This window comes from Bacteroides sp. AF39-11AC (assembly GCF_003474285.1).
In the GTDB taxonomy this organism is placed as follows: Bacteria; Bacteroidota; Bacteroidia; order Bacteroidales; family Bacteroidaceae; genus Bacteroides.
The window spans coordinates 115,343-173,013 of sequence record NZ_QROH01000007.1 but is presented as its reverse complement, the minus strand read 5'-3'; the positions used below and the strand labels follow the sequence as shown (position 1 = coordinate 173,013).

The 57,671-nt window shown below is 40.5% G+C and carries 46 protein-coding genes (2 of these 46 running past the window's edge); 19 read left to right on the top strand and 27 right to left on the bottom strand.

The window, feature by feature from the left end:
* From DW036_RS16500 to DW036_RS16445, 12 genes are all read left to right on the top strand, one after another.
* Positions 1–342 carry the final stretch of a Calx-beta domain-containing protein gene (locus tag DW036_RS16500; protein ID WP_022391682.1) on the top strand. Its footprint begins 543 nt before the window's first position, so only the last 342 of its 885 coding nucleotides appear in the window; its start codon lies beyond the left edge, outside the window; it ends in the stop codon at positions 340–342.
* A 73-nt stretch (positions 343–415) separates the two neighbouring features.
* Positions 416–2,206 carry a M6 family metalloprotease domain-containing protein gene (locus DW036_RS16495; RefSeq protein ID WP_233560465.1) on the top strand — a complete coding sequence of 597 codons (1,791 nt, stop codon included), beginning with the start codon at positions 416–418 and terminating at the stop codon, positions 2,204–2,206.
* A gap of 7 nt (positions 2,207–2,213) precedes the next feature.
* Positions 2,214–2,858, top strand: coding sequence for a hypothetical protein (locus DW036_RS16490; protein WP_118465359.1), 645 nt, complete (start codon positions 2,214–2,216; stop codon positions 2,856–2,858).
* Between the two features lie 387 nt (positions 2,859–3,245).
* Positions 3,246–6,218: a TonB-dependent receptor gene (locus DW036_RS16485; protein WP_118465358.1), complete on the top strand. Its 2,973-nt coding sequence runs from the start codon at positions 3,246–3,248 to the stop codon at positions 6,216–6,218.
* A 20-nt stretch (positions 6,219–6,238) separates the two neighbouring features.
* Complete coding sequence (locus DW036_RS16480; RefSeq protein WP_118465357.1) at positions 6,239–7,870, top strand: RagB/SusD family nutrient uptake outer membrane protein; 1,632 nt, start codon at positions 6,239–6,241, stop codon at positions 7,868–7,870.
* A 152-nt stretch (positions 7,871–8,022) separates the two neighbouring features.
* Complete coding sequence (locus DW036_RS16475; protein ID WP_233560463.1) at positions 8,023–10,566, top strand: thiol protease/hemagglutinin PrtT; 2,544 nt, start codon at positions 8,023–8,025, stop codon at positions 10,564–10,566.
* Positions 10,567–10,808: 242 nt separating this feature from the next.
* Positions 10,809–12,656: a thiol protease/hemagglutinin PrtT gene (locus DW036_RS16470; RefSeq protein WP_118465355.1), complete on the top strand. Its 1,848-nt coding sequence runs from the start codon at positions 10,809–10,811 to the stop codon at positions 12,654–12,656.
* Positions 12,653–13,195, top strand: a complete 543-nt coding sequence (locus tag DW036_RS16465; protein ID WP_022391675.1) for a hypothetical protein — start codon at positions 12,653–12,655, stop codon at positions 13,193–13,195. The genes DW036_RS16470 and DW036_RS16465 overlap by 4 nt, the downstream gene beginning before the upstream one ends.
* A gap of 40 nt (positions 13,196–13,235) precedes the next feature.
* Positions 13,236–14,495: a GTPase HflX gene (gene hflX, locus DW036_RS16460; protein WP_118465354.1), complete on the top strand. Its 1,260-nt coding sequence runs from the start codon at positions 13,236–13,238 to the stop codon at positions 14,493–14,495.
* Between the two features lie 20 nt (positions 14,496–14,515).
* Complete coding sequence (locus DW036_RS16455; protein ID WP_187374628.1) at positions 14,516–16,516, top strand: DUF4954 family protein; 2,001 nt, start codon at positions 14,516–14,518, stop codon at positions 16,514–16,516.
* 65 nt (positions 16,517–16,581) lie between these two features.
* Complete coding sequence (locus DW036_RS16450; RefSeq protein ID WP_022391672.1) at positions 16,582–18,222, top strand: fumarate hydratase; 1,641 nt, start codon at positions 16,582–16,584, stop codon at positions 18,220–18,222.
* Between the two features lie 244 nt (positions 18,223–18,466).
* Positions 18,467–19,627, top strand: coding sequence for an acyltransferase (locus DW036_RS16445; RefSeq protein WP_118465353.1), 1,161 nt, complete (start codon positions 18,467–18,469; stop codon positions 19,625–19,627).
* A gap of 15 nt (positions 19,628–19,642) precedes the next feature.
* On the opposite strand, the gene DW036_RS16440 is transcribed toward DW036_RS16445, so the two are convergent.
* Genes DW036_RS16440 through DW036_RS16425 form a run of 4 tightly spaced genes read right to left on the bottom strand, consistent with a single transcriptional unit; the run spans position 19,643 to position 23,726 of the window.
* Positions 19,643–20,053, bottom strand: a complete 411-nt coding sequence (locus DW036_RS16440; RefSeq protein ID WP_022391670.1) for an ATP-binding protein — start codon at positions 20,051–20,053, stop codon at positions 19,643–19,645.
* Positions 20,054–20,057: 4 nt separating this feature from the next.
* Positions 20,058–21,998 carry a SpoIIE family protein phosphatase gene (locus tag DW036_RS16435; protein ID WP_118465352.1) on the bottom strand — a complete coding sequence of 647 codons (1,941 nt, stop codon included), beginning with the start codon at positions 21,996–21,998 and terminating at the stop codon, positions 20,058–20,060.
* Between the two features lie 37 nt (positions 21,999–22,035).
* Positions 22,036–22,986 (bottom strand): ABC transporter substrate-binding protein, encoded by a 951-nt coding sequence (locus tag DW036_RS16430; RefSeq protein WP_118465351.1) that lies wholly within the window; start codon positions 22,984–22,986, stop codon positions 22,036–22,038.
* Between the two features lie 5 nt (positions 22,987–22,991).
* On the bottom strand, positions 22,992–23,726 hold the full coding sequence (locus tag DW036_RS16425; protein ID WP_118465512.1) for an anti-sigma factor antagonist: 735 nt from the start codon (positions 23,724–23,726) through the stop codon (positions 22,992–22,994).
* Between the two features lie 265 nt (positions 23,727–23,991).
* On the opposite strand from DW036_RS16425, the gene DW036_RS16420 reads away from it, so the two are divergent.
* Positions 23,992–25,146, top strand: a complete 1,155-nt coding sequence (locus DW036_RS16420; protein ID WP_118465350.1) for an AraC family transcriptional regulator — start codon at positions 23,992–23,994, stop codon at positions 25,144–25,146.
* 21 nt (positions 25,147–25,167) lie between these two features.
* Here DW036_RS16420 and pelA read toward each other — a convergent pair whose 3' ends face one another.
* The 8 genes from pelA to DW036_RS16380 form a co-directional block, all read right to left on the bottom strand.
* Positions 25,168–26,265, bottom strand: coding sequence for a pectate lyase (gene pelA, locus DW036_RS16415; RefSeq protein WP_118465511.1), 1,098 nt, complete (start codon positions 26,263–26,265; stop codon positions 25,168–25,170).
* Between the two features lie 72 nt (positions 26,266–26,337).
* Complete coding sequence (locus DW036_RS16410) at positions 26,338–27,663, bottom strand: TolC family protein (RefSeq protein ID WP_118465349.1); 1,326 nt, start codon at positions 27,661–27,663, stop codon at positions 26,338–26,340.
* A complete protein-coding gene (locus DW036_RS16405; protein ID WP_118465348.1) occupies positions 27,660–30,692 on the bottom strand; it encodes an efflux RND transporter permease subunit in 3,033 nt (1,010 codons plus the stop codon). Before DW036_RS16405 ends, DW036_RS16410 begins: the two co-directional genes overlap by 4 nt.
* Before the next feature lie 12 nt (positions 30,693–30,704).
* A complete protein-coding gene (locus DW036_RS16400) occupies positions 30,705–31,787 on the bottom strand; it encodes an efflux RND transporter periplasmic adaptor subunit (RefSeq protein WP_022391662.1) in 1,083 nt (360 codons plus the stop codon).
* Between the two features lie 110 nt (positions 31,788–31,897).
* Positions 31,898–32,830, bottom strand: a complete 933-nt coding sequence (gene rsgA, locus DW036_RS16395; RefSeq protein ID WP_118465347.1) for a ribosome small subunit-dependent GTPase A — start codon at positions 32,828–32,830, stop codon at positions 31,898–31,900.
* An 85-nt stretch (positions 32,831–32,915) separates the two neighbouring features.
* The gene (frr, locus tag DW036_RS16390) at positions 32,916–33,476 is read right to left on the bottom strand and encodes a ribosome recycling factor (protein WP_118465346.1); all 561 of its coding nucleotides are present in this window, start codon (positions 33,474–33,476) and stop codon (positions 32,916–32,918) included.
* A gap of 98 nt (positions 33,477–33,574) precedes the next feature.
* A complete protein-coding gene (gene pyrH, locus DW036_RS16385; RefSeq protein WP_118465345.1) occupies positions 33,575–34,285 on the bottom strand; it encodes a UMP kinase in 711 nt (236 codons plus the stop codon).
* A 50-nt stretch (positions 34,286–34,335) separates the two neighbouring features.
* The gene (locus DW036_RS16380) at positions 34,336–35,652 is read right to left on the bottom strand and encodes an MATE family efflux transporter (RefSeq protein ID WP_118465344.1); all 1,317 of its coding nucleotides are present in this window, start codon (positions 35,650–35,652) and stop codon (positions 34,336–34,338) included.
* 152 nt (positions 35,653–35,804) lie between these two features.
* On the opposite strand from DW036_RS16380, the gene DW036_RS16375 reads away from it, so the two are divergent.
* Positions 35,805–36,485: a lipopolysaccharide assembly protein LapB gene (locus DW036_RS16375; RefSeq protein ID WP_118465343.1), complete on the top strand. Its 681-nt coding sequence runs from the start codon at positions 35,805–35,807 to the stop codon at positions 36,483–36,485.
* Positions 36,486–36,496: 11 nt separating this feature from the next.
* Here the strand turns inward: DW036_RS16375 and DW036_RS16370 are convergent, their stop codons facing one another.
* The 8 genes from DW036_RS16370 to DW036_RS16340 form a co-directional block, all read right to left on the bottom strand.
* On the bottom strand, positions 36,497–36,964 hold the full coding sequence (locus tag DW036_RS16370; RefSeq protein ID WP_118465342.1) for an HlyD family secretion protein: 468 nt from the start codon (positions 36,962–36,964) through the stop codon (positions 36,497–36,499).
* Between the two features lie 16 nt (positions 36,965–36,980).
* Entirely contained in the window at positions 36,981–39,170 is a 2,190-nt protein-coding gene (locus tag DW036_RS16365; protein WP_118465341.1) for a peptidase domain-containing ABC transporter, read from the bottom strand.
* Between the two features lies 1 nt (position 39,171).
* Positions 39,172–41,754 (bottom strand): TonB-dependent receptor, encoded by a 2,583-nt coding sequence (locus DW036_RS16360; protein ID WP_118465340.1) that lies wholly within the window; start codon positions 41,752–41,754, stop codon positions 39,172–39,174.
* Positions 41,751–43,310 carry a vitamin K epoxide reductase family protein gene (locus DW036_RS16355; protein ID WP_118465339.1) on the bottom strand — a complete coding sequence of 520 codons (1,560 nt, stop codon included), beginning with the start codon at positions 43,308–43,310 and terminating at the stop codon, positions 41,751–41,753. Before DW036_RS16355 ends, DW036_RS16360 begins: the two co-directional genes overlap by 4 nt.
* Positions 43,311–43,324: 14 nt before the next feature.
* On the bottom strand, positions 43,325–44,155 hold the full coding sequence (locus DW036_RS16350) for a GLPGLI family protein (RefSeq protein WP_118465338.1): 831 nt from the start codon (positions 44,153–44,155) through the stop codon (positions 43,325–43,327).
* Positions 44,156–44,325: 170 nt separating this feature from the next.
* Complete coding sequence (locus DW036_RS25570) at positions 44,326–44,487, bottom strand: hypothetical protein (protein ID WP_022391652.1); 162 nt, start codon at positions 44,485–44,487, stop codon at positions 44,326–44,328.
* A gap of 100 nt (positions 44,488–44,587) precedes the next feature.
* Positions 44,588–44,953 (bottom strand): DUF3244 domain-containing protein, encoded by a 366-nt coding sequence (locus DW036_RS16345; protein WP_118465337.1) that lies wholly within the window; start codon positions 44,951–44,953, stop codon positions 44,588–44,590.
* A gap of 145 nt (positions 44,954–45,098) precedes the next feature.
* Entirely contained in the window at positions 45,099–46,748 is a 1,650-nt protein-coding gene (locus DW036_RS16340) for a tetratricopeptide repeat protein (protein WP_233560462.1), read from the bottom strand.
* A 502-nt stretch (positions 46,749–47,250) separates the two neighbouring features.
* Between DW036_RS16340 and DW036_RS16335 the strand changes: the two genes are divergently transcribed.
* Positions 47,251–47,424, top strand: a complete 174-nt coding sequence (locus DW036_RS16335; RefSeq protein ID WP_022391967.1) for a hypothetical protein — start codon at positions 47,251–47,253, stop codon at positions 47,422–47,424.
* Positions 47,425–47,616: 192 nt separating this feature from the next.
* Here DW036_RS16335 and DW036_RS16330 read toward each other — a convergent pair whose 3' ends face one another.
* The 4 genes from DW036_RS16330 to DW036_RS16315 are packed head-to-tail and all read right to left on the bottom strand — an operon-like array spanning position 47,617 to position 50,608.
* Entirely contained in the window at positions 47,617–48,426 is an 810-nt protein-coding gene (locus DW036_RS16330) for a biotin--[acetyl-CoA-carboxylase] ligase (protein ID WP_022391966.1), read from the bottom strand.
* Positions 48,410–48,766: an MmcQ/YjbR family DNA-binding protein gene (locus DW036_RS16325; RefSeq protein ID WP_118465335.1), complete on the bottom strand. Its 357-nt coding sequence runs from the start codon at positions 48,764–48,766 to the stop codon at positions 48,410–48,412. Before DW036_RS16325 ends, DW036_RS16330 begins: the two co-directional genes overlap by 17 nt.
* Before the next feature lie 18 nt (positions 48,767–48,784).
* The gene (locus DW036_RS16320; RefSeq protein WP_118465334.1) at positions 48,785–50,224 is read right to left on the bottom strand and encodes an RNA-binding domain-containing protein; all 1,440 of its coding nucleotides are present in this window, start codon (positions 50,222–50,224) and stop codon (positions 48,785–48,787) included.
* Positions 50,225–50,242: 18 nt separating this feature from the next.
* Positions 50,243–50,608: a YraN family protein gene (locus DW036_RS16315; protein ID WP_118465333.1), complete on the bottom strand. Its 366-nt coding sequence runs from the start codon at positions 50,606–50,608 to the stop codon at positions 50,243–50,245.
* A gap of 92 nt (positions 50,609–50,700) precedes the next feature.
* On the opposite strand from DW036_RS16315, the gene DW036_RS16310 reads away from it, so the two are divergent.
* From DW036_RS16310 to DW036_RS26270, 3 genes are all read left to right on the top strand, one after another.
* On the top strand, positions 50,701–50,934 hold the full coding sequence (locus DW036_RS16310) for a hypothetical protein (protein ID WP_007212260.1): 234 nt from the start codon (positions 50,701–50,703) through the stop codon (positions 50,932–50,934).
* Between the two features lie 32 nt (positions 50,935–50,966).
* Complete coding sequence (locus DW036_RS16305) at positions 50,967–51,401, top strand: nucleoside deaminase (protein WP_022391962.1); 435 nt, start codon at positions 50,967–50,969, stop codon at positions 51,399–51,401.
* A 417-nt stretch (positions 51,402–51,818) separates the two neighbouring features.
* Positions 51,819–51,998, top strand: a complete 180-nt coding sequence (locus DW036_RS26270) for a hypothetical protein (RefSeq protein WP_118223388.1) — start codon at positions 51,819–51,821, stop codon at positions 51,996–51,998.
* Here the strand turns inward: DW036_RS26270 and DW036_RS16295 are convergent, their stop codons facing one another.
* From DW036_RS16295 to DW036_RS16285, 3 genes are all read right to left on the bottom strand, one after another.
* Positions 51,999–52,295, bottom strand: a complete 297-nt coding sequence (locus DW036_RS16295; protein ID WP_118465332.1) for a DUF4834 family protein — start codon at positions 52,293–52,295, stop codon at positions 51,999–52,001.
* A gap of 67 nt (positions 52,296–52,362) precedes the next feature.
* A complete protein-coding gene (gene pssA / locus DW036_RS16290) occupies positions 52,363–53,061 on the bottom strand; it encodes a CDP-diacylglycerol--serine O-phosphatidyltransferase (protein WP_187374627.1) in 699 nt (232 codons plus the stop codon).
* Positions 53,062–53,068: 7 nt separating this feature from the next.
* On the bottom strand, positions 53,069–53,758 hold the full coding sequence (locus DW036_RS16285; RefSeq protein ID WP_118465331.1) for a phosphatidylserine decarboxylase family protein: 690 nt from the start codon (positions 53,756–53,758) through the stop codon (positions 53,069–53,071).
* 172 nt (positions 53,759–53,930) lie between these two features.
* Between DW036_RS16285 and dnaE the strand changes: the two genes are divergently transcribed.
* Positions 53,931–57,671, top strand: the 5' portion of a protein-coding gene (gene dnaE, locus DW036_RS16280) for a DNA polymerase III subunit alpha (RefSeq protein ID WP_118465330.1). The gene runs 54 nt beyond the window's last position; 3,741 of the gene's 3,795 nt are visible here — the first part of the coding sequence; it begins with the start codon at positions 53,931–53,933; its stop codon lies off the right edge, out of view.

Sequence of the window (57,671 nt, the reverse complement as noted above, 5' to 3'; positions counted from 1 at the left end):
TCCGATGAAGATACTAACGTGTTGAATGTAGACTTTGGTTATGGAACTCTTGCGAAGATGAGTGTGGAAGAAGTTGATGGTGAAATTGTAGTTACAATGAAAGATAACCAATACATAGGTCCGATGCCTAAACCTACAGGTGCATGGAATCGGTACTTCAGAGCTACCCACGTAGAAGGCGAAGACTTGTATACCATGGGTGCTTTAGTCGGAATCTTTGATAATGGAGTGATCACATTTGAATATGGATTTGGATTCCAGGCAATTCATCCAACCACAGGTGCATCTGGTGGCTTCTTTACCTTACTAATGGATGGCGTTATATCTACGAAAGTAAATTAAATCCTTCCCTATAGTCATTTAAAATAAGGTCACCTATTGTTAGGGTGACCTTATTTTGTTTAAAATCAATGATATGATAAAGAAAAGATTACTCTTGATTTGTTTCTGGTGCAACATCTTCTGCTGGATGTATGCTGCTCCTTTTAGCTTTCTTGAAACAACAGTTACTCAACCTGATGGAAGTCAATTAACGCTATACGCTTCAGGGGATGAGTTTTACCATTGGGTGCATGACAAAGATGGTTATACTGTATTGCAAGGAGAAGATGGTTACTGCTATTATGCTGAAAAAAATGATATGGGAGAATTGATTCCTTCACCGTTTTTAGTAGGAAAAACATCGATAACTGATACGGAGCTCAAACCTTGGTTGAAAATTTCCAAAGAAAAATATGATGTTCGTCGTGAACGTTTGCAACCTTTATCACGGACAAGGGGAATGTTTCAACCTCAATACGCTTCTCATAAAAAGCCTCTGAATAATATTGTAATATTTATATCTTTTCAGGATGCTACTACTTTCTCAAAAAAGAGAAGTGTATACGACAGTCGTTTTAACAGTACTACCTCTTCTACAGGTTCTCTTAAAGATTATTACTTAGAAGTTTCTTATGATAATTTGACTATCCAGTCTCATTTCTTTCCACATGCTGATTTAGAAGCTAATAATGTAGGATATGTAGATTTTCATAACAGAGGTTTCTACCGGGCTTATAATGCAACGACTAATCCGGATGGATATAAAACTAGTGAAGAGTCTACAATGAGAGAACATAATCTTGTTCAGAATGCAGTTGATGCAATGAGAAGTATTATTGAACAAGAGTTTACTCCAGATGAAATAGATAATGATAATGACGGATATGTTGATAATATCTGTTTTGTTATTCAGGGAAATAGTGACGGATGGAGTGATCTATTATGGGCACATCGTTGGTCGCTTTATACAAAAGAATGCTATATACATGGCAAGCGTGTAATGGATTATGTTTTTCAACCGGAAAACCAAGTAACCGTTAATACCCTCTGCCATGAAATGTTTCATGCCTTAGGGGCTCCGGACTTATATCATTATAGTGAAGAAAGTAAAAGTCTAGACCCTGTTGGTGCTTGGGATTTAATGAATAGTGGCTGGTGCCATATGGGAGCCTACATGAAGTGGATGTATGCAGGTAAAAGTTGGATTACTGAAATTCCGGAAATTACAACCACTGGTAGATATTCATTGGTTCCCCTTTCTCAAGGCCCAGATAACTCTTGTTACAAAATAAATTCATCCAATGCGAATGAATACTATGTTTTGGAATATAGAAAGAAAGAAGGAAAATACGAAAAGAACATTCCAAGATCCGGTTTATTAATTTATAGAATCAATACAACTGTATCTAATGGTAACCGGAATGGTCCTCCTGATGAGGTCTATATCTATCGCCCTTATGGTTCCTTAGTTGAAAATGGTTTTCTAGATGAAGCTGCTTATCAAACAAACGCTGGAGCAGTTATGACGGATAAAACTTATCCGAAACCTTTCTTATCTGATGATAGTGATGGAGGATTACGTATCACAAACTTAGTTGTTGAGAATGATAAACTTAGTTTTGATATTAATATCACTACTACAGGTGTTGAATCAGAACAAGAAACAAGTTCTTTCAAAATATATCTGGAAAGCAAAACGTTAATAATTCATTCCAATGAGTTAATTAAGGATATCGTTATTACAGACCTCTCTGGAAGAGGTGTTATGAAATGGGATAATATAACTCAACCAATATCATTGCAACAGCTTTCTTCTGGAGTCTATATTGTTTCTGTTACTTTAGCTAATGATACGACGTATCAACAAAAAATCATTTTAAAATAATAATAGTATGGCGTCTATTTCTAATAAGATAATTGTATTGTGCTGCTGCTTTGTAAGCACTACTTTTGTTTGGGGGCAAAATGGTAAACATTTTGTTTTTCCCGAATATCAAGAAGGGCAGATTGTTTATAAAAACAAGAAAGTTAACAAAGTAGAGTTGAATTATAACAAGGCAACTGAAGAAATGATCTATCCTGGTTCTGACGGTAAGAAAATGGCTCTTCATCCTATTGACCAAATTGATACTATCTATTTTGAAAAGAGGAGTTTTATTCCTTCAGGAAATAGTTTTGAAGAAGTTTTATTGTCAGGAAAGTATCCTTTGTATGCATCCTATCACTGTCGTTTGAGTATTGGTGCTCAAAATATTGGTTATGGTAGTTCTTCTACAACGGCTATTGATAATATTTCCTCTCTTAATACGGGTGGAGAAATGTATCAGTTGAAATTACCAGAAAATTATAAAGTGGAACCATATACTATATACACCATAGAAATAAATGGAAAACGTGAGCGTTTTAGGAGAATAAAAGAAGTTATAAAAATATTCCCTGAACGAAAGAAAGAAATCATGAATTTTCAGAAAAAGAATAAGTTGAAGAATGATAACGAGGGGATTATCCAGTTAATTCAATATATTTCTTCTCTGTGATTTAGTTGGTTCTGATAGAAATAGTGGACTTTACAATAAATAAATTACACATAAAGCGGGAGGCATATTCTAAATGATATGCTTCCCGTTTTTGTTTTTGATTACAGCTATATAGATAATTATTTTCAAACAATATGCTATTTAAAAGACTTTTAGTTGCAATTTAATAATGCAAATTACGACTATACATCTATTTATATATTTAATAATTAGTAAGTTAGATTTATTATTAGGATATATGCGGTAGATCATGATGATAATCATATTAATATATATGTCTTATAATCAATATAATATTATATACAAATATTCGAATTTTGAGTTCTTTCTATTTTGGTAAATCTCTGATAACCAATTAAATAATCGTGTTGTAGTCCTGCGAAGACTTTGCAGATTTCGTACATTGGAATGCAAGCACAAGAAGTGGGTATTAAACCTACTGTGAAGGTTATTATGAAGTCTGATGCTGAGATGCTTGACGAAGTAATGGTGGTTGCTTATGGTACCGCAAAAAAATCTCAGTTTACGGGATCTGCTTCTACTATTAAAGCTGATAAAATAGCAGAGCGTCAGGTTTCCAATATATCGAATGCACTTTCGGGACAGGTGGCCGGTGTACAGACTACAAGTGGTAATGGGCAGCCGGGTACAGGGTCTACTGTACGTATTCGTGGTGTTGGTTCTTTGTCTGCAAGTAACAATCCGTTGTATGTAGTGGATGGTGTTCCTTATGATGGTGATATTTCAGCTATCAACTCACAAGATATTGAGAGTTTGACGGTATTAAAGGATGCTGCTTCTAATGCATTGTATGGTGCACGTGGTGCCAATGGTGTAATTTTGGTGACTACTAAAAAAGGAGCTACGGGAAAAGCAACTGTAAATCTGGATGCTAAGTGGGGTACTAACCGTCGCGGTGTGTCTAACTATGACGTTATGACTTCTTCTCAGGAATATGTGGAGAACTACTACACAGCAATGTTGAATGGCTATGCTGGTGGAGATCCCAATAGAGTATTGTCTAATGGAATGACTGGTAATCAGTATATTAATTCATTACTGTTTTCTAAGGATGGTTTGGGATACCCTGTTTACACAGTGCCTAATGGTGAGGGATATATAGGTGTAGACGGTAAACTTAATCCGAATGCTAAGCTTGGTCGGGTGTATGGAGATTACTATATTACTCCTGATGATTGGGAGAAAGAACTGCTTGATAATGGTAACTTACGTCAGGAATATAACGTAAACATTAGTGGTTCTACTGAAAAAATGAACTATTATATGTCAGCCGGCTATCTGGATGACAGCGGTCTCATCCCGGGCTCTTCATTCTCTCGTCTTTCGTTCCGATTGAAAGCCGACTACCAGGTGAAGGAGTGGTTGAAAGTAGGTGCTAATGTTGCTTACTCTAATATTGTGAGCCGTTATCCTGATGAACAAACTACTTCAGGAAGCTCTACCAACTTATTTTATATAACTAATAATATTGCTCCTATCTATCCTTTGTATATCCGTAATGCAGATGGAAGTATCAGGAAAGACTCTCGCGGCTTTACAATGTATGACTATGGTAATGGTATGTATACAGATGGTACTACAGCTTTGAACCGTCCATTCCTTTCTCAATCTAATCCGGCATCTGCTTTGCAGTTGGATAAGAATGAGTATAATATGGATATCTTGAGTGGACGTGCTTTTGTAGAAGTATCTATTATCGAAGGATTGAAAGCAACTGCTAATTGGGGTATGGATCTGGATAATACGCGTTACACTGAATTGATCAACCCTTACTACGGACAGTATGCTGGTAATACCGGTGGTGTGGTAGGCGTTTCTCACAGTCGTGTATTCAGTATTAACCAACAGTATTTACTGACTTATAAGAAGAACTTCGGTGACCATAACATTGATTTGCTGGCAGGTTTTGAATCTTATGATTATAAAAATCAATCATTGTCCGGTAGCAAACAAAAAGTCTACAACCCGACTATTGTAGAATTGAATAATGCTATTAATACTCCGAGTACAAACTCCAGTACTGCTAATTATGCTACAGCAGGTTTTTTGTTCCGTGCTCAATATGACTATCTGGAAAAATACTTTGCAAGCGCTTCTTTCCGTCGCGATGCTTCTTCACGTTTCCATCCTGATAATCGCTGGGGTAACTTCTGGTCTGTTGGTTTAGGTTGGTTGATGAATAAAGAATCATTCCTGCAGCATGTATCTTGGATTGACATGTTGAAGTTCAAAATCAGTTATGGTGCACAGGGTAATGACAATATTGGTAATTACTATGCTTATCTGGATCAATATACGGTTTCTAACAGTAATAATGATTTTGCCTTAGCTCTTTCTTATAAAGGTAATAAAGATATCACTTGGGAAACTTCTCACAGTTTCAACACAGGCTTTGACTTTGAGTTTTTTAAAGGACGTTTGAGCGGTACTGTTGAATACTTCAGTCGTAAGACTACCGATATGTTGTACAATAAACCAATGAACGCTTCTGCCGGTTATGCCAGTATTCCAATGAATGTGGGTTCTATGACTAATAAAGGTGTTGAATTGGATTTGAACGGATTATTGATTGATACAAATGATTTGACCTGGCGCTTGAATTTTAACTTGACTCATTTCAAAAACACCATTAATGAACTGGATCCTTCATTGAATGGTGAGATGATCAGTGGTAGCTATATTTATCGTGAGGGTGAATCCAGATATCAATTCTATCTGCGTAAGTATGCAGGTGTAGATGAAAATGGAGTCGCACAATACTACAAGGATATTACGGATGCGGAAGGCAATGTAACCGGACAAGAAAAAACTACGGATGCTCCGAATGCTACCCGTTATGCAACCGGCGATATTCTGCCGAAAGTATATGGTGGTTTTGGAACGAGCTTGAATGCGTATGGATTTGATTTCTCTATCTCTTTTGCTTATCAGTTGGGTGGACGTATGTACGACAATGGTTATGCATCTTTGATGAATTCAGGTACCGATCCTGGTCAAAACTGGCATAAGGATATCTTGAAAGCCTGGACTGCTGATAATAAAGGCTCTAATATACCTCGTCTGAGTGCAACGGACCAGTATGCCAACTATTTGTCTGATCGTTTCCTTACTAAGTCTGACTATTTGAGTATCAATAGCATAACGTTGGGATATACTTTGCCAAAAAGCTGGGTGCGTTCATTGAGTATTAGTTCATTGCGTGTTTATATGTCAGCTGACAATGTTGCTCTGTTCAGTAAGCGTAAAGGTTTCGACCCTCGTCAGAGCTATACAACTGCCAGTGCAGACGTATATTCTCCTATCCGTGCTATTTCGGGAGGTTTATCACTTTCATTTTAATCTAAAACAAATATAGAATTATGAAGATTAACAAATATATATTACTGCTTTCTGCAACCATGGTGGTGGTTTCTTGTGATCTCGATAAGTTTCCTGAAGGAAGCACCGTGACACAAGACCAGAAAAATGAGGTGGTTGAGTTGCTGCCAGACCGTATTTCTTCTGAATTGAATGGTTTGAAAACAGGTCTTTATTCTCATACAAACCTATTGACCGATTATAATAACCACATGGACTATGGCTTTCCGGCAGCTTGTATGATTTATGAAACAGCCGGACAGGATTTGTTGACTTTGAATGACCAGACCGGTTATAATAAGTTTATCAGTTCTCAACGCTTATTAGACAGAAATATTACATCTACATTTAATGCTTTTCTGTGGAAGCTATATTATAAGCATATGAAAACTGCTAATGATATTCTTAAAGCTATTCCGGCAGATGCAACAGACGCTTCTTTAAAGAAATATCGTGGTCAGGCATTGGCTTCACGTGCTTTTGATTATTTACAACTTATTCAGACTTATCAGTTGACTTACATAGGTCACGAAACTGCTAATGGGGTACCTTTGGTATTGGAAACAACTTCTGATACTGAGTTAATGAATAATCCGCGTGCAAGTGTACAACAGGTATATAGCCGCATTATGGAAGATCTGGATGAGGCCATTACTTTGTTGACCGGTGCTTCTGCACGTGCTGATAAAGCTGAAATATCAGTAGAAGTGGCCTATGGTTTGCGTGCCCGTGCCAACTTGTTGATGGGTAAGTGGGCGGCAGCAGCTTCTGATGCAGCTAAAGCTTATGGTACTTCCGCCCCTTATTCTGTTGCAGATGTAAGCCAGCCTACTTTCTATAATGCTACAGATAATGCATGGATCTGGGGTATCGTAGTGACTACGGAAGATTATCTGGCAAAAACCGGTATCGTGAACTGGCCTTCTAATCTTTGTTCACTGACGGGTATGGGATATACAACGGCTGCCAGTGCTACTGACGTGGCTTATCGTCTCATCAACAAGAATTTATGGGCTAAGATACCGGAAACGGATGTACGTAAGGGCTGGTGGGTAGATGAAGATCTGCACTCGCCTGTACTGGATAATGGACTTGGTGAAGACTATGCTTACTATTGGGCGAATGGTATGTTTAATAGTGGAACTTTCCCCAGTAAATTCTCTCCTTATACAAATGTGAAGTTTGGTCCTGACAATGGAACTTTTGCAGATACGGATAATGCGCAAGACTGGCCTTTGATGCGTGTTGAAGAAATGAAATTGATTGAAGCAGAAGCTCTTGGCCGGGAAAACCTGGCTACCGGTAAGCAGAAATTGGAAGAGTTCGTAAGACAATATCGTGATCCGTCTTATACTTGCACAGCAGGTTCTTTGGATGCATTTATCGATGAAGTTTGGTTCCAGCGCCGTGTTGAACTTTGGGGTGAAGGTTTTGCATTATTTGATATCTTGCGTTTAAAGAAACCTATTATCCGTCAAGGGGCTAACTATCCTATCAACAGTACATTTGCTGAGATTGCTGCTGAAGCTCCTATCATGATTTACCGTATTCCTGAAGCTGAAACATCAGTGAACAGTGCTATTACAGAGGCTGACAATAATCCTGCTGCAATGGCTCCAACTCCGGTGAACTAATAAGTAAATAGAAAAAGGGAAGGGTGTATTCGAATCTGCGGATACACCCTTGTTTTTTATTGATATACAAAATAGTAGATGAAAATATTTGCAAAGTAGCGAATTTCAGTAACTTTGCAATTTCCTTTTAATTATTCTAATAAATGATGCCTATGAAGAAATTACTACTCCTGTCTTTAGTTCTTCTGTGTAGCTTAACAGCATGGACGGCTCAGCGCTCTCCGGAAGAAGCTCTTTCTATTGCTCGTTCTTTCTTTATGCAGTCATCCGAGGTTGTAACCCGTAATGCTGGTGATATTCAGTTGGTGGCAGTTTCCAATGATTTGCTAAAATCTGTATCTACCCGTAGCGTGGAAGGAACAGCTTTTTATGTTTATAACCATGGACAGTCTGCCTATGTGATTGTTTCGGGTGATGACCGCATGAAACCTGTATTGGGATATTCTGATAGAGGTGCTTTTGTAATAAACAACTTACCTCCTAATATACAAAGTTGGCTGGAAAGTTATAATGCTGTATATACGGCTTTGGCCGGTGGTGAACAAGTGATAAAAGAGCCTCGACTACTGACGCGTGCCGTTTTTCCAGAAACGGTTGCTCCTATGTTGGGCGATATCAATTGGAATCAGGATGCACCTTATAATAATGCTTGCCCGTTAGTGCAAGGAAGCCGTTGTGTGACTGGCTGTGTAGCCACGGCCATGGCAATGATTTTAAAATATCACAATTATCCAGTAAAGGGTAAAGGTAGCTATTCCTATAAGACTTCATCAGGATTTGAATATTCCTTTGATTATGGGAATACGACTTTTAGTTGGGATAAAATGTTACCTCAATATGTTGACGGCAGCTATACGGCTGAGCAAGCAAATGCTGTTGCACAGTTAATGTATGCCTGTGGTGTTGCAGTTGATATGGATTATTCCCCTTCCAGTTCCGGAGCTTACTCTTATAAAGTGGGGCAAGCTTTAATTGATTATTTTGGTTATGATGAAAATCTGGGATATATATCTCGCGAGTATTTCACTTCTGAAGAATGGATGAATATGATCAAGACGGAACTCAGTGGGGGGCGCCCTGTACTTTATAATGGTGCATCCAAAGACGTAGGACATGAATTTGTTTTTGATGGTTATGATGCTCAAAATATGGTTCATGTTAATTGGGGATGGGGTGGTGCCAATAATGGTTACTTCGAAGTCGTTTCTCTGGATCCATCATCACCGGGTATCGGTGGAGGCACGAATCTTGGCGGTGGTTTTATCTATCAACAAGGAATGCTCATCGGCTTTGAACCTCCTACGACATCTTCAAGTTATACTTCTCATTTTTTTCTCTCAAAATTAGAGGTCAGCAAAGAAGAAGTTAGTAAAGGAGAAAATTTTGATCTTACAGTTACTGAGATGTATAATATGAGTACGACTTTTAAGAATGGTCATTTGGGATTCATTGCAGAGAAAGATAGTAAACAATCTGTTTTATGGAGTGCATCCTTAGGAAATGTAAAGACTAATTTAGGAATCCCAGAGCATACTTTCTCAAATATTACAATTCCCAACGATTTGGCTGATGGAACTTATGCATTGTATTTAGCAACGAAAGATGTGCGTGAATCCTCTTGGAGCCGTGTACGTGGTGATTATGGTTCGGAATCCCAGTTCACACTTATTGTTGCTGGCAATCAATGTACTCTTACTCCATTTACGGGTAACTTGATATTGCAGAAAGATTTGGATGGAAGTGTAGAAGTCTTGCATAATCTATATAGTGGTTGTAAGGGTGATTTCAAATTATTACTTTCCAATAATAGTGCAACAAGTGAATTTTATGGTTTAGCAGGCGTAATGTTTCTCACTACAGATGAAAAACCGCAGATCATAAGTCTAACTGGGTATACTCAGTTAGAACTAAAACCAGGTGTGGATAATGAAGAAATAATTATTTCCGGAAATTTAGTTTCTAATCTAACAAAGACGTCTACTAATATTCCTGTCGGAGATTATTATATTTGTCCAGGTGTGCAATGGGGGGAATATGTATATGGTATCGGCGAGAAACTGTTGCCCGTCACTGTTAATAGAGCATACGGAACCTCTAATTTAGTGGTAGACAATGCACACTTGGAGAAAAATCAGCTTCAAGTAGGAGAAAAACTTAGGCTGATGGCAGACTTATCACTAAGTGGAACTGGCAATGTATATGATAAAACCTTGATGGCAGCGATTTTCACTGTTGGTCAAAGTTCAACCTCTAATTTGCATTATGCAGACGTTTTTATAGAAAAAGACCAACCTTTTGAATTGAAGATGGAAATAGAACTACAAGTAGAAGAAGGTAATTATAGCGTTAGTTTATATAAACCGGAATTGTTGGGAGGATATAATGGGAATCACCCACTGTGCAGTTTCAATTTCTCTGTAGGACCGGCTACTGGTATTGAAGATGAAGTTATTAATACGAATGGGATAATTATCTACCAACAACCTGTAGAGGATGTTCTGTATATTCGTACGACTAATATTGTTAAGATAATTTCTGTCTATAATCTGTCCGGACAACAGATGATACAGCAAAAAGAGTCCGGAGATAAAAAAGAGTATTCTATACCAGTAAGAGGGTTGACTGCAGGTTATTATATTGTAGTATTGCAGTCGGTTGATGGTAAGATATACAAGAGCAAATTTATGAAACGTTAGACTATATATTTATAGTATGGAGGAACGAGGCTATTCTATTAACTTAGGATGGCCTTGTTTGTTATATTCTAATGAACGATTTGCACTCTAAAACGTTCATTTGCGATAAGCTCATCAAAAAAAAGTATCCAAAATCATCTGACGAACCATATATTTCAGTAATTTTGTCTTTCTAATGAACAACAAGATAGTGATTTGTGTCATTCGTTGAGGTGCTACTAAAACAACTAACCCCTAACTATATGAGGTGTACACTACTCTTTCTATTTATTCTTCTTACAAGTCGGCTTCTTGCTGATAATGTAACAGCAGAGCAGGCTCATGCTTTAGCTACCGATTTCTTTAAAACGAATGTTCAAACCCGTAACACTTCTGCATCACCACAGCTGCAATTAGTTTGGGATGGAGAAGATTTGAGTACCCGTAGTACAAGGAATCTTCCGGCTTTTTATGTTTTTAATAATACCGACCGGAAAGGTTTTGTTATTATTGCCGGAGATGATGTGGTTATGCCCGTATTGGGGTATTCTTTTACGGATAACTTTGTGGTAGATGGGATGCCTGCTAATCTGAAAAGTTGGATGAATGGGTTGAAAGAGCAGATCAATAGAGCCAGAGAGACAGGACTGAATGCTTCTGATGTTGTATCCAAAGCATGGAGAGGATTGTCGGATATGACTGCGGGAGACGTGGTGAAACAATATGAAACGGCAAAGTGGGATCAATTAAGTCCCTATAACTTCCTTTGTCCTGAAATTAATCGCATCCGAACTGTAACAGGTTGTGTTGCAACGGCTGTAGCTATACTTATGAGATATTATCAATGGCCGGATGCTGGTACGGGAACTCTTCCGACTTACAATTATACAGCACATATAAATGGAAGAGAAATTTCCCAGACAGTGCCAGAAAGGACATTAGGCAATACTTATGCGTGGAATAATATGCCACTTGAATATGATTGGAGTTCTTCAGAAGTTACCAAAAATGAAGTTGCAACTTTGATGTACGATTGTGGTGTTATGGCTCAGGCTGAGTTCAATATAGCTTCTGCCGGTGGTACCGGTGCTGCTACATTGACAGCAATTTATGGATTGGCTGAGTATATGAAGTACGATAAAAGTATGTTGTGTCTTCGTCGCGAATGGTACTCGGATACAGAGTGGATACAAATGTTGGAAAATGAAATAATGACAGCAGGTCCTGTGCTTTATGGGGGAGCTACTCTTAGTAATGAAGGGCATCAGTTTATACTGGATGCATACACAACAGAGAATTATTTCAGAGTAAATTGGGGATGGAGTGGGCATAGCAATGGTTTCTTTCTGATTTCCGCTTTAAATCCGAATGAACAGGGGGCAGGCGGTAGCACTGGCGGTGGTTTCATTGCGAATCAAGATGCTTTGTTTGGGCTAAAGCCGGCAAAAGGAAATTCAAACTATCAGACTTTGTTGGGGATGCTTGCTGGAAAAACTGGCAGTGGAGAATCTTACTCCGGTTTGATAACTTCTGAAACTCAGTTTAATGTAAATACTAATTTTACTGTGAAATGCGGCTTTTTCTGGAATCTCGGATTAATTCCGTTTTCTGGAAAAGTAGCTTTAGCTATAGTTGATAAGAATCAGAATATTAGAGAACTTATATCAGGTACTTCATCTATTTCAAGCATGAAGACATATGGTGGTATGGCCTTTACGTTCCCTTGTAAAATCTCATTGTCTCCACAACCCGGAGATCGTATTGTTGCAGTCTACAAAGGAACAGATGATACTGATTGGAAAATTGTTCGTGGTGGTCCTGACACTACGAATGAGATTATCATTAAGACCGATCCTACCCCAATAATCGAGACCGAACAAGAAACTCAGTTTACTGTTTATAGTGATAAGCAACAAGGAACTGTGATTGCCCATTTGCCGGAGAATTCCCATACGTTGAATATATATGATGTAAATGGACGTTTATTGAGACAAATATTGTCTGAAGGAAAAGAAACTATAACTTTCTCTTGTCGGGAATATCCTACGGGAGTGTATATATTGCAGGTTATAACAGATAAGGGATGTCAACAATGTAAGTTTTTAAAATGAAAAAAGAAATTAATATTGTAATAGCGGCTTTACTTGTACTATTGGCAGGTTGTCGCTCTGCGAAAAAAGAAACAACGGTTACATCGGATATGCAAAAGATAGAAATGAATTCTATGGCGATTACTCCACAACTGACTGGTGGTAGTCCAGCCTCTACTTCACCAATAGTCTATGTCTATAAGACAAAGGCTGATTATTTACATCGGGTACCGGTTCTAATGGATGAGGCTCGTACACGTATCTTGTCCTATCCCGCACCCGGGGATTTGAAAATGGGTAATGGATTACGTCTGCCTACTGTTTTAGATAAAGGCTACTTGCTGGATAATAAAGGAATAGGTCCTAATGTGGCTTTTCTTACCTATACATATGAAGAGTATAGCCAGTTGCCCACAGCACCTTCCATGGACGATTTGATGTCACATATTCTTGATAAATATCCTTTATTGGAAATACATGCATGTGGTCGTCGTGCTGATTATAAAGACATTGTTCCAGAATTAAATGAGAAAATAGCAGAAGGAATTCTGCAAAAATAATTATATTTGTCGCCCAATATTTAATAAATAGGTATAGTAAATGAAAGAATTTGTAATCTCCGAAGTACAGGCAGAAACGGCGGTATTAGTTGGTCTCATCACAAAAATGCAGGATGAGCGTAAGACGAATGAATACCTCGATGAACTGGAATTCTTGGCTGAGACAGCCGGGGCGGAAGTAGTGAAACGATTTACTCAGAAGCTGGATCAGGCACATTCTGTGACCTACGTCGGCAAGGGTAAACTGGAAGAAATAAAAGAATATATCCGGAGCGAAGAGGAAGCCGAACGGGAAATCGGTATGGTGATTTTCGATGATGAACTTTCCGCGAAACAAATACGTAATATTGAAGCGGAGTTGAAGATCAAGATATTAGATCGTACTTCGCTTATTCTCGACATATTTGCCATGCGCGCACAGACAGCCAATGCAAAGACGCAGGTGGAACTGGCACAGTATAAATACATGCTTCCCCGCTTGCAACGTTTGTGGACCCACTTGGAACGCCAGGGTGGTGGTTCCGGCGCCGGTGGTGGTAAAGGTTCCGTGGGACTTCGTGGTCCGGGTGAAACACAGTTGGAAATGGACCGTCGTATCATCTTGAACCGTATGTCATTGCTGAAAGAGCGTTTGGCAGAGATTGATAAGCAGAAGGCAACTCAGCGGAAGAATCGCGGGCGCATGATTCGTGCGGCATTAGTGGGATATACCAATGTGGGTAAATCTACATTGATGAATCTGCTGGCGAAGAGTGAAGTCTTTGCAGAAAACAAGCTGTTTGCGACATTGGATACTACGGTGCGCAAGGTGATTATTGATAATCTGCCGTTCTTGCTTTCAGATACGGTTGGTTTCATCCGTAAGCTGCCGACAGACTTGGTCGATTCTTTTAAATCAACTCTGGACGAAGTGCGTGAGGCGGATTTGCTGTTGCACATTGTGGATATTTCACATCCTGATTTTGAAGAACAAATAGAAGTAGTCAATAAAACTCTGGCAGATATCGGTGCATCCGGTAAGCCTATGATACTTGTTTTTAATAAAATAGACGCTTACACCTATGTGGAGAAAGCGGCTGACGACCTTACCCCCAGAACAAAGGAAAACTTGACACTCGAGGAACTGATGAAGACTTGGATGGCAAAGATGGAGGATAATTGCCTCTTTATCTCTGCCCGCGAGAAGATCAATTTAGAGGAACTGAAGAGTGTAGTTTATGCGCGTGTAAAAGAATTGCATGTACAGAAGTACCCTTATAACGATTTTCTTTATCAGACCTACGAAGAAGAAGAGGAATAACTATCTAAAACTTGTTGGTCATGAATTACAGACATTTAACCGAAGACGAGATACTTCGGTTGAAAAGCCAGTCGTGTCTGGCAGATGATTGGGGGAAAGTAACGGTAGCAGAAGACTTCGTTACCGAATTTGTGCATCATACCCGGTTTTCGGGAAATGTACGTTTAGGTGTGTTTCAATCAGAATTCACATTACCGGGAGGAATCAAGAAACACTCCGGCCTGCGCCATGTGACGCTACACAATGTCTCCGTAGGAGATAACTGTTGCATAGAGAATATCCAGAATTACATTGCTAATTATGAAATCGGGCATGATACATTTATTGAAAATGTGGATATTATCCTGGTAGATGGTTTGAGTAAATTTGGTAATGGGGTAGAGGTATCCGTGCTGAATGAAACAGGTGGGCGTGAGGTACTTATCAATGATAAACTTTCTGCGCACCAAGCTTATATTCTGGCGCTTTACCGTCACCGTCCGGAACTGATTTGCCGGATGAAGGCTATCACTGATTTTTATTCCAATAAGCATGCTTCTGCAATAGGTAGCATTGGTAACCATGTCATGATACTCAATACAGGGTCTATCAAGAACGTGCGTATTGGAGATTATTGTCACATTTGTGGGACGTGTCGTCTTTTTAATGGAAGCATCAATAGTAATGAAGAAGCACCGGTACATCTTGGTCATGGGGTCATTTGTGATGATTTTATCATCTCATCCGGTTCGCATATAGATGATGGGGCGATGTTAAGCCGCTGTTTCATAGGGCAGGCTTGTCGTTTGGGGCATAACTATTCGGCATCGGAATCTCTCTTTTTCAGCAATTGTCAAGGAGAAAACGGTGAAGCATGTGCCATTTTTGCCGGACCTTTCACGGTGACGCATCATAAATCCACTTTATTGATTGCCGGTATGTTTTCATTTATGAATGCCGGTTCCGGATCTAACCAAAGTAACCATATGTATAAGTTAGGCCCTATTCACCAGGGAACTTTGGAGCGTGGTGCTAAGACTACTTCCGACTCTTATATCCTATGGCCTGCCCGTGTGGGAGCTTTTTCATTGGTGATGGGACGCCACGTCAATCATTCCGATACATCCAATCTGCCTTTTTCCTATCTGATAGAACAGAATAATACCACTTATCTTGTGCCGGGCGTTAACTTGAGGAGTGTCGGAACCATCCGTGATGCGCAGAAATGGCCGAAACGTGACGGGCGTACCGATACCAATAAGTTGGATTTCATCAATTACAACTTGCTCAGTCCTTATACCGTACAAAAGATGTTCAAAGGGCGAGAGACTTTGCAGAATCTGCGCCATGCTTCCGGAGAACTTTCTGATATTTATTCTTTTCATAGTGCTAAAATCCGTAATTCAGCGTTAGTGAAGGGGATAAAGTTCTATGAGATAGCTATTCATAAATTCCTCGGGAACTCTGTAATCAAGCGTCTGGAAGGCATTGATTTTAAAAGTAACGAAGAAATACGTGCCCGTCTGAAACCTGATACGGTGATAGGTAGTGGTGAGTGGGTAGATATTTCCGGATTGATAGCTCCGAAGAGCGAGATAGATGCTTTAATCAATGATATAGAGTGTGGTAAAGTGGACCGTCTGAAGTCTATTAATGCGGAATTCGAGAAGATGCATCAGAACTATTATACTTACGAATGGACTTGGGCTTATGAGAAGTTAGAAGAGTTCTATGGTATCAAGCCTGAGAATATTACGACGGCAGATATTATCCGTATTGTAGAAAAGTGGAAAGAAGCTGTAGTTGGGCTGGACCGTATGGTGTACGATGATGCTAAGAAAGAATTCTCACTGGCCTCCATGACGGGCTTTGGTGCCGATGGTTCGCGTGCAGAGAAAGAAATGGACTTTGAACAGGTGCGTGGAGATTTCGAAAGTAATCCGTTTGTCACTGCTGTGCTGAAGCATATTGAAGATAAGACGGCATTGGGTGACGAATTGATAGATCGTATGCAGCAAGTAGCATCATTTTACTCTAATTAAAGAAATATTTCAATAATAGTTCTTACCTTTGTGCTACGATTCATTAATTTAATTTACGAGTAATTATGGCAACAACACCTCCGTTCCACTATCAACCTATGTTCGAGCATGGGGAAGATAAGACTGAGTATTATCTGCTTACAAAAGACTATGTATCCGTAAGCGAGTTTGAAGGAAATCCCATTCTGAAGATTGAAAAGGAAGGTCTTACAGCAATGGCTAATACGGCTTTCCGCGATGTGTCATTCATGTTGCGCCGTTCGCACAATGAGCAAGTTGCTAAGATTCTGCGCGACCCAGAAGCAAGTGATAATGACAAATATGTAGCACTAACTTTCCTGCGTAATGCAGAAGTAGCCTCCAAAGGTGTGCTTCCTTTCTGCCAGGATACCGGTACGGCTATTGTTCATGGTGAAAAGGGACAACAGGTATGGACCGGATATTGCGATGAAGAAGCACTTTCATTGGGTGTCTACAAAACATATACTGAAGAAAATCTGCGCTACTCTCAGAATGCTCCGTTGAATATGTACGACGAGGTGAATACAAAATGTAACCTGCCCGCACAGATTGATATCGAAGCTACCGAAGGTATGGAATATAAATTCCTCTGTGTGACTAAAGGGGGTGGTTCGGCAAATAAGACTTATCTCTATCAGGAAACAAAGGCAATCCTGAATCCCGGTACATTGGTTCCTTTCCTTGTTGAGAAGATGAAAACCCTGGGTACAGCTGCTTGTCCTCCTTATCATATTGCTTTCGTCATTGGTGGTACTTCTGCTGAGAAGAACCTGTTGACTGTGAAGTTGGCATCTACTCACTACTACGATGAATTACCAACTACCGGTAATGAATACGGTCGTGCTTTCCGCGATGTAGAACTTGAAAAAGAAGTACTGAAGGAAGCTCATAAGATTGGTCTTGGTGCACAGTTTGGCGGTAAATATCTGGCTCACGATGTACGTATCATCCGTTTGCCTCGTCATGGTGCTTCTTGTCCGGTAGGTTTGGGCGTTTCCTGCTCTGCCGACCGCAACATCAAATGTAAGATCAATAAGGATGGTATCTGGATTGAAAAGCTTGACAGCAATCCGGGTGAACTCATTCCGGAAGAAATGCGTCATGCAGGTGAAGGAGCCGTCGTTAAGATAAACCTGAACCAACCGATGGCAGATATTCTGAAAGAACTGACTAAATATCCGGTAGCCACCCGCTTGTCACTGAACGGTACGATTATCGTGGGACGTGATATTGCTCATGCTAAGCTGAAAGAACGTCTGGATCGTGGCGAAGACTTGCCACAATACATCAAGGATCATCCTATTTATTATGCCGGTCCTGCTAAAACTCCTGCCGGAATGTCTTGTGGCTCTATGGGCCCCACTACTGCGGGACGTATGGACTCGTATGTAGAGTTGTTCCAGAGTCATGGTGGCAGTATGGTTATGCTTGCTAAGGGTAACCGTAGCCAGCAGGTGACGGATGCTTGTAAGAAATACGGTGGTTTCTATCTTGGCTCTATCGGTGGTCCTGCTGCTATCCTGGCACAGAACAATATCAAGAGTATCGAATGCGTGGAATATCCCGAACTCGGCATGGAAGCTATCTGGAAGATTGAAGTAGAAGACTTCCCGGCATTTATCCTGGTAGATGATAAAGGCAATGATTTCTTTAAGCAACTGAAACCATGGAATTGCAGTAAGTAAAAGATATTTTTTCTATCAATTAAGTGAAAGCTGTCCCGAAGAAGTTTATCAACTCCTTGGGACAGCTTTCTCTGTTTATTCTCACCTTGGTGAGTATCTATTCTCTATTAAGTGAGTATTTCTTCTCAATACGCTGAGTATCGCTTCTCTATTTGCTGAGCATTTTTTCTCACTATGGTGAGAAAAATGAGGATACTAATACTTATCTTTACGCCTTCAAAGTCAGATTAATCTTATTGATAATATGGAAACTACTACCTGCATTTCTCCGAAGACGGATTCTCGTGTTGTTTGGCTGGATGTCGTTCGACTAATAGCGATGTTTACCGTGGTTTGCTGTCATTGCACAGACCCTTTTAATTTCTATCCGGGAACGGCTCCCAATATTGAAGACATCAAGTTCTGGGGAGCTATTTATGGGGCAGTGTTACGGCCCTGCGTACCCCTGTTCGTGATGATAACAGGGGCTTTGCTGCTTCCGGTGCGTGGTGATGCATCCGTATTCTATAAGAAACGTATTCCGCGTGTGTTCTTTCCTTTCCTTATCTGGTCGGTGATTTACAATCTTTTCCCTTGGATTACAGGATTGCTGGGAGTAGAGCCGCGGGTGATTCTCGACTTCTTTCCGTATTCGGGTGAAGAAGTAATGCGACAGTCTCTGGCTGTCAGCATGGGATATATTGCAGAGTTCCCCTTTAATTTTTCCATTCTTGATGTACACATGTGGTACATTTATTTGTTGATAGGGCTTTATCTGTATTTACCGATATTCTCCGCCTGGGTAGAGAAAGCTTCAGAGAGAGCTAAACTCTGGTTCTTGGCTGCATGGGGAGTGACACTGCTTATTCCTTATTATAATGAGTTTGTTGCGCAATACCTGTGGGGAACTTGTTCATGGAATTCATTCGGTATGCTTTATTATTTTGCAGGCTTCAATGGATACCTGCTTCTGGGACATTACTTGCGGAATCATGACTGGACGGGGCGGCAGTCTGTGTTAATCGGTATTCCTATGTTTGTGGTGGGTTATGCGGTTACTTTCTTTGGGTTCCGTCACATGACGGCGTTACCTGAGTTTACAGATGAAATGTTGGAATTGTTCTTTACCTATTGTTCACTGAATGTAGTGATGATGACCATTCCTGTATTTATGTGGGCAAAGAAGGTGAATATCCGTTCGGAGAGGATAGTAAAAGCATTATCCAATCTGACGCTTTGCGGTTTTGGAGTTTATATGATACATTACTTCTTCACCGGCCCGTCAGTGGTATTGATGCGGGCGGCAGGTGTTCCGTTGTGTTTGCAGATACCTGTCGCCGCAGTGGTTGCATTTGGTGTCTCTTGGTTCCTGGTGGCAATGGCATACCGTTGCTTCGGGAAGAAGACAAAATGGGTAATGGGATAGTCCTGGAAGACTATCCTATTCAAGGTTCTTCTTCATAGTCAGGCGGTTTTCACCGTCCAAACGCTGGTACGATACTTCATTCATGATGCTTCGTATGAGGAATATACCCAGTCCGCCTATGGCACGCTCTTCAATGGGGATAGTAATGTCCGCATCAGGAGCGTTGGTGGGGTCGAAGGAGAGGCCTTTGTCTGTCAATAAGAAAATTAGCTGTCCATCTGTCATGCTGGCTTTCAACCGGATTTCCTGATGCTCTTCCAATGGATAGGCATACATGATAACGTTACTGACAGCTTCTTCCAGAGCCAGGTTGATGTGCATGGTTGTTTCCGGTGATAGAGACAGTTCAGAACAGAGTTCTTCTACAAAGGTTGCCAATGCTGTAATTTCATCCAGTTCGTTGGTTATTCGGATCTCTTTTTCCATGATATTATGCTTTTGTTATGTTAGGTTCGTAATGAATTAATAGGATGGTCATGTCGTCACTTGCTTCCGCCTCTTGTACATGAGATGCGATGGAGCGAATCACAGTATCTACTACAATGCGTATATCGCAAGAGGCGAGTGGAGCCAAAGTAGATAACAGGCGGTCTTCCCCAAACAGTTCTTTGGAAGTATTCTCGGCTTCAGTTACTCCATCTGTATAGAGGAAGAGCCGGGAACCTTTCTCAAGAATGATTTCTTCGTCGGTGTATTCCATGTCTTCGAGTATTCCGACGAAGAGCTGTATCTTTGATTGCAGCAAAGTCGACTTTCCATCAACTCCAATTATGACAGGCGGATTATGCCCGGCATTGCAGAATCGCAGGCTTCCGGTTTTCAAATCCAATATACCGATAATGAGTGTGATGAACATGTTTGCTTCATTGTTTTCGGCAATGGAGTGATTCATCTTAGTCATAATTTCGGCAGGTGAAGTTACCTGTTGGGCGAGAGTACGGAATAAGCTGCGGGCAATGGCCATGAACAATGAAGCGGGAACGCCTTTACCCGATACGTCACCAATGACGAAATAGAGCCGGTCACCATCGATGAAGAAATCATAGAGGTCGCCACCCACTTCTTTGGCGGGATGCAGTATGGCGTGCAAGTCTACATCGTCCCGTTCGGGGTATGGCGGGAATATTTTGGGGATCATTCCCATTTGTATTTCACGCGCTATGGATAGTTCGCTTTCGATGCGCTCCTTGGATGCTGTGGTGGTGCGTAGTTCCGAAACATATCCCGATAGCGAGTGTTGCATGTAGACTAATGAGTCGTGTAAATCCTTTATCTCGTCTTTTGAATGTACTTCGGGTATCTCTACATCGAAACGTCCCGTTGCAATGGAACGGGCTGATTCGGAGAACTTTTTAAGAGGACGTACCAGTCTGTATATAATCTGATATATCAGTGGAAGCAGTACCAACATTCCTATAAGGAATACATAGATAATGCGGTGTGAGGTCCGATCCAGACTATGAAGAATCACCTCGCCGGGACAGACGGTGCATATAGACCAGCCGCAATTGGGTATGGCTGTGTACAAAGCGTATGAACTTTGTTTGGCGCTATCGAACTGTACTGTGCCGGTAAGTCCGTCCAGCATGTTGTGCCCAATTTCTTCTTCTTTGTTGTCATTATTACTAAGCGCTACGGAAAAGATTGTTTCGTTCATTATCTTTTCCCGGTCGGGATGGGTGAGGAAACTACCGTTCCGGCTAAGCAAGAAGGTATAACTGGATTGGTAAGGTTTCAACTCATTTACCATATCGGTGAAACGGGACAGGGAAATGTTGGCTGTGAATATGGCGTACACTTCTCCTTGCTGGTTGCAAAGGGGAAGTGAGTATGTACTCATAATCGTGTTTCCACCTCCCGTGTCATAGTAAGGTTCACTCCAATAACTCTTTTTCAATAGTTTGGGTATCAGAAACCAGTCCATACAAGGATAATCATAGTCTGCCCCGCCCAGTTTCAGAAAGTTTATGATTTCTTCCTCTCCTTCGTTGATGCTGAAGGCATAGGGCATGAAGTATTTCCCTTTCTCTTTATAGTATTCGGGAATGAAGGCGATGCCGCTTCCCACGATCAGACTGTTATTTTTCACAATAGCTGTGAGAATGTCACTTAACGAATCGGGAGTGCTCAAGTTCTTTTCCACAATCCAAACGGATTGTTTGAGGGTCGCTTCTACAATCTGTAGCTCTCCGCTGATTTGCGTAGCCGTGTTCTGGAGTAATCCGTGTGCATGGTCAATGGCATCTTCCGTTATCTGCTTCCGGCTGTAATTGTAGAACAGCATCATGATGCAGATGAAAACTACCAGCGTGAACGATAACACGTAGATACTTAGCTTGGTAGCAAATGAAGGAGAAGAAATATGTTTCATGTGAATGATTGTATAATTAAGGTATATGAGAGGATGTTCACTTTACAAAATCTTCATAACGGATACTGGTTTTGTTTAAGTCTCTTGGTGCCAGTATCTGTACGGCACGTTCAAAGCCTTCCCGGCTGAGGCGATAACTACGTTGTCCGCTTTTTCTGTCTATTTGCAGGCGGAGTACTTCTTCCAGCATTTTGCGTTGATGATAACGGTTGGTACCTACATTACCTCGTTTCACTTCTTCCATAACCATGTCGAGGGCTTCTTCCCGATGTTCATTGGCCCATGCCCAACCGCGTATGCTGGCTTTGGCCAGTTTATGGACGATTTCCGGATATTGATTATAAAAATCCTCTGTCACATATAACCCGTCTTCGGGTAGGTTGTATCCGTAGTCCGCAAAACGTGTGGAGTATATTGAATCGACATTCATGCCATACTCCGTTAATTCGAGGTATTCATTATAGCTTCCTACCAGACAAGGATCAGCGGCTCCGGAAAGGAATATGTTGACTCCGCTGTTGAATCGTATCCATCCGGTTTGTTGTAAACCGTAATGTTCTGCCAGTCTGTCCAGTAACTTCTGACTTAAGTGATTCCATACGGCAATCTTCCGGTTGTGTAACGATTCCGGGCCTTTTATGGGAGAATGGCTGATGAGCATCAGACTGTTCTCTTGGGAAGTTTGCATAATATTCACTATACGTGCACCATTTAGCCACTCCATAAAGGCATATGAAAGGTTCATGATTACCACCGGGGCACGCCCTTTTTCCATAAACGAAAAAGAACTTTCCGAGATGGCAGGGTGTTGCACGCGCACATCAATTCCTTCTTCTTTATAAAATCCCAGTTTGTCTGCTACGTAGTAACCGGCAAATTGTGCTTGGGCAGTCCATTTCGGAGTGAGTGTAATGCCTTGTGCCTGTACCCTGCATGGGGTAAGTGACAAGGTTAATAAAATAGTGCTGAAAATAAATATTTTCATCATGATTATTATCGGATATTAAAGAGAGAAGTGCAGCCAGTCATTTCAAAAATATTCTTGATTTCCGGCTTCATGGCTTCAATAATAAGGCTTCCACGGTTTTTCTGTACACTCTTTTGTAGAATCAAGAAACAACGTAAGCCGGAACTGCTGATGTAAGACATCTGCTCACAATTGATGATAATATTGGGATTTACTTCTTGTAACAAGGGTTGTATAGCCATGCTGAAATCACGGGCATTGGCAGTATCCAGCCGGCCTTTTATATCCAGCACGATGATACCGTCCACTCTACAAATGTTTGTATCCAGCAGGGCATCCGGTTTAAAGTCTATATCCAGCCGCTTAACTAAAGTCAGTAGGTTTTGAGTGCCAATAGTCCGGTAATTCACTTCGTCCATTGTACGGTGAATAAGGAAATGGCCTAAACCTTTGGTTAGCTGTTCTTCGAGCGATGGCTTTACGTCCGGGTTGCTTTTCTGGAATGGGTCGACTGCAACTCCTTCATCTGTAATCTGAAAAGTCAGTTTTCCGGGAGTGATGTTTGCTTGCAGTAGAATTTTACCTAATTTGTCGTCCGGATAGGCATTTTGGATGATATTAGCTATGATCTCTTCAATGGCGAGGTTTATGCTCATCGCAATTTCCGATGGGATGTTTAGCGATACTCCTAACTCTTCCATAAATTGGGAAATGCGACTGATTTCATTCAACTTGTTGTTGATAATAATTTCCTTTTCCATATTCTTTTGTTGATGTATTATGATAATGTGTATAGTAGTTTGGTAAAACCATGCAAATATCATTTTTTCCATCTACAATGAATCACTTTATACGTTTAAAAGCGTCCCACTTTGGCAGGAATAGCCAGAATGGTACTTGATACTATCTGAAAGTGGTACTAAAAAGATTGTATATCTTGCTCATTAGTTGAGAAGTTTTATATCTTTGCGCCGGATTAAAATACAATACAAACAAATACTTGTAAATAAAAAAGCGAAATAAAAAATGACCAGTGTAATAATGTTATTTATTGAGCTATTGCTCGATATTGTCGGTCTTCTTACAGGAGGAAGTATCTGGAAGCGTTCATCGGAAAGAGGTATTCAGCGGGCTTGGGGAATGTTGGCTACTACCTTGTCGCTTCTTCTACTTTGTGATAATATAGAATGGATGTGGCTTTTCAGTCGGGGAGTAGAAGATATACCCCGTTTTGTAGAGGTACCTATGGATCACCTCTCTATCTGGCATATTGTTCGTGTGATATTCTTTTTCCAGCTCTTTTCTCTTTTTCCCATTGCTTCATTGCAACCGGGATGGATGTCGTTGACGAGGATTGTCAATTACTGTATTCCCATATTGCTGATTGTTTGCATTGCTTGCTGTTATCAGCTTTTCAACGGGCATTATACCTTGCTGAAATCCTTTGCAGATATCTGGAGAAATTTAGGTGAACAGGATGTTATAGTCAGATTGATTCTGTTTGTTATCAGTGTGCTGACACCTTCCCTAAATTTTCTTCTTCCTTATTTGAAGCGATGGATACCTGTACGGCGTAAACAGAGTAGGGGGATGTATATTTATATGGGATGTTTTGGACTTATCATGTCCGGCTATATCTGGCTGATGTTGGGAACCAGTGGCTTATGCTTCAATCTTTTCGGTTATTTTGTTATATTGCCGACTATTTGTTTGAATGTACTTTATTTGCGCAATGACAACCCGCTCTCTTTGCCTCCGCTGCCGGCAGATGATTTAAGTCCTAAAGAGATAGATGCTATAAAAGAAATAGAGGTATCGGCTGTAGTACTTGAGCTCAGTGAGAAATTACAGGTGCTTATGAAAGAACGTACTCCTTTCACCAATCCTCAATACTCGTTGCAGGATATATTAACAGATGTGGGAACTAACGAGCATCGGTTTAATAAGGCTTTACGCTACAATGGTTTTTCAGGTTTCCGGGATTACATCAATTTTAATCGTCTGCAATACTTTAAGGAGCAGGCTACTTTACGGAAAGAGCTGACAGTGAAGGAGCTTATGTTTATGAGTGGATTTACTTCCCGCTCCAGTTTCTATCGTTATTTTGCCAGTATAGAGAAGATCTCTCCGAGTGAGTATATAGATAGGCTTCAGCAAGAAAGAGAAATCCCTTCCCCGTAGGGAAGGGTAGTAGTAGGGGCTCTATTGTATCTTATTCTTTTTCTTCCATTGCTCGTATTTCTTGAATACCTTCAGTCCGTCACTGTTATACCAGCTATAACCGTTCCGGCGTTCGTATCCTATTTCAGAGATATTGAACTTCTTTACTCCGTCACGGTCACTGAAGAAGGGTTGATTGTTTTCTAATGTATAGAAGCGTGCCCATAAAGGAGGACAGTCGGTACATGCAACCATGCGATAGTCTTTCTTGCCTTCATCATTCGTGAAGAATTCTTTTTTTAGTCCTTCTATTTTGGAAGCTTTGAACCATTCAATCGCATTTTCTATGCATGTGATGACTTCTTGTGAAGGGTTGGGCAGGGACATTAATAAAATGACGATTTCGTCAGACTCTTGTCCACTCAGGGAAGGTAACTCATAAGCGCGTGCTTTGGCGGGAGCGAGGGTATGTTCATCATGCTGCGCACACCATACAGTCGGTTTGCCATTCAGTACTACCTGAGTTTTTAAAATACATTCTACACCTTTGTCGAAAGCGGCACGGGCACGGTCACAGATACTGTCGGGAACATAGGTGTAGGGCTCTTTCTTTTCATATACTTCACGCAGCAACTCCATGACATTTATCATCGCGTTGTCATTGTAGGTGATATGTGTATAGTAACCTTTAGGGCGGGGCCAGAATTGAGGCCAACCACCATTGGGATATTGTGCTTTGAGAATGTAGCGAATACCATCCAATGCCCCATCTTTGTATTTCTCAATATGGGTGGCCAGATACAAGCGTGAGAGATATTGTATCTCTGTGCTGGTAGCATCATTATCTATGGTACTTTCGTTTACTTCGTCTTTAGAGGCAAGTACATCTTCTAACTCCTGTTGAGTAAGTTCGGCAGGCATATAAATGTTTTTGGGCCAACCTCCGGTAGTTTGCTGGTAAAGTAAAACATTGTCACCAATGCGGATGGCTTCGTCGGTTTTAAAGAATTCGTCGTTGAACTTGGGGGCCATCTTTACCCAAGTCTTGTACGGCATTTTTTCTTTGTAGTTTACGGTTTCTTGTGCAAATAGGTTTGCCAGGCAGATTAGAGCCAGGCAACACAGGCAAATCTTTTTCATGATCATTGTTTTTTATAGTTCTATGATGGCAAAAGTAGAGGAAAAAAACTTGCCTGATGGGGAATAATTGTTCTATTCCAGGTATTTTGTTACCTTTCCACTGATTTGCAACAAGGAAATCTCACAAACTTTCGTATTGTATTCCGCAGAAAGGATTCTTTCCTCCGCATCCAGAAGACTCTTTTGTGCTTCACGCATTTCGATACCGGAAAGGTTTCCCAACATATAGCGTTCCATGGCAATTTCATGATTCTCTTTAGCGGCTACAAGGTTCTGACGTTCCAGGTTTAGCATTTGCAGGTTATTCTGGTAGGCTTGCCACAAATTACTCAGGTCGGCACGCAATGCCTGTTCCAGTTGCTCCCGTTCCAGTCGGGCATTCTGAATGGCAATACGCGCATTGTTACGTTCCCGGCGGCGATTCCCATCGAACAGGTTGAAGCCGATGGTCAGACCAAAGTTTGCTCCGAGATTACCACGCTGGATATTGGTAGCAACATCATATTTATTGAAAGTATAGCCATAACCCCCATTCAGCTTCAGATAAGGGTAGTCGCGAGAGCAAACCTTCTTGTAATCCAGTTGTGCAAGTGTATTGTTTTGATGGGCTCTCAGCAGGGAGGCATTCGTTTGCAGGGTAGCATTCCAAAGCTCTTCAAAGTTCAGACTGCCGTCTACGTTGATAAGGCTATCCTGGACAACAATAGGTTGGTCCACATCTTCATTTGCCATCAGTTCGTTCAGTTGGATACGGGAGGTATGCAATAACTCTTGCTGCTTCATGTACTGAGCACTGTCGGCATTGAAGTCCACTTTTGCCTGTTGGTAATCCAGACGGGAGAAGTTACCGATGTGATAACGCTCCTCTACGATACGTAAACGTTCTTTGGATAGAGATACGGCGTAGCGGAAATTATTCAGGCGGATTTTATGTTGCAGGTAGTTGTAATATTCCGCTGCAATATTGGCTATCAAATCTTCTACGGCAATACGGGTGTTTGTTTCACCTTGTCGCTCCAGTTCTTTCAACCGTTGGTAGTTGGCAGTGATGTTGAAACCGTCAAAGATAGTCCAATTCAGATTGAGGCCTACATTCATGGCCTGGTCGAATACACCATTCTCTTTGAGGTGTTCTCCGGTAGCACGCACTTTACTGTCAGTGTTATCAACAGTTCCTTTATAACTTGCTGACAGGTCAAGTGTCGGCAGATAGCCGGCGTTGCCCAATGTTGCATTGTTCTTGGAGACTTGTTCCTCATTACGGGTGATGCGTAACGAATAATTGTTTTGAAGTCCGTATTCCAAACAGGATTTCAGTGTATAAGATTGAGGCATCTGCGCCTGCAAAGCAAGCGAGGTGCAACAAATCGTTATGAGGGATAAAATCGTACGTTTCATGATTTCTTTAACTTACTGCGGTTAGTGGATATATAGCTATATATGGCAGGTACGATGTACATGGTCAGGAATGTGGATACTAACATACCTCCCACTACGGCCGTACCCATGGCAATACGCTGATTACAGCCTTCACCCGAAGCGAATGCCAGCGGTATCAGTCCCAGAATAGTAGAAGCACTGGTCATCAGGATAGGGCGCAGACGTTGTAGTGACGCATCTTTGATGGCTTCCATCTTGTCTTCTCCGGCTTCTTGCTTCTGATTGGCAAATTCTACAATGAGGATACCATTTTTCGCTACCAGACCAATCAGCATAATGATACCGATCTGGCTGAAGATATTCATCGTAATGTCGCTGAAATACATGAATACCAGGGCACCTGCAATGGCCAAAGGCACGGTAAGCATGATAATCAGCGGGTCCTTGAAACTCTCGAACTGAGCTGCCAGAATCAGGTAAATCAACAAGATGGCCAGTACGAAAGCAAACATCAAACTGGAAGAACTCTCCCGATATTCTTTAGAGTCTCCGGTCAATGCAGTACGGAATGTATCGTCCAGTGTTTCCTTGGCTATTTTATCCATTTCATCCAATCCCTGTCCGATAGTCTTTCCATCGGCAAGTCCGGCGGAAATGGTGGCGGAAACGAAACGATTGTAACGGTATAACTGCGGTGGAGCAATACCACCGGTCAGTTCAATCAGGTTGTCCAACTGCACCATCTCTCCTTTGTCACTACGGATATAGATACCTTTCAGGTCGGCAGGTTTATTACGCTGTTGACGGTTGATCTCTCCTAATATCTCATATTGCTTTCCGTTCATATAGAAGTAACCCATACGCTGACCGCTCAATCCGTATTGCAAGGTTTGTGCGATATTGCGTGTACTTACTCCCATGATACTTGCTTTATCACGGTTGATATTGATACGTGCTTCGGGCTTGCTGAATTTCAGGTTTACATCAGCCATCTGGAATACCGGATTTTCATAAACTTTGGCCATGAATTCCGGTAGTACCTCTTGTAATTTCTCGATATTGGTAGCCTGTAGTACGTATTGCACCGGCATACCTCCACGACGTCCGCCGAAAGAGGAAGACTGTTGTACGAAAGAGCGTGCCATAGTTTTCTTTTGTACCGCCCGGGAAATTTGTTCCGCTACTTCCATCTGTGTGTAATCGCGATCTTTCATGTCTTTCAATGTGATACGCACATTACCGCTACCGCTTGATACACGCGCAGTAACAGACTCTGCATCCGGAAGTATGGAATCTACCAGCTGATTGATGTCTTCTGTGTAATCCCGTATATATTCATACGTCACACCTTCAGCTCCACGCGTGTTGATGCTGATTTGCGAACGGTCTTCAAGGGGGGCCATTTCTGCGGGGATAGCATTCCAAAGGAATACAATGATAAATAAAGTACCTAATACAAGAGGCATAGCCAACCAGCGTTTGTGCAGGAAGATCTCCAACGATCGGCTATATATGCGGTTCATTCCTTCAAAGAACGGTTCGGTTTTTATATAGAACCAGTTTTTCTTTTCTTGTTTCACCAGCAATTTGGTGGCAAGCATGGGTGTGAAAGTCAGTGCGGCAAATGAGGAAATGATTACCGAACCGGATACAACGATACTGAACTCACGGAAAAGCCGTCCCGTCATACCATCCATAAATACAATGGGGAAGAATACGGCTACCAATGTGATGGTGGTAGAGATTACGGCAAAGAAAATTTCCTTAGCGCCTTCGATACCAGCTTCTTTTGGGGGCATTCCACGCTCGATGCGAACATAGATATTCTCCGTCATAACGATAGCATCATCCACTACAAGCCCCACTGCTAATACTACCGCCAGCATGGAAAGCACATTGATGGAGAATCCTGCCAGGTACATCACGAAAAATGCACCGATAAGCGAAACTGGAATTACGATACAAGGTACCAGTGTAACGCGCCAGTCACGCAGGAAGAGGAAAATAATAATGATAACGAGGATAAATGCCACATATACGGTTTCCTTTACTTCGTCAATGGAAGCACGGATAAATTTGGTGTTATCAAAACCGTAAGAATATTGCACGTCTTCAGGAAGGTCTTTCTTCATTTGTTCCATGCGTTCGTAGACGGCATCGGCAATTTTAATATGATTGGCACCCGGTTGCGGAATCACAACGATACCCACCATAGGTACCCCATTCATCTTCATGTAGCTTTTTATATCCGCCGGACCTAATTCTGCCCGTCCGATATCACTGAAGCGAACAATGCGGTTATTATCTTCCCGCAAGATCAGGTTGTTAAACTCTTCTGCCGTATGCATCAGTCCTAACGTACGGATGGTAAGCTCCACCGTATTACCTTCGATACTTCCGGACGGGAGTTCTACATTTTCTTTATCTACTGCATTTTTAACGTCGATAGGAGTAATGCCATAACCTGACATCTTGATCGGATCTAACCACAGGCGCATGGAATAACGCTTTTCTCCCCAAATACTAACGCTACTAACGTCTGAAATAGTCTGCAATTGTTCTTTTACAGTGAGGTCGGCAATTTCACTCAATTCCAACAGAGAACGTTTATCACTTTGCAATGCAACCATCAGGATAGGCATAGCATCTGCATCTGCTTTTGATACCGTAGGCGGGTCACAGTCACGGGGCAGGTAGCGTTGAGCCCGTGAAACTTTATCACGCACATCGTTCGCAGCAGTTTCCAGGTCAACGGATAGTTCGAATTCTACCGTAATACGGGATGAACCTTGCTGACTGACGCTGGACAAGGAACGGATACCCGGAATACCATTGATATTTTGTTCCAGTGGTTCGGTAATCTGGTTTTCAATAACATCGGCATTTGCACCCGGGTAGGAGCAAGATACCGAAATGATAGGATTGTCCACGGACGGATATTCGCGAACGCCGAGGTAGCTGTACCCGATAATTCCGAAAAGCAGGATGATAAGGGTAAGCACCGTGGAAAGTACCGGGCGCCGTATACTGAGTTCAGATATATTCATAAGGCATCCGGTTTAATAAATGTTGTCCAAAGTTACAGGGAGTCCTGTACGGAGTTGTAATGTTCCTGAAACTATAATCGTGTCCCCTTCCTGTAAACCTTGTAATACTTGGGTTTCGGCTTCCGTACGTATGCCGGCTTGTATTTCTACAGGCTGGGCTTTTCCCGATTTATAAAGGAATATCTTATCTTTACCCATCTCCGGAACAATCGCTTCGGATGGAACGGCAAGGGCATCCTGAATCTCGTTTTTGCTTAAACGAATGTCCGCATAACGTCCCGGCATCACATGACCGTTGGCATTGGGATAAAGGGCACGTAAAGTCAACGTATGGGTGTTTTGATCCATTCTGGATTCCCGGGCATAAACTTTAGCGTGGAAAGTCTCGAGCTTACCTTCAAGTCCGAAGTTTACTCCTGCACCGATTTTTACATCATTAGCGTAGCGCTCGGGAACGGAGAATTCTACCTTCAGCGGAGATACTTTAGTAAGTTTAGCTACGATGGTTGTAGGAGAGGCGTAAGTTCCTACACTGACTTGGCGCAAACCAATCACACCGTCGAATGGTGCACGAAGCTCGGTTTGTGCAATGTTTGCCTCTATCAGGTCTATGTCTGCATTCAGGGTTGCCAGTTCTGTTTTCACCTGTTCATAGGCTTCTTTACTGACTGCATCTCTTTCCAACAGAGCGTTTTGGCGGAATACGCGGTCTTCTGCTAATTTCAGTTGGGCAACAAGACGTTGCAACTGTGCTTGCAAGGGGCGGTCGTTTACTTTAGCCAGTAATTGCCCTTTTTTTACTTGACTACCTTCCTCAAAATTAATTTCTATAATTTTACCGGAAGTTTCGAAAGAAAGATCTACCTCTTCATCAGGCAACAAGCTACCACTGATTTTTATTTCATCTTTCAGCAGTTGAGGTTTTATGATCTTTGCGTTTACATTCAGTATTCTCTTATTATTGCGGTTAGTGCTCATAACTTTGTCTGCAGCCGCCAATTCTTTGTTCTCCTTAGGGAGTTGAGAATAAATACCCCCACCTATTAGTCCGGCACCGATAAAAATGATGATGCCCCATTTAACTTTCTTATTCATGTATCAGTATTAGTATTACGTCAGATTATGTCAGCATGAATTTGGACATTTTGAGAACAGGAAGGTTTAATATGAGATGCGTTAAAAAAGGTGATAAAGTGATGGTGGCTTTAATATGCTGCCCGGTATTTCCCTTCCTCCTTGTCTTCCAACATATTGAGGTAAGAGCTATAGCGTGACTCGCTGATATAATGTTCTTTTACAGCTTCCCGTACGGCGCAACCCGGTTCCTGGCGGTGAGTGCAGTTGCCATAACGGCAGTCTGCAGAGAATTTGAATATCTCCGGGAAATAGTGCCCTATCTCTTCCTCTTCCATATCGAATGTGCCGAAACCTTTGATACCCGGTGTGTCGATAATATATCCGTCTCCCGGAACGGGAAACATTTCAGAGAAAGTAGTGGTGTGCATACCTTTATTATGATAGGTGGAAATCTCACCGGTTTTTACGTCTTGTTCAGGCAATATTGCATTGATAAGGGTTGACTTTCCCACACCGGAATGCCCGGAGAAAAGTGTTACCCGGCCTTTTAATTCTTCCTGAATTTGTTCTATGCCCTCACCCGTTTTGGCCGAAACTTTAAAACAGGGATAACCGATGGTAGTATAGAGATTGATAAGTCCGTCCAGATAGTGAAGCTCATCTTCATCATAAGCATCTATTTTATTAAAGATTATCTTAACGGGTACGCGGTATGCTTCAGCAGAAGCCAGAAAGCGGTCAATGAAAGTTGTGGAGGTTTCCGGATAATTGACCGTAACAATAAGCATGCTTTGGTCAAGGTTGGCAGCAAGAATATGTGATTGTTTAGAAAGATTGGAAGCTCTTCGGATAATGTAGTTTTTCCGGTCTTCTATTTCGCTGATGAAAGCAGTTCCTTCCGGATTCAAGATAATTTGCACATAATCTCCCACAGCTACCGGATTGGTACTGCGTATGCCTTTGAGACGGAAGTTACCTTTGATTTTACACTCCACACATTTCCCCTCGTCGGTCTTTACCAAATACCAACTACCTGTATTTTTTATTACCAGTCCCTTCAATTTAGTTGAGAGTTGAGAGTTGAGAGTTGAGGGTTGAATATGTGAGTAACTCTCAACTTTCAACTCTCAACTCTCAACTGAATAATTATACGGTCATGATTTCTTTATCCTTTGCAGCCAGCATATCATCAATCTGTTTGATATACTTATCGTGAATCTTTTGCAATTTTTCTTCACCACCCTTTTGTGCATCTTCTGCCAGACCGTCTTTAACGGATTTCTTCAAAGCATCAATAGCATCACGGCGAGCATTACGCACACTCACTTTAGCGGTTTCACCTTCACCTTTACATTGTTTGGCGAGCTGTCTACGGCGTTCTTCTGTCAGCGGCGGAATACCGATACGGATAATCTCGCCGTTATTTTCGGGCATAATGCCGAGACTGGAGTCAATGATTGCTTTTTCAATTACCCGGAACATGCTTTTGTCCCACGGTTTGATAGCGATACTACGGGCATCCGGAGTATTTACGGCAGCTACGTTGTTGATAGGAACCATGCTTCCGTAAGAATCCACACGGATACCGTCCAGCAAACGAACGTCTGCCTTTCCGGCACGGATGTGAGCCAATGCTTCTTCCAGATACATAACGGCCATATCCATTTTCTCTTGCGCTTCATCTAAGATGTCGTTTACGTCTCTCATATTCTTCGGTTTTTGGAATTGTACTTTAATTGAAACTTTGCAAATATAATTATTTTCACCACAGAGGACACTGATATACAGAGTTTTTTCAGAGAAAATTAGTTGTGTACCAGTGTTCCGATCTCTTCTCCTTGCATTACTTTCTTCAGATTGCCTACTGTGTCCATGTCAAATACAATGATTGGCAGATTGTTTTCTTTACACATGCAGGTGGCAGTGAGGTCCATAACTTTCAGACCGCGTTTCAGAACTTCATCGTAAGTGATCTCGTCAAATTTAGTGGCAGTAGGGTCCTTCTCCGGATCAGCAGTATAGATGCCATCTACGCGTGTGCCTTTCAGCATAACGTCGGCTTCAATTTCAATACCACGTAGGGAAGAGCCTGTGTCGGTAGTAAAGAACGGATTGCCTGTTCCGGCAGACATGATAACCACTTCGCCTGCTTCCATAGATTCGATAGCTTTCCATTTATTGTAAAACTCACCGATAGGTTCCATGCGTACGGCTGTCAGTACACGTGTCTTCACACCGGTAGCTACCAGGGCAGAGCTTAATGCCAGGCTGTTGATTACCGTAGCGAGCATTCCCATCTGATCTCCTTTCACGCGGTCGAAACCTTTGTTTGCGCCACTCAATCCGCGGAAGATATTACCACCACCAATGACGATACCTATCTGGACGCCCAACTCATGGATTTCCTTGATTTGTGCTGCATATTCGGCAAGGCGCTTTTCGTCAATGCCATATTGTTTTTCGCCCATCAGGCTCTCACCACTGAGCTTTAATAGAACTCTTTTATACTTTGCCATTATGATATTACATTTAGTTTTTGCAAATATACGCTTTCTGTCTGTAATGATTAACTTTGGTACAAGATTTTTCTACTTAAAACTGCCTGCATGATGCCGCGCAGAGATAAGTAGACGATGAAAGCCAGCCAAAGGGCATGATTTCCCATCCACTCGTGTAAGGAGTAATAAACGAGGAAGAAACTGGCTGAGGCGGTCAGCATTGCATAAAACATTTGCCGGGTGGCAGTGGCTCCGATAAATATTCCGTCCCATAGGAAAGCTGCGAAGCCTGCAAGTGGGATAGCCAATACCCAATAAAAGTAATTTCCAGCTTCCCGGATGACAGAAACTTCATTGGTGAGCAGACCCAGGAATGCCTTGCCACCAAAGAAATAAAGTAATGTGAAGCCCGTAGAAAGTCCGATTCCCCAGATAAAGAGCTGGCGAACGGTACGGTGCAATGCCGGACGGTTGTCCGCACCGATATATTTACCAACCAACGCTTCACCTGAATAAGCAAAGCCATCCATTATATAAGAAAAGAGAGTAAATAGCTGCATTAGCAAAGTGTTGACTGCCAATACAACTTCTCCTTGTGCTGCTCCGGCGGAGGTAAAAAACAGAGTGACAATAACCAGGCAGAGGGTCCGTAGGAAAATATCCCGGTTCACCTGAAAGAAACGTAGCATAGCTTCTTTTTTCAATATCTCCTGCCAGGCAATGCGTTCTTTCAATTTGCCATAATATCGCCTCCATAATAATAATGCCATAAAGAATCCCGCATATTGGGCTGTAAGTGTCCCCAAGGCTACCCCGGCAACTTTCATATGGAACAAATAGACAAAGCAAAGGCTTGCAGCGATGTTCACAATGTTTTGTGTAATGGCAATGTACATTGGGAAACGCGAATTCTGCATACCAATGAACCAACCGGCAAAACCGTAAAGTCCCAGCATGGCAGGAGCTCCCCAAATACAAATTTGGAAATAGAGTGTAGCCAATTGTTCTACTTCCTCTGTAGTTTGTATAAAAGTAAATGCCAGTTTACGGATGGGATATTGTAAAGCCATCAGAATAATGGCAATGAGCAATCCTACTCCAACGGATCGTAATAAAAGTCGGGTAACTTCGTCCATATCGTGTTTGCCGTATGCTTGTGACGTCATTCCGCTGGTTCCCATCCTTAAGAATCCAAAGATCCAGTAAATGATGTTGAATAGCATTCCGCCCACGGCAATAGCTCCGATATACGCTGCAGATCCCAGATGGCCTACGATTGTCACATCAATCAGTCCCAGTAGTGGAACTGTGATATTCGAAATGATCGAAGGTACAGCTATCTGAAGTATTCTTCTATTGATAATATTCGGAGTTTGAGCAATCATTTTAAAGCACTGATTTGTTCTATTTATCGACAAAGGTACTCTTTTTGCCGTAAATGGTAAAAAGGCATTTGATAATAACAATTTTTATAATACATAATGTTCTAAAAATGAGTATATTTGCGGAAACAAAAACTAGGTAATATTAATAAGCGATGAGAACCTTAACCTTACTATTTTCATTCATGGTTGCTTTCCCTTTTGTGCTCTCAGCACAATCAGCCGGGGAGTTGCTTCAAAAGGTGTCTGCTGCCTTATCTGAGGGGCAGGATGACTATGCGGTGAGTCTGTTTCGCCAGTCGGTAAAGGCTGGGGCAGATCAGACTGAGATGTTTTATTGGACTCAGGTGGAGAAAAACAGTGCTGTAGCTCCGCGTTTGGTAAATGAGTTGGCTACTTATTATAAACATAAGCGGAATTATGACAAAGCTTATTTGTTTTATAGAGAATTTCTGCAGTATCATTCAGACGATGTTCCTGCTCTTGTATCGTGTGCTGAAATGGAGATGATGCGGGGTAAAGAAAAAGATGCTGTAAAAACTTATGAGAAGGTATTGATACTTGATGCTAATAATTTGCAAGCTAATATTTTTCTGGGAAATTATTTCTATTTACAGGCAGAACGTGAAAAGAAAAAGTTGGAAGATGATTATAAGAAGATAACTTCTCCTACACGAATGCAATATGCCCGTTATCGTAATGGGCTTTCTGATGTCTATTCTAACGGCTATTCCAAGGCAAAAGATTATTTGCAGCGGGTGTTGCAGCTGTTCCCTTCGACGGAGGCAGGAAATACTTTGGAAAAGATTAAGAAGTTAGAAGCGGAAATTAAATAATAGAAATAACTTTATTTTGAGACGATTCTTTCTAGTAATGTTTTATTTGACAATATGACAGATGCATATCCCTTCATTCCTTTTTGTATGAAGGGATTTTCTTTTAGTATGATGATAAATGAGAAATAGTTTTTCTTGTTATCTGTTATTACTTCCGATGAAACATATGATATGGTTCCATGTTGATGGCCATATTCTCTGGTATTAAAACCTTCTAATTCTATTTCAACACTCATGTCTTTTTTAATTTGTGTAACGAAGGTATAGGGTAGCAAACCTTTGGCATATATATACTTATTGTCACTTTCTTCCATTATGACTTCTCCTTCAAGTATTTCTGGATATGGAATAAATGCAGTGGCAACCAATAGTAATGCCACAATTGCCCCCATAATGCCAATTCCACTGCGTATTAATATCGGAGGTATTTGCCCAATGATTTTTCTTACTTGTTCACTTCTGAGTTCTACGTTTTCCATAATTCTATTTTTTTATTTACTTACCTAACTCTAATTGATTTTTTACAAGGTTGTAATAAGCTTTTTTATTAGCAACCAGTTCTTGATGTACTCCGGTTTCTATGATCTTTCCTTTATCTATTACTACTATTTGGTCTGCATTTTTTACGGTACTTAGACGGTGGGCTACAACGACGACAGTTTTTCCTTTATAAAAGTCCAGTAGATTTTCGACGATTACTCGTTCATTATTTGCATCTAGTGCATTGGTGGCCTCATCTAGAAAGATGTATTGCGGATTTTTATATACAGCACGTGCTATCAGTATTCGTTGCTTTTGTCCTTGACTTAATCCTACGCCATCTTGTCCAATGAGGGTGTTGTATTTTAACGGTAGATGTCTGACGTACTCATCTATGTTGGCGATTCGTGCTGCTTCGGCTAATCGCTTCTTATCTATTTCTTCGTCGTTTACTGCGATGTTTCGGGCTATGGATTCGGAGAAAATTACTCCATCCTGCATCACGACCCCACATTGCTTACGCCACCATTTCATATTGAATCGTTCGATATTGGTTGTTCCGATATTGATTTCTCCGTCCAGCACATGATAGTATCCTAACAACAACTTTATAATAGTTGTCTTTCCGCTACCACTAGTACCGACGATGGCGGTCACTTTTCCTTCAAGAACGGTGAAATCTACTCCATCCAGGATTTTGTAGGGTGCATGTGAATCATATTTGAAGTCTACATTTTTTAATCTTAGGCTTTTGTCTTTGCTTTGAAATTCAATGAATGCATCTGGATTGCTTTCCTCATTCTCCATTTCGTGAATCTCATTGATACGTTCCAAGCTGATTTTTACATCTTGCAGCGAGTAGATAAAACTCATCAGTTGCTCAATGGGTGCATTCAGTTGCCCGATGATATATTGTACAGCAAGCATCATACCTAACGTCATTTGTCCACTTATCACGGCTGTTGCCGCTACTACGGTAATTATAATGTTCTTTATCTCGTTGATAAGGATACTGCCTGCTTCTTGTGTCTGCTGCAGTTTCAGAGTCTTCATATTGGCATCGAAAAGTTCGGCTTGTACGTCTTCCCATTCCCAACGACGGCGTTGTTCACAGTCTTGTAGCTTAATCTCTTGCATAGCTGTGATGAGTTGATAAGTCTTATTGCTGTTTTTGGCTTGTTTTTCGAAGTAGAGGTAGTCTATCTGTTTTCTACGTTTTAGGAAGAGGGTGATCCAGATGGAGTAGGAGATACTACCCGCAAGAAAGATGCAGAATATTAGTAAATTATAGCATAGTAATACAAATCCGAAAACAATAAAACTGAGTAATGAAAACATGACACTGAGTGTTTGTGTGGTGAGGAATTTTTCCACTCGTTTATGATCACTCATTCGTTGCAACAAGTCGCCCATCAATTTGGTGTCAAAAAAAGACATTGGAAGTTTCAATAGCTTGATGAAGAAATCACTCACTAATGATATGTTTATTCTCATGCTAATGTGCAGCAATATCCATCGGCGAATGAAATCGACGGCTGTGCGGCTGACAGTTAACATGAGTTGTCCTATCAATATCAGATAGATAAAGTTGAGATTTTGATGTTTGATGCCAACATCTACAATGGCTTGTGTAAGGAAAGGGAAGATAAGTTGTAAAATGCAGCCAATCAATAAACCAAGGATGATTTGGCCGAAGTAGTGGCGGTATTGACGGAAGTAATTGAAGAGGAAAGAGAAGGAACTTTTTTCACTCTTATGCTCTTCTTGTTTTTCATAGAAAGAAGAGGTTGGTTGAACGCAGAGCGTTACGCCTTTCTCTTCTCCATTGGATAGGGTACTAATCCAATATTTTTTTAATTCCTGTTCAGTATAAGTGACCAATCCTTTTCCAGGATCAGCAATATAATATTTATTTTTCTTTAATCGATATAGTACGACAAAATGATTCTGTTTCCAGTGTAAAATACATGGTAAAGATATTGTGGCAAGTTCTTCTATTGGCATTTTTCCAGCGTCGGCATTTAGGCCTAATATATTCAGGGTTTTACTAATCCCCAATAAAGATACACCTTCTGATGTAGCTGGGCAATATTTAGATAAAATATCCAAATTGTAATCTTTACCATAATATTTGCAAATCATCTGAATGCAGGTTATACCACATTGCATGCTGTCATGCTGTTTAAAGCACTGGAAAGTTTTCATATTATTTCTTCAAATATACACTAACGAAAAATTCTCTTCCTCGAATCATGCGGGTATAGCCTACACTGCTCAGATCATTGTATATGGTATATGCATAGTTTTTCTTGTTGAAAAGATTGGAAACTGTTGCAGAAAGTTCCATGTGGCTGTTCAGATTATAGGATAATTTGCCGTCTGCTAGTATCATACTCTTGAATTGTTTCCTAGCTATTTCATTCCGATAATATTCACCTGTCCCTTGTATGTTCCATCTTTTACAGAAAGATGCTGTTAGTGATAAGGCATGTTCCCACTGGTTGAGCCGTTGCTGAAACTGATTGTCTATTTTTAAGTGGTTTTGACTGTAACTCAAGCGGTATTGCCAATTTAGAACCTGTCCGATGCGTCCATTCAAACGTCCAGCTACACTATAGTTTTCTTGTGTATAGTTAGTAGGTATTCCTTCGGATAACATCGTGCGGTTATTATTGCGAAAGATAACATTTAGTCCGGCTGTTCCTTTCAAAAAATCAACATTGTAGCTTATTGTTCCGAACACGGTCCATGTGTCACTCCGGGAGGGCGTTTTGCGATAACTGCGCAGGATATAATCGCCAATGAATTCTTGTTCCGACAAATAGTCCTGACTGTTCCACGATTTCATTACCATGATGTTGGCAAACAATCCAAGCATGGGCTGTTTGAAGTTTAGGGAGGTTGAAAGTGATTTACTTTCAGAGGTGGAGTAAAAGTCCATGCCTCTTGTCAGGGTACGGTAGTCAGTCAATATCAGCCCATTGTATAGTGAGTGCAAATCGCATTCTTTGGGAGTGATTCGTCCGCGCAATAGGGCATAGAGATATGGGGAAATATACCATTTGATACGTAAGGAAGGTGATGCCATCCAATCATTCTCATTTTTTATCTGGTGAGAGAAAAAGTAACGGTAGTATCGGATAGGGCTCTCTAATGTAAATTCTACCCGGTGGTATTGGTATTCCAGTTTGGGCGTAACATAAAGTTGGATGTTATTGGTGCTCCATCTCTGAATGTTTGTACCCAATGAGTCGGGCACTCCTGACAGCTGACTGTCAAGAGTACGGAACTGCGCTTTTGCACCTCCTTCCAAAGAAAGTGTCATACCTTGGAAATGAAAACCATAGGTTACTTGTTCGTGCGAAAAGAAAGAGTACTCGTCCGTTCTCTGCTTACTTGTCCCGTTGCGGATTACGGTCAGTTTTTGAGGTAAGGTGTTCCACGCGTTGATACTATTGAAAGTGATGAGATGACTGCCCCATCGCTTTATCAATTTGAAGTCATTGCTTATTTTCCGGTTTGGCAGAGAAGCGTGTTGTCGGTTGGTAAGACTTCCGGCGGTAGCCAACTCCACATCATTCCATTCAATATCCGTTTTCAGGCTGTTTTGCAGGTAGAATGTCTCTTTGTTTCCTTCAATACTCACTTGGGCAGTTAATTTATGGCTATGTTCCACCGATTGCTGTTCTTCCGTTATCAGACGATCTCCTTCCGGCAGGTAGTAGGTGGTAAGGGCAGAAGTCTGTCCCGTATTGCGTTGGTTGAGGTAATTCACTTGTGCGCGGCATTCCCAGTCTTGCTTTATCGCCCATAAGTTGCTGGAAGAGAATAGGTGCGAACGACTGAATAATGTCCGTTTCTCTTCCAAATTAGGTGTCCGGAGGCCGCTTATCTGGATATAATCGGCAATATCGTTTTCTTTAGCTGTGTAATTATTTACTTCCTTCTCTAAACTCTTTCCGATATTATTACTTTTATAGAGGGTAATGTTTTGAGTTCTTTGTTTCATCCTCATCATGAATAGTTCTGCCATCCATAAACCGCTTTGTGGCTGTTCCGAAATACCTCCTGCTGCTAAGGCGTTAATTATCCATTTAGCTTTAGCCTTTTCTTTCAAGCGAAGGTTTACTGCTGCTTGGGATGAGAAACTGACTCCTTGTAATACGCGAATGGGTTGGTGGTCTTCTATGATTTCCACAGAACCTACATCATCGGGAGAAATACCATTAGTGGCGATGCCATATTTCCCTTCCAACAAATCTTTCCCTTCTATATAGAACTTGTTGATAGCTGTTCCGTTATAGGTAATTTCGCCGCTTTTTGCAACGTCTATGCCAGGCATTTTCTGTAATACATCACCTATCGTTTTGTCCTGTATATCCTTGAAACTGGCCACATTGTAAATTAGTGTATCTCCTTGTTCTCTTATTTTTTGTGCCTTTACTGTTACCTCTTTCAGGTGCGTGACAGCTACCTCCATCTCTACCCTGAATTTGTTAACATTCCTCTTTAGTTCCATTGTCTGCGGCTTATATCCCAATAAGGACAGATGCAGTAAGCAATTTTCGTAATCAGTTTCCTTTATAGGTATTGAAAACTCGCCCTCAATGCTTGTTTGTGTGTATCGGATGATGCTTGAAGTGGTTTTGCTTTTCATGACAATCAACACATTGGACAATGGAGTTTGATCCGCTTTGTCCGATACATGTCCGATTATGGTATTTTGAGAAAAAGCATAATCAAGGCAGAAAATGAGGAGCATGAATAGTAATAATATGAGGCGTTTCATGTATTAGAGGTATTTAGGACATTTATAATATCATGATCATATATCATATAGTATAAATCGTTTAAGGTATATTCTTGTGGAAGCCGTATGTTGTTTATAAAAATAGTTGGGTACTCTTTTATTCCTATTTCTTTGGCATAGGATATGTGCTTTTCTAATATCAGTTCGGCATTTTTGTTAATTCCGTATTTTGATAGTTTCTTGAATATTGGGGTCTGGTCATGATTATACCATTGTTTTATAGCATTTAGGAATTGTGTCTTATTTGAAATGAATAAAGCAATAAAATACAACTCTACTATATAGCGCCTATTGTTTTCTGTATTTTGATCAGTTCCGGCAAAATAGATTTTCCATTGTACTTTCTTATTATGAATGAATAGGAACATGTTCTTGACAATTTCTGTGCAATGGGGACAATGAGGACTAATCCAAGTTGTAATAGTTAAGGGGGCATTGGGGTCTCCAATACTAAGTCCATATTCATCTTGACGTATTACTGTTGCTTTATTAATGAATAAATTGAATACAGAAGGTGTGCGATGTATTCTTAAAGAATGTATTTTTTGTTCGATATATTGGCTTTTAGTTGTGGAGTACTTCTTTAATAAAATGACAGCTAATAGTATTAGTGGAAAGAAATACGAGATTTGAAAAAATGGTGTTATAGTATTTGTAAAACTAAAATCTTCTTTGATAAAGAAAAGACAGGCTTGCAATATTATAATAGAATCTAACGAAAGGCATAGAATACACCATTTCTTTATATAAAGTTGAACGGATAGGGAATATAAGATGAACGGACAGCTAATGATGAGTATTGCTGAATATGTTTCACTTGTGTTGATATTAAATGGATTATATAAAAGGGAAAAAGAAAAAAATAATGCTGTTCCGAAATATACTAGTCCTAAATCAGCTAAAGTAATATTACCGAAACGTGAAAATTTTGAATGTGCTACACTGTCACAATCAATATGTTTTCCCACTTTACATATTTTATTTAATACTGTTCCACGCTTTCCTTTTTCATGTGCAAATATGATATATGAGCTATAAAGACCTATGATATTTAAAGCAACAATTGCTAAGTTAATAATATTGAAAAAAGGGATAGCAAATAAGCAAAGTAAAGTTATATAGATATATATGCATCTTCTGTTTATACTAATCTCTTTATCTGTACTATATAGAATGATACCATCCCATTTTTTTAGAAAAGTGTCAATACTTTCTTTGTAGAAACGAGAATTTGCTGTATTATACCATAGAATATTATTACTGACTATTTTTTTTATGAGAATTATATTGTCTGTTGTTTGACCTTTCAGATGAGCCAAGAATGGCTTGTTTAACGTTGCAATGTCTTCAAATTTTGCCTTTATGACATTACATTCTATTTCAATAGAATGGAGAGTACGATATAAGCTCAACATTGTCGGATATGCAGGAGATGATTCCAATAAGATTTGCACATCTTCTTTGTGAATGCTACTTTTGTAAAGCTTGCTGTAGCAATAGAGCGTATCTGTCAAGTTGCATTTGTTAGACATCATGATGAGTCGTATTTCTAGTGATAATCAGTTTCTTCAAAGTCGTAATTGCGATGTTTTAGTTCTTTCTTTCCTTCAGAACGTTTCAATCCGTACATTGTACTCATTCTTTCGGTCGGATCGGTATGTAACTCTTTGTAACGGGTCTCTAAATATTTTTTTCGGGTAGTTTTTGCCCAGTCATGTCCATAGAAGTCATAAATGCCTACTGGTTGTATTCCTTTGCTTACTAAGCCTGTAGCTGTGAAACTATAGTCTTTGTCTTTGTCATAAGCTTCTAAAATCAGCCCTGGTAATCCACATAGTTTCCACGGTCCTTCACTGATAGGAATGTCAAAAGTGAACCAAGCATACCAGACTCGTCCACGATAATGACTAATGGCTAGTTGGCAGGAATATTCCAATATTACTTTAGTGGAATCTTTTAGTGCCCATTGTGGTTTTTCCCACTCTTCCTCATAGGTCCAATTCATCAGAGCGAAATGATTGAATACTGTCACCTTGTTTTCTGGAAAATTCTTATAAACATACTCATGGAAAACCCCGCTTGGACTTTTTCCTCCGGTTTTTCTTGAGTATTCTATAAACATCATGGCTCTTTTTTTTCTGTCTGTTCCTAACGAATCCCACCGCAATTCTCTTGGGGAATAGAACATGCTACTGTTTTTCCCGATTCGGAGTCTTGCCGGTTCTGCTTTATAGTCATTTTTCCTATCTAATGTGTCAGTTACTACACGTTTGTAATATTCACATTCTAACACTGCAGGCTCAATAACTTCTACTTTCTGTGCATATAATATGTGAGTTGTTAAACTGCAGATAAAAAAGATGATGTATTTTACTTTCATTTGGAATCTAAATCTATTTATATGAAAATGATATTTCTAAAATCCAATGCATAATGGACTATAATTAACCACAGGGAGCACAACAAATTGTATGAATTGAACTGTAATATTTGAATTATCAGTTTGTATTATACAAGTTGACGTGCTCTCTGGGTGAAAAACATGAACTTTTACAAACATGCATTGTCAAATGCTTCATTCCAGCCATCCCAATCATAGTCAGGATCATTTCCATGAGCATTTCCTTCTGCAATGACTAAGTCGCATGCACTCAGTTCCATTAATTTACCTCCCATGATGGCAAGCATTTCTTTTTCAGTAATCTTTTCCATAATTTAAATTTTTGGTGGAGTCTATTGATCGTTTTTTCGCAAGAGTAAGTGACTCCGTTTTCTTATCTCTTGGTGGCTCTTTTGTACATTAGATATCGTCTTAATTGGAAAAACATCCATAAAAAGAATCATTTCCTATTTTAAGTTCCAATATATAGTCATCTTTTAGTAAATCAAATACCTCAAACGTGTGGCATCGTGAATTTACTATACTGGTATTAGAATATATTACATTGTCGGATTGATCTTTTATAACAATCGACACATTCTCTATTGTTATGTTTGAATAAATACGTATTGTATTTCCCTCAATGGTAGCAATGGGATTTATAGTGATGGAGCGTTCGTCTTCTACCCATTCGTCATTGTGATTGATGTCGTTGAGTGTTATTACCTTTTCTTCTGCTAAAATACTATGGCAACATAAAAGGCTAATAAGTAGTAGTAATGATTTTATCAGTTTCATTGTTCCAGATTTTTGGTTTCTTAATGCTACAAAAGAACACACTTTTTTTATATTGTAAGTGTTTTAAAGTAAAAGATGTGTGTGCATAGTAGTGTGCAGTGAGAATTTGTATGTTGCACACAGTGTGCAGTTTTGTCTATGTGATTCACAATGTTATGATGAAATTATCCCATTCTTCAGGTTTCCCTTTTTTCTGGAAGATTCGGACGTATAATCTTCTACGTGTTGAAGTAATGGTTTCTTTGGGATGCTCGGTCAGTTTGGCTATTTCAGAAGGAGAAAAACCGCCTTTGATGAGCATACAAACGTGTAGTTGAAATTCATTGAAGGCATAAATACCCTTTAACTTTTCGAAGAAATTTGGATATATTTCTTTCAAGGTGTTTTCTAAGGTTATCCATTCTTCAGTGGTGATGAATATACGTCCTTGAGGATCGAGCAGTCTTTTCTTGAGTAATTGGCATATGTCGGAATCGAACAGGGATTTTTGTGCCTTTTCTTGTTTGCTTTGCTCTATTTCTGCTCGGCGTGTTTCTTGGCAGAGCAATTCCTTTTGGTCTTGTATTTCTTTTCTTAAAATTTCGTTTGCAGAATTCATATCGTTCAACTTTTTCTCCAATTCTCGGATTTGGGCATTGTTTTCCTCTATGAATTGTTGGCTCTTTTTGTAATTTTCAACTTTCATTTGTTCAGCCTTTTGAAGCTGATACTTTAGTTCTTGTTTTTTGCGTTTATTATACTGATGGTAGCTAAAGAAAGAGGCTATGACAACTGCAAATCCTATTAAGCCATATTTGAGGTAATCGGCCTTCTTTTGGTTTTCATTCTTCAATCGATAATTTTCTTTTTCTCGTAAATGGTAGTTATATAATGAGTGCATTTGGTGCAGGCTTTCCGTATAAGTGATTTTTTGAATAGAGTCAACACATTGAAGGTATGCTTGAATGTGTTGTATGGCAAGCAGACAATTGTTTTCCTTCATTGTAATCTCTGCCAAACTGCGATGGGCATTTTCTTTGGCGTAAATAGTACCAAAGTCTAATAAAGCTCTATAATAATAAACGGCGGAATCTGTCATTCCTATTTTATGATATAGTTTTGCTGCAATGGAATAAATACCACTTTTATTGGAATGTTTAATGTCAGTCAGGGCATCTTGCAAGGCAATTTTTGCTAAATCGTACTTTTTAGACTGTATGTAAAGGCCAGCAATCTGGCTTTGTACCATGTTGATGAGATCTTGTCTTTTCAGTTCTTTTCCCAAATCATACGCTGCTTGGTAGTAATAAATTGAACTATCTTTTTGATTTATATCACGATAGGTACCAGCTATATCTCTTAAAGTATAAATAATACCAACGCTGTCTTTTAAATCTATGTCACATGCATATTTTTTCTTGAATATCTCCAATGCTTCATTATATAAACCTTGATATAGAAACAATGTTCCCATTTGACTGTAAATATAACTTTTAAGTTTATGCTTTTTGTTTTTTGGGAGTGTCTCTAAGGACTTTTCAAAATAGTCTAATGCCTGTGGTGCATCTCCTAAATCCCTATACACTCGTCCTGCATAGTAGTAAGCTTCCGGCAAATGCTTTTCATCTTCTTTCTTTATATAATAATGTAGTATAGGAAGTATCAAGCTGTCTGAAGTATGGCGTATATATGCTTTGTCGTTTGCTTTGATGCAGAGTAATCGATAATACATTTGCGTAGACTCTGATTCTGTCTTTATGTTGTCTTCCAGTGTTTTTAATAGAGTAATAGCACTATCCGGCTGTATGCTTGCCAAACTGTCCGCTATAATCAGTGATTGCGGGTAAGGTTTTCTGTCACATGCGTAGAAGCATAGCAGTAGGCAGGTTAGTAGTATGAATCGTGTGTTTGTTTTCATACCTACAAAGATAGTGTTTCTTTGGAAAATATTTTATTTTCTTGGCGATAATGTATTCTATTTTTGTGGCTGAATAATAAATCAGTGGTAGGTAGGTGAGAGATCCATAATGCTTTAAACATATTATTCTACATTTATTTCAAAAAAGTTCAGCCCATTCATTTCAGAGTAAAAGCTTCAATAGTAATTGAGAAATACATAGGGGGGCATTTGACTTTGCTCTGCTTGTTTGGTGTCTTGGTAGTAAGTCTGATTGGATGTTAACCTTGGTCAACAGGCTCGTTAATGACGGTCAACAAGCCGATCAACCAAGGTTAACAAGCCTGTTGACCAAGGTTGGTGTCCAATCATTCCTAAGGGTGAACGGAATGTTTCTTAAGAGTAAACAAAATAATCTCTTATGTTGAACACTCCACTGACCAGCTATTTCAGTCAAAACCACATGATGACAAAAGGTGACTTCCAAAGGATATGCGGTATGATGAAAACGACTGCAATGGGGCATATCCGCCATTTACGCGGGGAAGGAAGGCTAAAAATATTGGATTACAGACTCGTCCGATATATGCACTAAATGTAAAGTATTGTGTTGTAATAAAGGTAGTTATGACGTAAAATGTAAAAATCGGGCGTGAGAGTAGGTCACTTACTCTCACGCCCGATTTTTACTCTCACTCACACCTAATAGTCTAATTATCATCAATCTATTTTAAAAGTGAGGGTAGTGAGGGTAAGTTGATACTAACTTTTAGTTGTGCCTTGAACTCTAAAGAATATATTGTACTTCCTTAAACAAATATCCACGTTCCTTTCCTGCCTGGTCTTCAAGAATAAATCGCCCATCCGGTTCTACGCGTAGCAAGTGGGCAATGAATTCGCCGTCCGCATCTGCATAGCGATGAAAGCCATTCCGACGGAATAGGGAATGAGCATAACGGGTGTTGATTAAGTCTGCTGTTTTACCTGAACAGTCTGTTTGCAAAAGGGTATAGTACTCTTTTATTCGTTTCATAATATTGGCAAGTATCAGATATCGGTCATGATCTTCTCCTGTAATCTGTTTTAGAGATACCGGATTAGGGGCATTGCTTCGGAAAACTTCCTGATTGATATTCACTCCGATACCGGAAATGCTGCGTCCGATATGATGTCCTGAAAGGTCATTCTCTATCAGTATGCCGCAAATCTTCTTTTCATTCCAGTAAATGTCATTCGGCCATTTTATGGAAAAACCTTCAGCCCATTCATCCAATTCTTCTTTGATGGAGAGTGAGATGAGCTGGGAAAGAATGAATTGTTGACGCGCTTCAATGAATGTAGGGTAAAGTACGAAGCTGAATGTAATGTTTTTACAATCTTCCGATTCCCAACTGTTGCCACGTTGTCCTTTACCGGCAGTTTGGCGTTCGGTAATCACCGTCATAAATTCCGGAATATCGGTTCCTTGTTCATCGCAAAGTTGCGTTAAGTGCCGATTGGTGGAGTCTGTTTCCATTAATACGAGGAGGGGAACAGGAAATTTCGCAGAGGGAAGATGTACGTTGGGCTCTTTATTCATGTCAGGGTAAGGCTTCATATTCGGCACGCATTTTCTTGGTGAACTTCTTTAAGACTTCCTCATAAGCATGGTCAATGAGACTCTTTATCAACTTATCGTCTGCATCTCCATTAAGAAAAACCTGATTCCAGTATTTCTTATTAAAATGATAGGCGCCTTCGATGGCTGAGTAACGTTCGCGCAACTCTATGGCATACTCAGGGTCACACTTCATGCAAATTTTGTTGGAGGACTCCAGATCAATCAGTACGAACATTTTATCCATAACTTTCATTACAAGTGAATACTCATCGAATGGAAGGCATTCTGTGACTGCTTTCTTGGCTAAGCAGTATTCGCGGGCAGTTTCTATATCCATAATAACTTCCAGATATTTTTAATTGTTATTAATCTCCCAGTAACCGGTTCTTGCAGAACCTTTGCGTAATAATTTTCCGGATTGTTTAAGTTTTGCGATGATACGTTCACACTGGCGTGTGCTAATTCCTAAGGTTTCAGCTATTTCCTTAGTTGTGATATTCGGATTATGTAAGATCAATTGTATGACTTTCAATTTATTATAGCTGATATTGTTATCAATATTGCCGACATCACCGACATTATCACCGACATCACCGACATCACCGACATTGTTACCGACATTTGTGGGGATAGTTTTATAGTTTTTCTTTATAAATTGTACTTGAAAAGACAGGCCGACTTCTCTCCACTTCAATTCTATTTCAGGGTATTCCCTCAATTCTTGGGCAACAAGCTTAAGGCCATTTCCCCACTGATCAATGATTCCTATGCGCTTGAATACGGGAGCAATGACTTTATTACGTGCATCCGACTGACGACTTTCCATTGCGGAATAATCAATAGATGGCGGTAATAAACCGGGACTACTGATTTCAATCATGTCATCGTATATAGCCACTTTGATGTCTTTACCTGTTAATGAATAGTCACGATGAACTACAGCATTACGGATGATTTCACGAATAGCTTTGACTGGATATTCCCAACGAGATACAGTATATATGCCTTCGACTGTAGCACTTTTGTTGATGTGTCGCAGAACAAAGTTATACGCTTCTTCAGCTTGCAAGCCTATATGAGTAGAAATGCTTTTTTGATCGATAAATTCTTCTGTTCCTATCCCTTTAAAACGTGCGCATTCTATTTTGGCATTAGGAAAAAATGATTTACGTAATGAATCGTCTGAAAAAAGAATGAGCGCATTGGTGGGGTATTCTTTATCTTGTTCTAATTTTATTAATTCAAGCTTCCTTAAAACTTGCAGATTTATTTCTTCTTCAGTTTTTTCCTTATACAGTTCTTTGAAACCATCAATGATCAAACTGCTTGCAGGCTTATCCATAATAATTTCACTATCAAAAGATATATTTCTGCGTTTACGTTCTAATGATGCAATGATAGATTCATCTGCTAATTTATTAGTAGAACCTACACGGATATATGTGCCTTTCAATTTTCCTTTCTCTTTCAGATAGTAAGGAGGCATGCTGCCCCGATATATGCAAATACGAATAAGATGCTTTTCTTCTACAGAAAGGAATGAAACTTCTGGTAGAATAGTAGGATAACATCTATCATATATCATATTACTGATTTGTTCCTCTATCTGAGTTAATTCATTTTCTGGTAATCCAATGATTTGACGTGGCTTATCATTAATCCCTATATAGATATCTCCACCGGCATCGTTGGCAAAAGCTACAATGGTTTTGGCTATATCCGAATTTGTAGGAAGTTCACCTTTGAATTCCAGACGTCGTCCTTCCGGTTGGGCTATGAGTTCGTTTATATTCATTTTACTGCAATTTATAATTCAGAACATTGGCGGATAAAATGCATCCTTAATATGTTCTATTTCAAATGCTCCAGCTTTGCCGACCGCGGTGATAATATCAAAACGAACAGGAATATCTATACTGAAATGCTTGATATATGCATCGGCAGCCACTACAATGTGGCGTATTTTCTGCCAATTAACGGCATCTTGCGGTTCGATGTATTCCGTATTGCTTCGTGTCTTTACTTCCACTACAATCAGCAATTCATCTTTGACTGCCACAATGTCCAGTTCCAGATGGTTTTTGCGCCAATTACGGTGGCGAATGACATATCCATTGCGTTCCAGATACGCTACTGCGGTGTCTTCTCCATCTTTTCCAAGGGTATTGTGTGCTGCCATACCTGTATTTATCCCTATTTTAGCTGTTTCTATGCAAAAATACGTTTTTTCTGCTTTGTATTTACAGAAGTAAAACTAATTTTGCAGTAAATATGAGAAAGAGAGATAAAACGTGTGCGAAAGCAACACCCGAAGAGCCGAAACGTGAACAGCGCATCGTATGTCTGATGAGCGAGGAAGAGCTGCGGATTGTAGACCGTTATCTGGAGAAGTACAAGATAACGAATAAATCACGCTGGCTTCGGGAGACTATTCTCATGTTTATCCATAAAAATATGGAAGAAGATTATCCGACTCTTTTTGGAGAACATGATATGCGTAGATAAACTGAAAATTAAAAATTAAAGGTAAAAGGGTGGTGGACGATAACTTTTATATGAAGCAAGCACTTGCAGAAGCACGTAAGGCGGCAGAAAGAGGAGAGGTGCCTGTTGGGGCGATTGTTGTTTGCAAAGAGCGTATTATAGCACGTGCCCATAACCTGACAGAAACATTGACAGACGTGACAGCCCATGCTGAAATGCAAGCAATTACTGCTGCTGCTTCTACCCTTGGCGGAAAATATCTGAATGAATGTACTCTTTATGTTACGGTTGAACCTTGTGTCATGTGTGCCGGTGCAATAGCCTGGGCGCAGATGGGGCGGCTTGTATTTGGTGCTGAAGATGAAAAGCGTGGATATCAGCGTTATGCACCACAGGCATTACATCCGAAAACGGTAGTTGTGAAAGGGATTCTTGCTGATGATTGTGCTGCCTTGATGAAAGATTTCTTTGCTGCAAAACGGCGTTGAAGTCTGAAAAATTAAATTATGCTTTCATTTACTTATTATTATCTCCATTTTACACGATAACAAATCGTCAAAAAGAATATGAAATCGTCAAAATACTTTTGAAATAGCAATAGTAAGTTGTTGTTGTTTAGTTGATTGTCTTTTTCTTTTAGAAATATCATTTTTAGAAATCATATTCTGCTCTTTCTGTATACTTTTGCCCTCACCAAGTTCACTTACATTTGTAGCTATATGGACGGATTGTAAGGAGAGGTAATCGAAGGTAGACTGGTTAGGCAGTAAAATAATGAAAGTTTGAGTTAATCCTGGCAGAGGACTTCTTTGCCGGGATTCTCTTTTTATATTCCTTTTTTAATTTTACTACGTATTTTATCCGTATATTTGGAGGCTTAACAGATACTTAAATACATTATAATAATGGAATATCATCGCATATCTTTTATACACGACGACACAGAGTATTCATTTATTAAAGCTATGAATGAAAGATTGACGGGACATGCCTTGGTGTCAGCCTGCCGGATGGAGGTTCAAATTTATATGAAAGAGCATAAATTGAAAGGTAAATACATCCTTACCGGTATGGCTAAAGTCTGATTATTCTTTAATTTCTTCAAAATCCACATACTCTCCTTCATCTTTAGAGAAGAGTTTTTTGTGTTTTCTATGAATATTATTCCCTTCAGAGGTGGTTTCTTCGTCAGTTTGAGAGGAAGTGTTTTGTTGCTGGCCACCTGAGTAAGAATAGCTTTGACCGGATTGATAAGTGCCGGAGGAAGAACGACGCTTTCCTCCCAGTCCGAAAATAGTCCGGAGAACGGTGCCGATGATACTGAGTCCGATGACCAGAATAACGACTATGATGATAAATATAAATCCTAAGATATGAAACATGGGCTAATCGTTTTATATATTGTTCGTCTTACGAACGATAGTACAACAACTGTGCCAAAAGATTTGTTTAGAGTTTCTTTCTAACAAACCAGCATAGAATGATGTACCAACCTATGACAGCTGCAAGTCCTACGAAAATAAGTAGGGGAATACTGACTATCAAAAACAAATAACGGATTTTATTTTCTTCCCAAGAGAGGTTCTTTAATTTGAAAGCAAACATTGGAAATTCGGAAATCAGCAGCAGGGAGAATAATACAATACAGATTAGTAATCCATACAGAACTATCCCGCCTTGTATCAGCCAGTCATGGTATTGTGCAGCGGCTGCTGCCCAAAACAATGTATTGGCTGGAGTATTCAGTCCGATGAATGAGCTGGTTTGGCGTTCATCGATATTGAATTTAGCCAGACGCAGTGCTGAAAATATGGCAATGAGAAAAGCAAAATAGGGAACATATTCCTGAAAGTTGCTCATCCAACCGGGGTAAGTCGTCTCACGCAATAAGGAGAATACGATAACTGAAGGTACTAACCCAAAGCTGATATCGTCCGCCAGGGAGTCCAATTCTTTTCCAATGGGAGAAGGGGCATGCAATACCCGCGCCGACATTCCATCGAGGAAGTCGAATACAGCACTGATAATGATAAAAGTCAGAGCCCAGTCATACTTGAACTCGAATGCCATAACACATGCAATACAGCCAGAGAACAGATTCAGACATGTCAGTGTATTGGGGATATGGCGAGTAATACAGTTAGCCATTGCTTAGTTATTTTAGTTTGGCTATCACGGTCTGGTTTCCTGTGGTGGTTTGTCCCATTTTTACAAACACTTCTGTGCCCAACGGGAGATAAACATCTACACGAGATCCGAACTTGATAAAGCCCATGTGTTCATCGATATAACAGTCTTCACCGGGTTCAGCATAAGTGACGATACGTCGTGCCATAGCTCCGGCAATCTGACGAGCCATTACTTCTACACCTTCGGGAGTTTCAATCACCACTGTAGAGCGTTCGTTGTCGGTACTGGCTTTCGGCAGCCAGGCTTTCATAAACTTACCATTATGGTGTGCCACCTTCTTTACGGTTCCGTCTACCGGATACCAGTTGGCATGTACATTGATGACGCTCATAAAAATAGAAATCATAAGACGACGGTCGTGAAAGTACTCGTTTTCCTCCACTTCTTCTATGACTACTATTTTGCCATCGGCAGGTGCCACCACAATCTTTTCGGTGTCTTCCTGGCCAAATAGGCGAATAGGGCATCGGAAGAAATTCACCAGCATTCCATACAGGACGATACTGACCACCGCTACGATATAGAATGGCAATTTGCATTCCAGTCCAAAATAGAGGACTGAATTGACGGCCAATAGCAATAGTAAGCTGCCGGCCAGTGTATGTGTCCCTTCGCGGTGAATTCGTATCTTTTTTAGCTTCTTTAGTCGACTCATCTAATGTTGTTTTATTCTCTTGAATACAAATTATCGGCAAAAATAGGCTTATTTTGAAAATCTAACAAGCATTTGGAGAGAGAAATGCATCTGTTGATAACTTTTAGGGAAATATTTTTGTTAGGTCTTATATAGGTTGTACTTTTATGCTCTTAATTGAAAGGAGATATTTATGCAGGATTTTGTTCATTTGCACGTTCATACCCAGTATTCCTTACTCGATGGTCAGGCCAGCGTAAGTGCGTTGGTGGACAAGGCTATGAAGGATGGAATGAAGGGAATAGCCGTGACTGACCACGGTAACATGTTCGGCATTAAGGAATTCACTAACTACGTTAACAAAAAGAATAGCGGACCGAAGGGTGAGATCAAAGATCTTAAAAAACGGATGGCCGGTATTGAAAGCGGCGAGATTGCTTGCGATGATAAGGAAGCAGAACTTGCTGACTGTCGTGCGAAGATTGCGGAAGCTGAAAATAAGCTGTTCAAACCAATCATTGGTTGTGAGATGTATGTGGCTCGCCGTACTATGGATAAAAAAGAAGGTAAGCCCGACCAAAGCGGTTGGCACTTAATTGTATTGGCGAAAAACGAGAAAGGCTATCATAATCTGATTAAGTTAGTATCCAGGGCTTGGACCAAGGGCTACTATATGCGTCCGCGTACCGACCGTAACGAATTGGAAAAATACCATGAAGGGTTGATTGTATGTTCGGCTTGTATTGGTGGTGAAGTGCCTAAGAAGATTATAAATGACCAGCTGGAAGATGCGGAGGAAGCCATACGCTGGTATAAAAATCTTTTCGGTGAAGATTATTATCTGGAATTACAACGGCATCGGGCTACTATACCGCGTGCCAACCATGAAGCTTATCCGTTGCAGCAGAAGGCAAATGCCAAATTAATGGAGTTTGCAAAAAAATATAATATTAAGCTCATTTGTTCCAATGACGTTCACTTTGTGAATGAAGAACATGCTGAGGCACATGATCGGCTGATTTGTTTGAGTACCGGTAAAGATCTGGATGATCCGAATCGTATGCTTTATACCAAGCAGGAATGGATGAAGACGAAGGCAGAGATGAATGAACTCTTTGCAGATGTTCCTGAGGCTTTGTCCAATACCCTTGAAATTCTGGATAAAGTAGAATACTATTCCATTGACCATGCACCTATCATGCCTACTTTTGCTATTCCTGAAGACTTTGGAACAGAAGAAGGCTATCGGCAGAAATATACTGAGAAGGATTTATTTGATGAATTCACTCAGGATGAAAATGGTAATGTAGTGCTGGATGAGGATGCGGCCAAAGCTAAAATCAAACGTTTAGGCGGATATGAAAAGTTATATCGTATCAAACTGGAAGCGGATTATCTCGCTAAATTGACTTTTGACGGTGCTAAGATTTTTTATGGAGATCCCCTGTCTGATGAGGTGATGGAACGGTTGAAGTTTGAGCTTTACATCATGAAGACAATGGGTTTTCCGGGATACTTCCTCATTGTACAGGACTTTATTGCTGCCGGGCGTAATATGGGAGTTTCGATAGGTCCGGGTCGTGGATCGGCAGCCGGTTCAGCGGTAGCATATTGTTTGCAGATAACGAAAATCGATCCCATTAAATATGACTTGCTGTTTGAGCGTTTCCTGAATCCCGACCGTATATCATTGCCTGATATCGATATCGACTTTGATGATGATGGACGTGGAGAAGTACTTCGTTGGGTGACGCAAAAGTACGGCCAGGAAAAAGTGGCGCATATCATTACTTATGGTACAATGGCTACCAAGCTTGCTATTAAAGACGTTGCCCGTGTGCAGAAACTTCCTCTTTCTGAGTCTGACCGTCTGGCTAAATTGGTTCCTGATAAAATACCCGATAAGAAGTTGAATCTGCGGAATGCCATTGATTATGTTCCTGAACTGCAAGCAGCGGAAGCTTCTCCCGATCCTTTGGTGCGCGATACACTGAAATATGCCAAGATGCTAGAAGGCAATGTGCGTGGTACCGGTGTGCATGCCTGTGGTACGATTATCTGCCGTGATGATATTACTGACTGGGTACCTGTAAGTACTGCCGATGATAAGGAAACGGGTGAGAAGATGCTTGTTACCCAATATGAAGGTTCGGTAATTGAAGATACAGGTTTGATCAAGATGGACTTCCTGGGATTGAAAACATTATCAATCATCAAGGAGGCTGTGGAAAATGTGCGTTTGCATCGTGGAATGGCATTAAATATAGATAAGGTGCCTATTGACGATCCTGTTACTTATAAATTATATAGTGACGGGCGTACTATCGGTACATTCCAGTTTGAATCTGCCGGTATGCAGAAATACCTGCGTGAGTTGCAGCCTTCTACTTTTGAAGACTTGATTGCAATGAATGCCCTTTATCGTCCGGGGCCTATGGATTATATTCCGGATTTTATCGACCGTAAACATGGGCGGAAGCCGATTGAGTACGATATTCCTGTCATGGAGAAGTATCTGAAGGATACATATGGTATTACGGTGTATCAGGAACAGGTGATGCTTTTGTCACGTTTGTTGGCGGACTTCACCCGTGGTGAGTCCGATGCTCTGCGTAAAGCGATGGGTAAGAAGCTGCGTGACAAACTGGATCACATGAAACCTAAATTTGTCGAGGGCGGACGTAAGAATGGGCATGATCCGAAGGTACTTGAAAAAATCTGGGGAGACTGGGAGAAATTTGCATCCTATGCTTTCAATAAATCTCATGCCACATGCTATTCATGGGTAGCTTATCAGACTGCATATCTGAAAGCGAACTATCCGGCAGAGTATATGGCAGCTGTGATGAGCCGAAGTTTGTCGAACATTACTGATATCACCAAATTGATGGATGAATGTAAATCGATGGGCATCAAAGTTCTTGGTCCGGATGTGAATGAGAGTAATCTGAAGTTTACTGTTAACCCGGAAGGAAATATCCGTTTCGGTCTTGGTGCAGTGAAGGGAGTAGGCGAAGGCGCTGTACTGAATATCATGGAAGAGCGCGAGAAGAATGGTCCTTTTAAAGGTATATTCGATTTTGTGCAGCGGGTCAATCTGACAGCTTGTAATAAGAAGAATCTGGAATGTCTTGCTTTGGCAGGTGGCTTTGATGAGTTTCCGGAATTGAAACGTGAACAATACTTTGCCGTGAATTCCAAAAATGAGGTTTTTCTGGAAACTTTAGTACGTTATGGTAACCGTTATCAGGCAGACCAGGCAGCGGCTGCCAACTCTTTGTTCGGTGGAGATAATGTAGTGGACATTGCTACTCCCGAAATACCTGAAGCTGAACGCTGGAGTGATCTGGACCGGTTGAACAAGGAGCGTGATCTGGTAGGCATTTATCTATCTGCTCATCCGCTGGATGAATATTCTGTAGTATTGCAGCATGTATGCAATACACGTATGGCTGAGCTGGAAGATAAAACAGCACTTGCCGGACGAGAGATAACGATGGGAGGTATTGTGACTTCTGTGCGTCGGGGAATCAGTAAAAATGGTAATCCTTATGGCATTGCGAAGATTGAAGACTATTCCGGTTCGGCTGAGCTTCCGTTCTTTGGTAATGACTGGGTAACCTATCAGGGATATTTGGGTGAACGTACCTTCCTTTTCATTAAGGCTCGTTGCCAACCTAAACAGTGGAAGCAGGATGAGTTGGAAGTTAAGATTACTTCTATGGAATTGCTTCCGGATGTGAAAGAGAAACTGATTTCTAAAATTACTATCCTGATACCGCTTTCAGTGTTGAACCAGGCTCTGGTTACGGAGCTTGCTGCACTAATGAAAGGGAATCCGGGTACAACGGAACTCTATTTTAAAGTGAGTGATCCTGATAGTAAGACGGTAGTGGACATGATTTCCCGGCCTGTGAAACTTTCGGTAGGACGT

What these genes read in the sequence shown, in the direction of transcription:
- DW036_RS16495 (WP_233560465.1), top strand. Translation starts at nt 416, where the DNA reads ATGATAAAGAAAAGATTACTCTTGATTTGTTTCTGGTGCAACATCTTC.
- DW036_RS16490 (WP_118465359.1), top strand. Translation starts at nt 2,214, where the DNA reads ATGGCGTCTATTTCTAATAAGATAATTGTATTGTGCTGCTGCTTTGTA.
- DW036_RS16480 (WP_118465357.1), top strand. Translation starts at nt 6,239, where the DNA reads ATGAAGATTAACAAATATATATTACTGCTTTCTGCAACCATGGTGGTG.
- DW036_RS16475 (WP_233560463.1), top strand. Translation starts at nt 8,023, where the DNA reads ATGAAGAAATTACTACTCCTGTCTTTAGTTCTTCTGTGTAGCTTAACA.
- DW036_RS16470 (WP_118465355.1), top strand. Translation starts at nt 10,809, where the DNA reads ATGAGGTGTACACTACTCTTTCTATTTATTCTTCTTACAAGTCGGCTT.
- DW036_RS16465 (WP_022391675.1), top strand. Translation starts at nt 12,653, where the DNA reads ATGAAAAAAGAAATTAATATTGTAATAGCGGCTTTACTTGTACTATTG.
- hflX (WP_118465354.1), top strand. Translation starts at nt 13,236, where the DNA reads ATGAAAGAATTTGTAATCTCCGAAGTACAGGCAGAAACGGCGGTATTA.
- DW036_RS16455 (WP_187374628.1), top strand. Translation starts at nt 14,516, where the DNA reads ATGAATTACAGACATTTAACCGAAGACGAGATACTTCGGTTGAAAAGC.
- DW036_RS16450 (WP_022391672.1), top strand. Translation starts at nt 16,582, where the DNA reads ATGGCAACAACACCTCCGTTCCACTATCAACCTATGTTCGAGCATGGG.
- DW036_RS16445 (WP_118465353.1), top strand. Translation starts at nt 18,467, where the DNA reads ATGGAAACTACTACCTGCATTTCTCCGAAGACGGATTCTCGTGTTGTT.
- DW036_RS16440 (WP_022391670.1), bottom strand. Translation starts at nt 20,053, where the DNA reads ATGGAAAAAGAGATCCGAATAACCAACGAACTGGATGAAATTACAGCA.
- DW036_RS16435 (WP_118465352.1), bottom strand. Translation starts at nt 21,998, where the DNA reads ATGAAACATATTTCTTCTCCTTCATTTGCTACCAAGCTAAGTATCTAC.
- DW036_RS16430 (WP_118465351.1), bottom strand. Translation starts at nt 22,986, where the DNA reads ATGATGAAAATATTTATTTTCAGCACTATTTTATTAACCTTGTCACTT.
- DW036_RS16425 (WP_118465512.1), bottom strand. Translation starts at nt 23,726, where the DNA reads ATGGAAAAGGAAATTATTATCAACAACAAGTTGAATGAAATCAGTCGC.
- DW036_RS16420 (WP_118465350.1), top strand. Translation starts at nt 23,992, where the DNA reads ATGACCAGTGTAATAATGTTATTTATTGAGCTATTGCTCGATATTGTC.
- pelA (WP_118465511.1), bottom strand. Translation starts at nt 26,265, where the DNA reads ATGAAAAAGATTTGCCTGTGTTGCCTGGCTCTAATCTGCCTGGCAAAC.
- DW036_RS16410 (WP_118465349.1), bottom strand. Translation starts at nt 27,663, where the DNA reads ATGAAACGTACGATTTTATCCCTCATAACGATTTGTTGCACCTCGCTT.
- DW036_RS16405 (WP_118465348.1), bottom strand. Translation starts at nt 30,692, where the DNA reads ATGAATATATCTGAACTCAGTATACGGCGCCCGGTACTTTCCACGGTG.
- DW036_RS16400 (WP_022391662.1), bottom strand. Translation starts at nt 31,787, where the DNA reads ATGAATAAGAAAGTTAAATGGGGCATCATCATTTTTATCGGTGCCGGA.
- frr (WP_118465346.1), bottom strand. Translation starts at nt 33,476, where the DNA reads ATGAGAGACGTAAACGACATCTTAGATGAAGCGCAAGAGAAAATGGAT.
- pyrH (WP_118465345.1), bottom strand. Translation starts at nt 34,285, where the DNA reads ATGGCAAAGTATAAAAGAGTTCTATTAAAGCTCAGTGGTGAGAGCCTG.
- DW036_RS16380 (WP_118465344.1), bottom strand. Translation starts at nt 35,652, where the DNA reads ATGATTGCTCAAACTCCGAATATTATCAATAGAAGAATACTTCAGATA.
- DW036_RS16375 (WP_118465343.1), top strand. Translation starts at nt 35,805, where the DNA reads ATGAGAACCTTAACCTTACTATTTTCATTCATGGTTGCTTTCCCTTTT.
- DW036_RS16370 (WP_118465342.1), bottom strand. Translation starts at nt 36,964, where the DNA reads ATGGAAAACGTAGAACTCAGAAGTGAACAAGTAAGAAAAATCATTGGG.
- DW036_RS16365 (WP_118465341.1), bottom strand. Translation starts at nt 39,170, where the DNA reads ATGAAAACTTTCCAGTGCTTTAAACAGCATGACAGCATGCAATGTGGT.
- DW036_RS16360 (WP_118465340.1), bottom strand. Translation starts at nt 41,754, where the DNA reads ATGAAACGCCTCATATTATTACTATTCATGCTCCTCATTTTCTGCCTT.
- DW036_RS16355 (WP_118465339.1), bottom strand. Translation starts at nt 43,310, where the DNA reads ATGATGTCTAACAAATGCAACTTGACAGATACGCTCTATTGCTACAGC.
- DW036_RS16350 (WP_118465338.1), bottom strand. Translation starts at nt 44,155, where the DNA reads ATGAAAGTAAAATACATCATCTTTTTTATCTGCAGTTTAACAACTCAC.
- DW036_RS25570 (WP_022391652.1), bottom strand. Translation starts at nt 44,487, where the DNA reads ATGGAAAAGATTACTGAAAAAGAAATGCTTGCCATCATGGGAGGTAAA.
- DW036_RS16345 (WP_118465337.1), bottom strand. Translation starts at nt 44,953, where the DNA reads ATGAAACTGATAAAATCATTACTACTACTTATTAGCCTTTTATGTTGC.
- DW036_RS16335 (WP_022391967.1), top strand. Translation starts at nt 47,251, where the DNA reads ATGTTGAACACTCCACTGACCAGCTATTTCAGTCAAAACCACATGATG.
- DW036_RS16330 (WP_022391966.1), bottom strand. Translation starts at nt 48,426, where the DNA reads ATGAAGCCTTACCCTGACATGAATAAAGAGCCCAACGTACATCTTCCC.
- DW036_RS16325 (WP_118465335.1), bottom strand. Translation starts at nt 48,766, where the DNA reads ATGGATATAGAAACTGCCCGCGAATACTGCTTAGCCAAGAAAGCAGTC.
- DW036_RS16320 (WP_118465334.1), bottom strand. Translation starts at nt 50,224, where the DNA reads ATGAATATAAACGAACTCATAGCCCAACCGGAAGGACGACGTCTGGAA.
- DW036_RS16315 (WP_118465333.1), bottom strand. Translation starts at nt 50,608, where the DNA reads ATGGCAGCACACAATACCCTTGGAAAAGATGGAGAAGACACCGCAGTA.
- DW036_RS16310 (WP_007212260.1), top strand. Translation starts at nt 50,701, where the DNA reads ATGAGAAAGAGAGATAAAACGTGTGCGAAAGCAACACCCGAAGAGCCG.
- DW036_RS26270 (WP_118223388.1), top strand. Translation starts at nt 51,819, where the DNA reads ATGGAATATCATCGCATATCTTTTATACACGACGACACAGAGTATTCA.
- DW036_RS16295 (WP_118465332.1), bottom strand. Translation starts at nt 52,295, where the DNA reads ATGTTTCATATCTTAGGATTTATATTTATCATCATAGTCGTTATTCTG.
- pssA (WP_187374627.1), bottom strand. Translation starts at nt 53,061, where the DNA reads ATGGCTAACTGTATTACTCGCCATATCCCCAATACACTGACATGTCTG.
- DW036_RS16285 (WP_118465331.1), bottom strand. Translation starts at nt 53,758, where the DNA reads ATGAGTCGACTAAAGAAGCTAAAAAAGATACGAATTCACCGCGAAGGG.